The sequence below is a fragment of the Haemophilus sp. SZY H8 genome (assembly GCF_018829755.1).
Lineage (GTDB): Bacteria > Pseudomonadota > Gammaproteobacteria > Enterobacterales > Pasteurellaceae > Haemophilus > Haemophilus haemolyticus_K.
The window spans coordinates 517,735-575,405 of the sequence record NZ_JAHKJY010000001.1 but is presented as its reverse complement, the minus strand read 5'-3'; the positions used below and the strand labels follow the sequence as shown (position 1 = coordinate 575,405).

58 protein-coding genes and 1 other annotated feature (2 of these 59 only partly in view) are annotated in these 57,671 nt (G+C 38.3%); of the genes, 36 read left to right on the top strand and 22 right to left on the bottom strand.

The features are described 5' to 3' along the window. The 7 genes from nrfC to KKW16_RS02700 form a co-directional block, all read left to right on the top strand. Positions 1 to 127, top strand: partial view of a cytochrome c nitrite reductase Fe-S protein gene (gene nrfC / locus KKW16_RS02730; RefSeq protein WP_046939769.1) — the end only. The gene continues 551 nt to the left of window position 1, outside the view; 127 of the gene's 678 nt are visible here — the last part of the coding sequence; its start codon lies beyond the left edge, outside the window; the stop codon is at positions 125 to 127. After that, a complete protein-coding gene (gene nrfD, locus KKW16_RS02725) occupies positions 124 to 1,089 on the top strand; it encodes a cytochrome c nitrite reductase subunit NrfD (RefSeq protein ID WP_215767896.1) in 966 nt (321 codons plus the stop codon). The genes nrfC and nrfD overlap by 4 nt, the downstream gene beginning before the upstream one ends. A 97-nt stretch (positions 1,090 to 1,186) precedes the next feature. Then, positions 1,187 to 3,094, top strand: a complete 1,908-nt coding sequence (nrfE, locus tag KKW16_RS02720) for a heme lyase NrfEFG subunit NrfE (protein ID WP_215767895.1) — start codon at positions 1,187 to 1,189, stop codon at positions 3,092 to 3,094. Next, positions 3,094 to 3,624 carry a DsbE family thiol:disulfide interchange protein gene (locus KKW16_RS02715; protein ID WP_140527303.1) on the top strand — a complete coding sequence of 177 codons (531 nt, stop codon included), beginning with the start codon at positions 3,094 to 3,096 and terminating at the stop codon, positions 3,622 to 3,624. Before nrfE ends, KKW16_RS02715 begins: the two co-directional genes overlap by 1 nt. After that, positions 3,621 to 4,778, top strand: coding sequence for a heme lyase NrfEFG subunit NrfF (gene nrfF / locus KKW16_RS02710; RefSeq protein ID WP_140527302.1), 1,158 nt, complete (start codon positions 3,621 to 3,623; stop codon positions 4,776 to 4,778). The genes KKW16_RS02715 and nrfF overlap by 4 nt, the downstream gene beginning before the upstream one ends. Next, on the top strand, positions 4,775 to 5,980 hold the full coding sequence (locus KKW16_RS02705) for a BaiN/RdsA family NAD(P)/FAD-dependent oxidoreductase (protein WP_215767894.1): 1,206 nt from the start codon (positions 4,775 to 4,777) through the stop codon (positions 5,978 to 5,980). The genes nrfF and KKW16_RS02705 overlap by 4 nt, the downstream gene beginning before the upstream one ends. A gap of 59 nt (positions 5,981 to 6,039) precedes the next feature. After that, positions 6,040 to 7,131, top strand: a complete 1,092-nt coding sequence (locus KKW16_RS02700; RefSeq protein ID WP_215767893.1) for a 5-methyltetrahydropteroyltriglutamate--homocysteine S-methyltransferase — start codon at positions 6,040 to 6,042, stop codon at positions 7,129 to 7,131. 47 nt (positions 7,132 to 7,178) lie between these two features. Here KKW16_RS02700 and yedF read toward each other — a convergent pair whose 3' ends face one another. The 4 genes from yedF to asd form a co-directional block, all read right to left on the bottom strand. Continuing rightward, positions 7,179 to 7,448, bottom strand: coding sequence for a sulfurtransferase-like selenium metabolism protein YedF (gene yedF / locus KKW16_RS02695; RefSeq protein WP_005627337.1), 270 nt, complete (start codon positions 7,446 to 7,448; stop codon positions 7,179 to 7,181). Between the two features lie 17 nt (positions 7,449 to 7,465). Continuing rightward, positions 7,466 to 8,686: a selenium metabolism membrane protein YedE/FdhT gene (gene yedE / locus KKW16_RS02690; protein WP_118789831.1), complete on the bottom strand. Its 1,221-nt coding sequence runs from the start codon at positions 8,684 to 8,686 to the stop codon at positions 7,466 to 7,468. A gap of 203 nt (positions 8,687 to 8,889) precedes the next feature. Beyond that, complete coding sequence (gene bamJ, locus KKW16_RS02685; RefSeq protein ID WP_215767892.1) at positions 8,890 to 9,513, bottom strand: BamJ family beta-barrel-assembly machinery protein; 624 nt, start codon at positions 9,511 to 9,513, stop codon at positions 8,890 to 8,892. A gap of 24 nt (positions 9,514 to 9,537) precedes the next feature. After that, complete coding sequence (asd, locus tag KKW16_RS02680) at positions 9,538 to 10,407, bottom strand: archaetidylserine decarboxylase (RefSeq protein WP_215767909.1); 870 nt, start codon at positions 10,405 to 10,407, stop codon at positions 9,538 to 9,540. A gap of 142 nt (positions 10,408 to 10,549) precedes the next feature. On the opposite strand from asd, the gene KKW16_RS02675 reads away from it, so the two are divergent. The 7 genes from KKW16_RS02675 to fabG all read left to right on the top strand — a co-directional run bounded on the left by KKW16_RS02675 (position 10,550) and on the right by fabG (position 17,159). Then, positions 10,550 to 11,545 carry a YeeE/YedE family protein gene (locus KKW16_RS02675; protein ID WP_215767891.1) on the top strand — a complete coding sequence of 332 codons (996 nt, stop codon included), beginning with the start codon at positions 10,550 to 10,552 and terminating at the stop codon, positions 11,543 to 11,545. 13 nt (positions 11,546 to 11,558) lie between these two features. Beyond that, complete coding sequence (locus tag KKW16_RS02670) at positions 11,559 to 12,935, top strand: rhodanese-like domain-containing protein (RefSeq protein ID WP_215767890.1); 1,377 nt, start codon at positions 11,559 to 11,561, stop codon at positions 12,933 to 12,935. 89 nt (positions 12,936 to 13,024) lie between these two features. Beyond that, complete coding sequence (gene yceD, locus KKW16_RS02665) at positions 13,025 to 13,549, top strand: 23S rRNA accumulation protein YceD (RefSeq protein WP_065264470.1); 525 nt, start codon at positions 13,025 to 13,027, stop codon at positions 13,547 to 13,549. Between the two features lie 22 nt (positions 13,550 to 13,571). Further along, entirely contained in the window at positions 13,572 to 13,742 is a 171-nt protein-coding gene (rpmF, locus tag KKW16_RS02660; protein ID WP_005544470.1) for a 50S ribosomal protein L32, read from the top strand. A 160-nt stretch (positions 13,743 to 13,902) separates the two neighbouring features. Further along, complete coding sequence (locus tag KKW16_RS02655; RefSeq protein WP_065264471.1) at positions 13,903 to 14,853, top strand: beta-ketoacyl-ACP synthase III; 951 nt, start codon at positions 13,903 to 13,905, stop codon at positions 14,851 to 14,853. A 626-nt stretch (positions 14,854 to 15,479) separates the two neighbouring features. Continuing rightward, the gene (fabD, locus tag KKW16_RS02650; protein ID WP_215767889.1) at positions 15,480 to 16,418 is read left to right on the top strand and encodes an ACP S-malonyltransferase; all 939 of its coding nucleotides are present in this window, start codon (positions 15,480 to 15,482) and stop codon (positions 16,416 to 16,418) included. A gap of 12 nt (positions 16,419 to 16,430) precedes the next feature. Continuing rightward, positions 16,431 to 17,159, top strand: a complete 729-nt coding sequence (fabG, locus tag KKW16_RS02645; RefSeq protein ID WP_140527294.1) for a 3-oxoacyl-ACP reductase FabG — start codon at positions 16,431 to 16,433, stop codon at positions 17,157 to 17,159. A gap of 236 nt (positions 17,160 to 17,395) precedes the next feature. On the opposite strand, the gene tsaA is transcribed toward fabG, so the two are convergent. Continuing rightward, a complete protein-coding gene (gene tsaA / locus KKW16_RS02640) occupies positions 17,396 to 18,115 on the bottom strand; it encodes a tRNA (N6-threonylcarbamoyladenosine(37)-N6)-methyltransferase TrmO (protein ID WP_215767888.1) in 720 nt (239 codons plus the stop codon). Positions 18,116 to 18,176: 61 nt separating this feature from the next. On the opposite strand from tsaA, the gene menA reads away from it, so the two are divergent. The 3 genes from menA to KKW16_RS02625 all read left to right on the top strand — a co-directional run bounded on the left by menA (position 18,177) and on the right by KKW16_RS02625 (position 21,177). After that, positions 18,177 to 19,088, top strand: coding sequence for a 1,4-dihydroxy-2-naphthoate octaprenyltransferase (gene menA / locus KKW16_RS02635; RefSeq protein WP_215767887.1), 912 nt, complete (start codon positions 18,177 to 18,179; stop codon positions 19,086 to 19,088). A 51-nt stretch (positions 19,089 to 19,139) separates the two neighbouring features. Then, complete coding sequence (gene rraA / locus KKW16_RS02630; protein ID WP_106013483.1) at positions 19,140 to 19,637, top strand: ribonuclease E activity regulator RraA; 498 nt, start codon at positions 19,140 to 19,142, stop codon at positions 19,635 to 19,637. Between the two features lie 154 nt (positions 19,638 to 19,791). After that, positions 19,792 to 21,177, top strand: a complete 1,386-nt coding sequence (locus tag KKW16_RS02625; protein ID WP_215767886.1) for a DASS family sodium-coupled anion symporter — start codon at positions 19,792 to 19,794, stop codon at positions 21,175 to 21,177. Positions 21,178 to 21,233: 56 nt separating this feature from the next. Here the strand turns inward: KKW16_RS02625 and pgeF are convergent, their stop codons facing one another. Further along, on the bottom strand, positions 21,234 to 21,968 hold the full coding sequence (gene pgeF, locus KKW16_RS02620; protein ID WP_215767885.1) for a peptidoglycan editing factor PgeF: 735 nt from the start codon (positions 21,966 to 21,968) through the stop codon (positions 21,234 to 21,236). 3 nt (positions 21,969 to 21,971) lie between these two features. After that, positions 21,972 to 22,946, bottom strand: a complete 975-nt coding sequence (rluD, locus tag KKW16_RS02615) for a 23S rRNA pseudouridine(1911/1915/1917) synthase RluD (protein WP_215767884.1) — start codon at positions 22,944 to 22,946, stop codon at positions 21,972 to 21,974. A gap of 109 nt (positions 22,947 to 23,055) precedes the next feature. Between rluD and KKW16_RS02610 the strand changes: the two genes are divergently transcribed. Continuing rightward, the gene (locus tag KKW16_RS02610) at positions 23,056 to 23,841 is read left to right on the top strand and encodes an outer membrane protein assembly factor BamD (RefSeq protein ID WP_215767883.1); all 786 of its coding nucleotides are present in this window, start codon (positions 23,056 to 23,058) and stop codon (positions 23,839 to 23,841) included. Positions 23,842 to 23,889: 48 nt separating this feature from the next. Here KKW16_RS02610 and smpB read toward each other — a convergent pair whose 3' ends face one another. Then, positions 23,890 to 24,372, bottom strand: a complete 483-nt coding sequence (gene smpB / locus KKW16_RS02605) for an SsrA-binding protein SmpB (protein ID WP_048954216.1) — start codon at positions 24,370 to 24,372, stop codon at positions 23,890 to 23,892. A 275-nt stretch (positions 24,373 to 24,647) separates the two neighbouring features. Here smpB and queA point away from each other — a divergent pair, with 275 nt between their 5' ends. The 7 genes from queA (at position 24,648) to secF (ending at position 31,331) form a co-directional block, all read left to right on the top strand. After that, a complete protein-coding gene (gene queA / locus KKW16_RS02600; protein ID WP_048954215.1) occupies positions 24,648 to 25,739 on the top strand; it encodes a tRNA preQ1(34) S-adenosylmethionine ribosyltransferase-isomerase QueA in 1,092 nt (363 codons plus the stop codon). Between the two features lie 334 nt (positions 25,740 to 26,073). Continuing rightward, the gene (tgt, locus tag KKW16_RS02595; protein ID WP_005695471.1) at positions 26,074 to 27,222 is read left to right on the top strand and encodes a tRNA guanosine(34) transglycosylase Tgt; all 1,149 of its coding nucleotides are present in this window, start codon (positions 26,074 to 26,076) and stop codon (positions 27,220 to 27,222) included. A gap of 64 nt (positions 27,223 to 27,286) precedes the next feature. Continuing rightward, positions 27,287 to 27,805 (top strand): hemerythrin domain-containing protein, encoded by a 519-nt coding sequence (locus KKW16_RS02590; RefSeq protein ID WP_048954214.1) that lies wholly within the window; start codon positions 27,287 to 27,289, stop codon positions 27,803 to 27,805. Then, complete coding sequence (locus KKW16_RS02585; protein WP_046938956.1) at positions 27,802 to 28,023, top strand: sulfurtransferase TusA family protein; 222 nt, start codon at positions 27,802 to 27,804, stop codon at positions 28,021 to 28,023. The genes KKW16_RS02590 and KKW16_RS02585 overlap by 4 nt, the downstream gene beginning before the upstream one ends. A gap of 109 nt (positions 28,024 to 28,132) precedes the next feature. Next, positions 28,133 to 28,426, top strand: a complete 294-nt coding sequence (gene yajC, locus KKW16_RS02580) for a preprotein translocase subunit YajC (protein WP_005631054.1) — start codon at positions 28,133 to 28,135, stop codon at positions 28,424 to 28,426. A gap of 69 nt (positions 28,427 to 28,495) precedes the next feature. Next, positions 28,496 to 30,346: a protein translocase subunit SecD gene (gene secD / locus KKW16_RS02575; RefSeq protein ID WP_065264486.1), complete on the top strand. Its 1,851-nt coding sequence runs from the start codon at positions 28,496 to 28,498 to the stop codon at positions 30,344 to 30,346. 10 nt (positions 30,347 to 30,356) lie between these two features. After that, positions 30,357 to 31,331, top strand: a complete 975-nt coding sequence (gene secF / locus KKW16_RS02570; RefSeq protein WP_005634414.1) for a protein translocase subunit SecF — start codon at positions 30,357 to 30,359, stop codon at positions 31,329 to 31,331. A 119-nt stretch (positions 31,332 to 31,450) separates the two neighbouring features. On the opposite strand, the gene efp is transcribed toward secF, so the two are convergent. After that, positions 31,451 to 32,017 carry an elongation factor P gene (gene efp, locus KKW16_RS02565; protein WP_005635150.1) on the bottom strand — a complete coding sequence of 189 codons (567 nt, stop codon included), beginning with the start codon at positions 32,015 to 32,017 and terminating at the stop codon, positions 31,451 to 31,453. Positions 32,018 to 32,054: 37 nt separating this feature from the next. Here efp and epmB point away from each other — a divergent pair, with 37 nt between their 5' ends. The 7 genes from epmB to KKW16_RS02530 all read left to right on the top strand — a co-directional run bounded on the left by epmB (position 32,055) and on the right by KKW16_RS02530 (position 39,684). After that, positions 32,055 to 33,071, top strand: coding sequence for an EF-P beta-lysylation protein EpmB (gene epmB, locus KKW16_RS02560; protein ID WP_048954212.1), 1,017 nt, complete (start codon positions 32,055 to 32,057; stop codon positions 33,069 to 33,071). 84 nt (positions 33,072 to 33,155) lie between these two features. Then, positions 33,156 to 34,523 (top strand): opacity-associated protein OapA, encoded by a 1,368-nt coding sequence (gene oapA, locus KKW16_RS02555; RefSeq protein WP_048954211.1) that lies wholly within the window; start codon positions 33,156 to 33,158, stop codon positions 34,521 to 34,523. A 47-nt stretch (positions 34,524 to 34,570) separates the two neighbouring features. Beyond that, positions 34,571 to 34,975, top strand: coding sequence for a hypothetical protein (locus KKW16_RS02550; protein ID WP_048954210.1), 405 nt, complete (start codon positions 34,571 to 34,573; stop codon positions 34,973 to 34,975). A 2-nt stretch (positions 34,976 to 34,977) separates the two neighbouring features. Continuing rightward, the gene (gene recO, locus KKW16_RS02545) at positions 34,978 to 35,688 is read left to right on the top strand and encodes a DNA repair protein RecO (RefSeq protein WP_048954209.1); all 711 of its coding nucleotides are present in this window, start codon (positions 34,978 to 34,980) and stop codon (positions 35,686 to 35,688) included. Then, positions 35,688 to 37,004, top strand: coding sequence for a 23S rRNA (uracil(1939)-C(5))-methyltransferase RlmD (rlmD, locus tag KKW16_RS02540; RefSeq protein ID WP_048954208.1), 1,317 nt, complete (start codon positions 35,688 to 35,690; stop codon positions 37,002 to 37,004). The genes recO and rlmD overlap by 1 nt, the downstream gene beginning before the upstream one ends. A gap of 77 nt (positions 37,005 to 37,081) precedes the next feature. Next, positions 37,082 to 39,313, top strand: coding sequence for a GTP diphosphokinase (gene relA / locus KKW16_RS02535; RefSeq protein ID WP_048954207.1), 2,232 nt, complete (start codon positions 37,082 to 37,084; stop codon positions 39,311 to 39,313). A gap of 14 nt (positions 39,314 to 39,327) precedes the next feature. Continuing rightward, on the top strand, positions 39,328 to 39,684 hold the full coding sequence (locus tag KKW16_RS02530; protein ID WP_048954206.1) for a diacylglycerol kinase: 357 nt from the start codon (positions 39,328 to 39,330) through the stop codon (positions 39,682 to 39,684). Between the two features lie 77 nt (positions 39,685 to 39,761). Here KKW16_RS02530 and KKW16_RS02525 read toward each other — a convergent pair whose 3' ends face one another. Continuing rightward, a complete protein-coding gene (locus tag KKW16_RS02525; protein ID WP_048954205.1) occupies positions 39,762 to 40,466 on the bottom strand; it encodes a YggS family pyridoxal phosphate-dependent enzyme in 705 nt (234 codons plus the stop codon). Positions 40,467 to 40,636: 170 nt separating this feature from the next. Then, positions 40,637 to 40,755 (top strand) — a sequence feature (Thr leader region). 35 nt (positions 40,756 to 40,790) lie between these two features. On the opposite strand from KKW16_RS02525, the gene thrA reads away from it, so the two are divergent. The 4 genes from thrA (at position 40,791) to KKW16_RS02505 (ending at position 46,317) form a co-directional block, all read left to right on the top strand. Next, on the top strand, positions 40,791 to 43,238 hold the full coding sequence (gene thrA / locus KKW16_RS02520) for a bifunctional aspartate kinase/homoserine dehydrogenase I (RefSeq protein ID WP_048954204.1): 2,448 nt from the start codon (positions 40,791 to 40,793) through the stop codon (positions 43,236 to 43,238). 12 nt (positions 43,239 to 43,250) lie between these two features. Then, positions 43,251 to 44,195, top strand: coding sequence for a homoserine kinase (thrB, locus tag KKW16_RS02515; protein WP_048954203.1), 945 nt, complete (start codon positions 43,251 to 43,253; stop codon positions 44,193 to 44,195). A 43-nt stretch (positions 44,196 to 44,238) separates the two neighbouring features. Beyond that, positions 44,239 to 45,513, top strand: coding sequence for a threonine synthase (gene thrC, locus KKW16_RS02510; protein ID WP_048954202.1), 1,275 nt, complete (start codon positions 44,239 to 44,241; stop codon positions 45,511 to 45,513). An 87-nt stretch (positions 45,514 to 45,600) separates the two neighbouring features. Then, positions 45,601 to 46,317 (top strand): DUF554 domain-containing protein, encoded by a 717-nt coding sequence (locus KKW16_RS02505; protein WP_048954201.1) that lies wholly within the window; start codon positions 45,601 to 45,603, stop codon positions 46,315 to 46,317. Between the two features lie 73 nt (positions 46,318 to 46,390). Here KKW16_RS02505 and KKW16_RS02500 read toward each other — a convergent pair whose 3' ends face one another. From KKW16_RS02500 to pyrG, 12 genes are all read right to left on the bottom strand, one after another. Continuing rightward, on the bottom strand, positions 46,391 to 46,885 hold the full coding sequence (locus KKW16_RS02500; protein ID WP_048954200.1) for a surface-adhesin E family protein: 495 nt from the start codon (positions 46,883 to 46,885) through the stop codon (positions 46,391 to 46,393). A gap of 31 nt (positions 46,886 to 46,916) precedes the next feature. Beyond that, the gene (gene pflA, locus KKW16_RS02495) at positions 46,917 to 47,657 is read right to left on the bottom strand and encodes a pyruvate formate lyase 1-activating protein (protein WP_048954199.1); all 741 of its coding nucleotides are present in this window, start codon (positions 47,655 to 47,657) and stop codon (positions 46,917 to 46,919) included. A gap of 13 nt (positions 47,658 to 47,670) precedes the next feature. Then, on the bottom strand, positions 47,671 to 48,552 hold the full coding sequence (locus KKW16_RS02490; RefSeq protein WP_048954198.1) for a hypothetical protein: 882 nt from the start codon (positions 48,550 to 48,552) through the stop codon (positions 47,671 to 47,673). 212 nt (positions 48,553 to 48,764) lie between these two features. Further along, entirely contained in the window at positions 48,765 to 49,055 is a 291-nt protein-coding gene (locus KKW16_RS02485) for a putative quinol monooxygenase (protein WP_046950589.1), read from the bottom strand. Positions 49,056 to 49,135: 80 nt separating this feature from the next. After that, positions 49,136 to 51,448 (bottom strand): formate C-acetyltransferase, encoded by a 2,313-nt coding sequence (gene pflB, locus KKW16_RS02480; protein ID WP_048954197.1) that lies wholly within the window; start codon positions 51,446 to 51,448, stop codon positions 49,136 to 49,138. Positions 51,449 to 51,489: 41 nt separating this feature from the next. Further along, positions 51,490 to 52,344 (bottom strand): formate transporter FocA, encoded by an 855-nt coding sequence (gene focA, locus KKW16_RS02475; RefSeq protein WP_048954196.1) that lies wholly within the window; start codon positions 52,342 to 52,344, stop codon positions 51,490 to 51,492. Positions 52,345 to 52,630: 286 nt separating this feature from the next. After that, positions 52,631 to 53,812 (bottom strand): glutathionylspermidine synthase family protein, encoded by a 1,182-nt coding sequence (locus KKW16_RS02470; RefSeq protein ID WP_048954195.1) that lies wholly within the window; start codon positions 53,810 to 53,812, stop codon positions 52,631 to 52,633. Continuing rightward, complete coding sequence (locus tag KKW16_RS02465; protein WP_048954194.1) at positions 53,813 to 54,394, bottom strand: DUF1190 domain-containing protein; 582 nt, start codon at positions 54,392 to 54,394, stop codon at positions 53,813 to 53,815. 12 nt (positions 54,395 to 54,406) lie between these two features. Continuing rightward, positions 54,407 to 54,826 carry a DUF2251 domain-containing protein gene (locus tag KKW16_RS02460; RefSeq protein ID WP_048954193.1) on the bottom strand — a complete coding sequence of 140 codons (420 nt, stop codon included), beginning with the start codon at positions 54,824 to 54,826 and terminating at the stop codon, positions 54,407 to 54,409. A gap of 8 nt (positions 54,827 to 54,834) precedes the next feature. Further along, complete coding sequence (locus KKW16_RS02455; RefSeq protein ID WP_048954192.1) at positions 54,835 to 55,473, bottom strand: NUDIX hydrolase N-terminal domain-containing protein; 639 nt, start codon at positions 55,471 to 55,473, stop codon at positions 54,835 to 54,837. Between the two features lie 71 nt (positions 55,474 to 55,544). Further along, positions 55,545 to 56,855 (bottom strand): phosphopyruvate hydratase, encoded by a 1,311-nt coding sequence (gene eno / locus KKW16_RS02450; protein ID WP_005635098.1) that lies wholly within the window; start codon positions 56,853 to 56,855, stop codon positions 55,545 to 55,547. Positions 56,856 to 57,045: 190 nt separating this feature from the next. After that, on the bottom strand, positions 57,046 to 57,671 hold the final stretch of the coding sequence (gene pyrG / locus KKW16_RS02445; protein WP_005636432.1) for a glutamine hydrolyzing CTP synthase. 1,012 nt of this gene lie beyond the right edge of the window; 626 of the gene's 1,638 nt are visible here — the last part of the coding sequence; its start codon lies off the right edge, out of view — the gene reads right to left on this strand; it ends in the stop codon at positions 57,046 to 57,048.

Genomic DNA, 57,671 nt, shown 5'->3' with positions numbered 1-57,671 from the left:
GAATGATCCGATGAGTGCAGTTTCACGTAAAGTGAAAGAAAAACCGGTTTATCGCACTAAAGTGGAGTTAGGTACACAACCAAACTTGTACCACATTCCATTCCAACATGGGGAGCCTAGAAGATGACATTAGATTATCCAGTTCCATTTCATACGCCTAATTTAGTGTGGGATTCTACCATTGCGATCTACTTGTTTTTATTGGGGATCTCATCTGGTGCGGTGCAGTTGGCAATTGCTTATAAACGTAGTAATAAATTAATGAACCCAAGTCAAAATTGGATTATTCGATCTGGTGTGATTTTGGGATCTGTACCAACATTAATTGGTTTAACGCTATTAGTTTTCCACTTAGCAAGACCTTGGACATTCTGGAAATTGATGTTTAACTATCAATTTAACTCCGTAATGTCGATGGGGGTCATGCTATTCCAAATTTATATGTTGTTTTTAGTAATTTGGGGGGGGGTGATTTTCAAAAAAGAAATCGAAGTATTAATTAATCGCTTTATGCCAAAACTACAATTTGTGATAAAACTCATCGGTATTGTAGAACGTATTGTCAGTCCAGTAGAAGTTATTCTTTTCATATTGGCGGCAGTGCTTGGTGCATACACTGGTTTCTTGCTTTCTGCATTAATTAGCTATCCAATGTTGAATAATCCTGTATTACCTGCATTGTTCTTAGCCTCTGGTACGTCGTCTGGTATTGCCGCAACCTTCTTAATTATCTTGATAGCGGGAAAATTAAAAGGTGATTCTCACGAATCGCACTTCATCCACAAATTCGAAGTGCCAATTATGGTGACAGAACTTGGTTTGCTTGTATGTTTCTTCGTTGGCTTACATTTTGGTGGTGGACAAAAAACAGTTGCATTACATAATGCATTATCTGGTTTTTGGGGAGCTGTGTTCTGGATTGGGGTATTCTTTATTGGTATCTTGATCCCATTAATTGCCAATATGTTTGTGAATGACCGCTTAAAATATAATCGTAACTTTATTATCTTAGTATCAATTTTTGACTTAATTGGAGTATTTTGTTTACGATTCTTTATATTGTATGCAGGGCAATTAACAGTCGCGTAAATTAAAATTGTATTTAGAGGAAAGGCGTAATAATATGCGCCTTTCTTTTTATTTGTCAGAAGACATCCTGACGTTAATTAACAAAGAATAATATTTTATGCTCCCAGAACTTGGATTTTACTTATTACTCCTCGCAACGACGGCTGCGCTTTTGCTTGTTATTGTCCCACAACTTGGTTTGTTAAAAAAGAATACAACTCTTATTAATTCTGCGTGGCCACTATCATACATTTTTACTATAAGCACGACACTTTCCATCGGTTTATTATCATATTCTTTTGCGGTGGATGACTTCACCCTTGAATATGTAGCGGCACATTCTAATTCTCAATTACCTACATTTTTCAAAGTGGCTGCCACTTGGGGCGGGCATGAAGGTTCAATGTTGTTTTGGTTATTTTCATTGAGTTTATGGCTTGCCGCCTTTGCTTTTTTTAATCGAAAAAATGACCGCACTTTTTCCGCTCAATCTTTATCTTTATTGGGATTGATTTGCTTTGGTTTTGCGGTGTTTATTTTGTTTTATTCCAATCCATTTGGACGCATTTTCCCAGCACCAGCAGAAGGGCGCGATCTCAATCCAATGTTGCAAGATGTGGGATTAATTTTCCATCCACCGTTGTTATATGTTGGTTATGTGGGCTTTGCAGTGAATTTTGCGATGAGTTTGAGTGCGTTGATTTATAACCAATCTGCACGACAAATTGCACGCTCAATGCGTGGCTGGGTGTTGTTTTCTTGGTTATTTTTAACTATTGGCATTGTGCTTGGTGCGTGGTGGGCATATTACGAACTCGGCTGGGGCGGTTGGTGGTTCTGGGATCCCGTAGAAAATGCGTCTTTAATGCCTTGGTTGCTTGGTTTGGCGTTATTACACAGTTTAATGGCAACGGAAAAACAAGGCGTATTTAGTTATTGGACAACGCTTTTTTCTTTGCTTGCTTTTGCCTTTAGCGTATTAGGCACGTTTATTGTTCGTTCTGGCGCACTCACTTCTGTGCACGCTTTTGCATTGGATAACACGCGCGGTTATGTGTTGTTATTAATTTTCTTTATTTTGACGGTGTTAGCTTTTGGATTATTCGCCTTACGAGCGGGAAGTTCATCAGAAAGTGCGGTGAAATTTCAGTTCGTTTCTAAATCCGGCGGCATTTTATTGCTGAATATTTTGCTGACCATTGCTACGGTTTCTACTTTTTTAGGCACCTTTTACCCCATGTTATTCCAAGCGATGAATTGGGGTTCAATTTCGGTGGGAAGTCCTTATTTTAATAGTATTTTCTTCCCAATTATTACAGTGATTTTAATTTTAATGGTGATTTCACTTACCATTCGTTGGGTGCAATTTGATCGCAGATTATTGGTACGTTGCGTATGGTTGTTGATTCCGTCTTTAATTCTTGCTGGCTTGATGATTTGGCAACAGCTACGCCATAATTCTGCGTTGAATTTTCACGCTTTCGCCTTTGTGTTATTAACTCTTGCGATTTGGCTTTTGTTCGTCACTTTATGGCAAAATTGGCGACAAATTCGTTTGTCTCAATTTGGTATGATTTTAGCTCATTGTGGCGTGGCGATTGTGACTATTGGTGCGGTGATGAGCGGTTATTTTGGCAGCGAGATTGGTGTGCGTTTAGCACCGCAACAAAGTCAAAAATTGGGGCAATATGAATTTCACTATCGCCAATTTTCTAATGAAATCGGGCCAAACTTTACGGCAGAAGTCGCCTTTTTTGACGTAACTGAAAATGGCAAACCTTATGCGGAAATTATCCCAGAGCGCCGTTATTACGATGTGCGAACAATGACAATGAGTGAAGTGGGGCTTGATGGCGGTCTCTGGGGGGATTTATATATTGTGATGGGCGATTCTCTTGGCAAAGGGGAATTTACTTTCCGCTTACATTATAAACCACTGATTCGTTGGCTTTGGGTTGGCGGTATTTTAATGGCCTTTGGCGCACTTTGTGGCGTTTTCGGATTACGCAGAAAACAGGAAAAATAATGAACAAAAAACTTATCTTTTTTGCACCGCTCTTTGTACTTTTAGGCGTGTGCGTATTGTTAATTGCAGGGTTAAATCAAGATCCGAAAAAAATTGCTTCGGTTTTAATTGATAAACCTGTTCCAGAGTTTTATCAGGCTAATTTACATGAGCCATCACAAATTGTAAGCCCGAAAGATTTTCCTAAACAGCCATTTTTATTAAATGTGTGGGGCAGTTGGTGTGGTTATTGCAAGGAAGAACATCCTCTGTTAATTGAGATTGCAAAAATGTTGCCTATTGTGGGTGTAGATTATCGCGACAATCCTCAAAATGGCATTGAAATGCTTAAACGAATGGGCAATCCGTTCGTCTTAACCATTGATGATAGTCATGGGGAATTGGGATTAAAATTGGGCGTAGATGGTGCGCCAGAAACTTATCTTGTGGATGAAAATGGTGTGATTCGTTATCGCCATTCAGGTTTACTGGATAAAGAAACTTGGCAAACGGTATTTTTGCCAAAAATTGAAGCATTGAAGAACAAATGAAAAGCATATTAGATATTTTTACTCGCGGTTTTATTCAGGTTCAAAAAACAGCCTTTTTTGCAACCGCACTTTTATTCGCATTTTCCTTATTCGCCCAAGCGGAAATGGTGGATACTTATCAATTCCAAAATCAAGATGATCGTACCCGCGCAGTAGAGTTGGCAAAATCTTTACGCTGTCCACAATGTCAAAACCAAAATTTGGTGGAATCTAATTCTCCTATTGCTTATGACTTGCGTCTTGAAGTGTACAAAATGGTGGATGAGGGCAAAAGTAATCAGCAAATTATCGATCAAATGACGGCTAGATTTGGTGATTTTGTGAATTACAAACCACCGTTCAAATGGAATACGGCATTGTTGTGGCTGTTGCCAGTCGCTCTTTTTATTTTAGCTGCCGCATTGCTTTACTTCTCAAATAGGAAAAAATCGTCTCTATCTTCAGTCGAGCAGGGAAGTGCATTGGAAAAAGAACAGCGATATTTTTCTGTTGATGCTGAGGCTCATTCGGATCCTAAGCAAAATGAACAAAAGACAGATTTTTTCGGGAAAAGTAATCACAAACTTTCTTTTGTGGTTTTCTTTTTATTAATTGCGATTCCAACCGCTTATTATTTTTTTCTTGATCGTTTTAGTCGTGTTCAACAAGGCGAGCAATCAATGATTGAGCAACATAATCAAAATGTTGAAATGAATGATGAGAACAAAAATGAAAATGTGATTGAGAAGATCCAAAATAAACTGCGTACTGATCCAAACAATGCGGAAACTTGGCTTCAACTTGGGGAAGCCTATATGCAGAATAATGAATTTGACAGTGCGCTTATTGCTTATTCTAATGCAGAAAAAATATCAGGCAGTAAACCTAATATTTTAGGCTTGGCAGCCACCGCACTTTATTATCAAGCAGGCCAGCAAATGACCCCAAAAGTGGAACAACTTTTGAATGAAGCGTTGGCAAAAGATAAAAATGAAGTATCTAGCCTTTCTTTGTTGGCGACAATTGCCTTAGAAAATCGCGAATATCAACAAGCCAGTGGGTATTTACAGCAATTATTAGATTCTGGTAATGCGGCAGTGGATCGTCGTTCTGTTATTCAACGAATGAAGATGTTGGATTTTTTACAACGTGGTGAAAAAGGGCAAAATCCGTGAGCCAATATTCTGAAAACATTATTATTGGTGCAGGGGCAGCAGGATTATTTTGCGCGGCACAGTTGTCTAAATTAGGCAAGTCGGTGACAGTTTTCGACAACGGAAAAAAAATCGGACGTAAGATTTTGATGTCGGGCGGTGGGTTTTGTAATTTCACCAATTTAGAGGTTACGCCTGCTTATTATCTTTCGCAAAATCCTCATTTCGTCAAATCGGCACTGGCTCGTTATACCAATTGGGATTTTATTTCCCTAGTAGCGGAGCAAGGGATTGCTTATCACGAAAAGGAATTGGGGCAATTATTTTGTGATGAGGGCGCAGAACAAATCGTTGAAATGCTGAAATCTAAATGCGATAAATATGGCGCTAAGATTTTATTGCGTAGCGAAGTTTCTCAAGTTGAACGGATTCAAAATGATGAAAAAGTGCGGTTTGTTTTACAGGTAAATTCAACCCAATGGCAATGTGAAAATTTGATTGTCGCGACAGGTGGGCTTTCTATGCCAGGGCTTGGTGCAACGCCATTTGGCTATCAAATCGCGGAACAATTTGGTATTCCTGTTATTCCTCCGCGTGCAAGTTTGGTGCCTTTTACTTATCGAGAAACAGATAAATTTTTAACCGCACTTTCAGGCATTAGCTTGCCAGTCACGATCACAGCGCAGTGCGGCAAATCTTTTCATAACCAGCTTTTGTTTACTCACCGTGGTATTTCAGGCCCTGCGGTGTTGCAAATTTCCAATTATTGGCAGCCCACTGAGTCTGTAGAAATCGATTTATTACCGAGCCACAATGTGGAAGAGGAAATTAATCAAGCAAAACAACATTCACCAAAACAAATGTTGAAAACCATCTTGGTTCGATTACTTCCGAAAAAATTGGTCGAGCTCTGGATTGAACAAGGCCTTATGCAAGATGAAGTTATCGCTAACATCAGTAAAGTGCGGGTAAAAAATCTAGTGGATTTTATTCATCACAGGGAATTTACTCCAAATGGCACGGAAGGCTATCGAACGGCTGAAGTGACAATGGGCGGTGTGGATACTAAAGTAATTTCTTCTAAAACGATGGAAAGCAACCAAGTAAGCGGTTTATATTTTATTGGTGAAGTATTGGATGTGACGGGCTGGCTAGGCGGTTATAACTTCCAATGGGCGTGGAGCTCGGCTTATGCTTGTTCACAAGGAATTAGTGAAAAGTAGAAGGGATGTTGAAAATACGTTAGAATTCTTTTCATTAAATCATAAAATAAGGAAGTAAAATGTCAAAAATCCTCCCATTACATGCAGACACAGTCGGCTCTTATTTACGTTCACAAGTATTAAAAGAGGCCCGTTTAAAATTTGCATCAGGTGAAATTTCTCGTGAACAATTAACTGAGATTGAAGATCAAGAAATTACAAAGTTAGTCCAAGCTCAGTTAGATGCGGGTATTCAAATTATCACTGACGGTGAGTATCGTCGTGCATTTTGGCACATTGATTTTCTAGAAGAATTAAATGGTATTGAAGGTTATCACCCTGAACATGGCTATAAATTTAATGGTGTTGAAACGAAACCTTATAATACACGTTGCTGTGGAAAGGTTTCTTGGAATCCAAATCATCCATTTATTGAGCATTTTAAGAAATTGAATGCTATTGTTGGTAATCGCGGTATAGTTAAATATACCATCCCTAGTCCCAATCAATTAATGTATCCTATCCAGTGGGATACGGGCATTTATGCTACACGCGAAGAATTTGCTAAAGATGTTCAACAGGCTTATAAAGAAGCGATTAAAGCTTTTTATCATGCTGGCTGCCGTTATTTACAATTTGATGATGTTTACTGGGGTTCACTCTGTAATAACCACTTAAAACCTGAATTTGAGGCAGATAAAGCTCAAGCACTTGAGAATATTCAAGTGGTATTGGCAGATAAGCCTGCTGACATGGTGATTACAACGCATGTTTGCCGTGGTAATTTCCGTTCAACATATTTATTAAGTGGTGCTTATGATCCAGTAGCAGATGCATTATTTGCTAAGACTAATTATGATGGATATTTCTTGGAATATGATGATGATCGTTCAGGTGGTTTTGAGCCATTAAAATATTTTGCACAAAATCCACATAAAGGTCGCGTTGTACTTGGTTTGGTGAGTTCTAAATTTCCTGATTTAGAAGATAAAGATGTAATTAAATCACGCATTGCCGAAGCTGCAAAATATGTGCCTCTCGAACAGCTTTGTTTAAGCCCTCAATGTGGTTTTGCCTCTACAGAGGAAGGCAATATTATGACTGAATCCCAACAATGGGCAAAAGTGCGTCACGTTGAAGAAATCGCTAAAGAGGTTTGGGGCGAAGATTAATTTGATTTTATGGGTAGATAATAAATGGCTCCTTATGGAGCCATTTTTTAACGCTGAATTAAGTAACGTAATTTTGTTCCATCTTGCTCTACACTTAGCAGTGTATAGCCATGATTTTTAGTATCAATAGGAATGTTGTTGATAGATTGTGCGCAATCGCTTAATAGTTCTAAAATTTCACCTTTTTGTAATTGTGGCATGGTTTCTAACATTACAATAGCGGGGTAAGGGCAGGGTTCGCCTAACGTATCTAATGTATAATCGGGTGAAATGTCTTTTGGATCTTTATCTAATTTTTGAACAATAGTAAATGCCATGATTATGCTCCTTTTGGTTAATTACATCCACAGCCAGTTTGTGCGGTTATTTGAGATTTTGCTTTGGCTAAGAAACGACGTTCCCACCAGACTACGGCAATTAAACATAAAATTAATAAACCGTAATTCACAAGTAAGCCACCTACGGGCCCGAAAGATTTTAGTAAATTAAGTTTTTCGTAATCAAGTGCTAAAACAGGAGCGATATCATCCCAAACATAGGCGAGATAAGTTGAACCGACTACGTTACCTAAGCCAACCCACATAAAGTGTACTTGACCTTCCATTGAGCGATACATCCAACCTGTTTCACAACCACCAGCGAGTACAATACCAAAGCCGAATAATAAACCGCCAATAATCGCATTGGGGCCAGCCCACATAATCTTAGGCGAGACGCCAAGTTGAATGTAGCTAAATACACCAATGGTGCCCACTAATATTCCAAAAATAATCGCTTTTGCCATATAAGCACGCCCAGTTACCCATAAGTCACGGAAAGCTGAGGTAAAACAAATTTGAGCTCGTTCAATTAATAACCCGAAAGCCAAACCACAAACCATAGCAAAACCAAGTTTAATAGATTGAGTCATTACATAAAGTGAAGCAATAAGATAAGCAAAAAATACAACCATACCAATCCAGAAACGGCGTTGTGCTTGTTTAGGATCTGTTTCTTTTATTTTCGCTGCGCCTTTTTTCAGTTCTAATTTAACGCGAAATATTGGTAGTAATGTGACTTTTACACCCGCATAAGTACCTATTGCAGTTGCGATAGTGAAGAACCAAGCGTGTACCGAAAATTGTGGAATACCTGTAAAAAGTGAAGCTAAATTACATCCCATTGCTAAACGTGCGCCAAATCCTGCTAATGCACCGCCAATTAAAGCTTGAACAATCCGACGTTTATGTGGTTGGTTGCGCCATTTTACATTATTTGCCCAAAGTGCTGCAGAAATACAACCTGCAAACATGCCTAAGATCATGACGCCATCAACACGTGAGAAGATGTTACCTTGCATTCCTATGATTTTGTAGTAACTCCATTCAGATACATCAACGCCTAATGCTTGTAATGCATGTCCTCCCCATCGAGTAAATTCCCCTGTCACAGCCCAATAAGTGCCTGTTACCCCAAAGTAATAAGCGGAAAGCAAACCTGCTGCAGTCACTGCGACAATCGGATTCCAGTATTTAATTAAGTAATTTTGTTTAAATTGTAGCCAAATCTCTTTCATAAGATAACCTAAATTTATTGAAAAGAAAGATTTGCAAGAAAGGTATAAATAATGAATGCAGTGAAAAAAGAAGTGCCCATTTTCCTATACACAAAACTTGCGATATAAGACAAATGAAATTTGTCGGACAAAATAATAACATTATTTTAACAATAAAGGCAAAATCTTTATGACTTTGCCTTTATTGGTATCGTATTTTTCGATTAAAGAATATCTAATAATTCTACTTCAAATACGAGTGTAGAGAATGGCGGAATTGATGCGCCAGCGCCACGTTCACCGTAAGCAAGTTCGTGTGGAATAGTGAGTTTCCATTTAGAACCGACAGGCATCATTTGTAATGCTTCAACCCAACCACGAATTACGCCGTTTACAGGAAACTCAGCTGGTGTGCCACGAGCAACAGAGCTGTCGAATACGGTGCCATCTGGTAATGTACCAGTGTAGTGTACACGCACTTTATCTGTTGCAGATGGTTTTGCGCCATTGCCTTCAGTCATGATTTCGTATTGCAAACCGCTATCGGTTACGTTTACACCTGCTTTTTTCGCATTCTCTTCTAAGAATTTTTTGCCTTCTTCTTCAATGGCTTTAAATTGCGCTTGTTGTGCTTCAGCTGCTTGTTGTTGAAGAGCTTGAACAGAATGCATTAAGTCATTGATGTCTAATGCAGGTTGATTATGATTTAATGCGTCAAAAATACCTTTCGCTACAGCTTCAACGGTGATTTCCATTTGGCTATCGGTTAATTGTTGGCCAATTTGTAAACCAATACCGTAGCTACCTTTTTCAGAAACGCTTTCTAATTTTACTTGTTCAAAATTCATTTGATGTTTTCCTTTCGTTAAAAATTATTTTTTATATGCCAAGATTTCGCCCATGCGAACAGGTTCGTTGACGCTTAAATGATCAGCTAAACGGACTTCATTTGCTTGGAATAAATTAATTACAGTCGAACCAAGTTGGAACCAACCCATTTCTTGACCTTTCAATAATTTGACCGCACTTTCGCCTTCATAAGTCCAAGTTTTCACTTCGTTGTGGCGCGGTGGATTAATTACGCCCGCCCAAGTTGTGCCAATACTTGCAGTGATGGTTGCACCGACTAAAATTTGTACCATGGTGCCAAATTCAGTATCAAAAACACAAATCACACGTTCATTACGCGCAAATAAATTTGGTACATGTTGGGCTAAAAATGGGTTTACAGAGAATAAATCACCTGGCACATAAATCATTTTGCGTAGCGTACCATCGCACGGCATATGTACTCGGTGATAATCACGAGGAGAAAGATAAGTAGTGGCAAATTCACCATTTTTAAAGGTTTCCACTAATTCTTTATCTTCTGCCAGTAAGTCTTCTAGGCTGAAAAAATGCCCTTTAGCTTGCAATAAAAGATTATCGTCAATATGACCGCACTCGCTAATGCGCCCGTCTGCGGGTAAACAAAGTGCGGTAGGATTTTGATTAATTGGACGCGCGTTTTCTTTTAACGGACGAATAAAAAATTCATTAAAACTTGCGTAATCAGAAAATTGTTCTTTTTGCGCAATGCTCATATCAATGTTGTATTTTTTCGCAAAAGCTTTAATTACAACATGGGTTAGCACACCCCATTTTTGTTTAGCAAACCAGCCTGCAATTAGAGTTAAATAAATTTGCGGCATGACATATTGAAATGCCACTTTCAAGCGTTGCCAATAAGAATTTGAAGTCATCATTATCTTTCCTTGTTAAAAAAAGAGGCGTGATTATAGCAATTTTTTTTATTCTTCCAACTATTTAAATAATGACAGCTACAGAACAATTATGTTTTAATATCAGCAATTCATTTCCGCCATCAGTATTAAGGTTTAATCTATGTTTAGCGGCTTATTTATTGGAATAGCTTTCGGCATTCTACTTCAACGTACACAATTCTGTTTTGTTTCTGGTTTTCGTCGTTTTTTATTTGAAAAAAATTTCCGTTTTTTTACCGCACTTTTAATTGCTGTCAGTGTGCAATCTATCGGGCTTTTTACGCTGGCTGAATTTGAACTCATTAAAATTCCTACATCTCAGTTGCCTGTGCTTGCCAGTATTTTAGGTGGATTATTATTTGGCATTGGTATGGTGTTAAGTAATTGTTGTGGGAGCGGAGCTTGGTTTCGCAGTGCTGAAGGGGCGTTAGGCAGTTTACTTGCTCTGTTTGCTTTTGCGCTTACAATGGCTTCAACACAAACTGGCAGCCTTCGTCAATTCATTGGTGGATTAACCCAACAAACCACACAATGGAATAATATTTATTTAACATTCTCCATTTCTCCTTGGTGGTTGGTTGCGATTTTAATTATCGCCACGCTGATTCTGTTTTCTCGCCGTGAAAAAATTGTTTCCCAAGAAAATCTTTCAAATCTTTCATTTTTTGACCGCACTTTTAAGCGTAGTTGGAATCTTTATTTGGGGGCGTTATTAATCGGTTTGTTGGGGGTTGTCGCTTGGTATTTTAGTGCTAAGGCTGGGCGCAATTTTGGCTATGGTATTTCTGTGCCTTCGGCTAATGTGGTGCAATATTTAGTCATCGGTCAGCAACGTTATTTAAACTGGGGGAGTTTATTTGTGCTTGGGATTCCATTGGGATCATTTTTAATGGCAAAACTTAGTGGTGATTTTAATCTCAGAATGCCTCAGCCAAAAGAAGCCTTACGACGTATTTTAGGGGGCGTTTTAATGGGCTTGGGCGCAGCATTAGCTGGTGGTTGCACCGTGACAAATTCCTTAGTGGCAACTGCCTATTTTTCTTGGCAAGGCTGGCTTGCCACAGGCTTTATTTTATTAGGGTGTTGGATTGGTAACAGATTGTTCGTGAAAAGATAAAAGGAGAAACTCAATGAAATTTAACCGCTCTTTATTAGGTATTGGCATTGTATTTGCACTTGCAGCTTGTAATGATAATCAAGTAAAAACTATTGAAACAAAAGAACTTTTGGATAATTTGAATAATCCGAATTATGTGATTATTGATTCTCGCCAAGATAGTCTTTACAACGGTTTCAAAGATAAAAATACGACGCGTGGTGGACATATTCCTAACGCTGTGCAGTTTTCTTGCTCATGGCTCGATTCCATTGCACCAGATAAATTTGAATCTTTTGCAGCAGGCAAGGGGATTACTAAGGATAAAACCTTGGTATTTTATGATTCTAATCTGGATAATTTAGCTTGCATTAGTGCTGATTTCGCCGCAAAAGGCTATAAAACTCGCGTATTTAATGATTTTATCAGTTACGCTAATGCAGATTATCCATTAGAACATTTTCAAAATTTCCAATATAGCGTTTCTCCGGAATGGATTAATTCTGTGCTGAAAGGCGAAAAACCAGAAACTTTCGACAATGATAAATTTGCGATTTTTGAAGTGTCTTGGGGACCGTTAGAAAAATCCCAAGGCTATGTACAACACATTATTGGCGCTTATCATTTTGATACAGATTGGATCGAAAATGGCCCGATTTGGAATTTATCATCGCCGGAAGTGATTGAGCAAAACTTGTTGAAAAATGGTATTACGGCGGACAAAACTATTATTTTGTATTCAGATAATCAATTGGCTGCCTATCGCGTATTTTGGGCTTTAAAATGGGCTGGTGTGAAAGATATACGCGTATTAAATGGCAATCTTTCTACTTGGATGGATGCCAATTTACCAACAGAAACCACAGTGAATACACCAATACCTGAAACTCATTTTGGTGCAACAATTCCGGCAAATCCTGCAATTGATATTGAAACGCCGAAAGAAATTATGTTGGCACAACAAAATGGTTTGAAACTCATTAGTAACCGAGCTTGGGATGAATATACTGGCAAAGTGAGTGGCTATGATTACATTCCAGGCAAAGGTGAACCGCGAGGAGCAATTTGGGGCTTTGCCGGCACTGATTCTTCCAATATGGCTGATTTTTATGATCCGGATGGCACATTGCGTAACCCAAATGAAATTTTTGCTTTGTGGAAAACTCAAGGTATCGAAAAAGGCAATAAATTAGCCTTTTATTGTGGCACAGGCTGGCGAGCCGGCGTACCTTGGTTTATGACTCAACTAGCTGGCTGGAAAGATACTTTGATTTATGATGGTGGCTGGAATCAATGGCAAATGGATTCTGTTTATCCTATACAAAAAGGTGCGCCAAATAATATGACAAAACCGGATTCGAAAAATGATTTTGGCAAAGTGATGAAAAAAGGAAATTCCTGTAAAAGTTAATTGAGTGGGGGGAAATTACGAGTTTTATTACATAAAAAACGTGATTTCCCTTTGACTATCTTCGCAACAACGGGTAATATTCACGCCCTATGCAAAAGGTAAAACTACCCCTAACCGTTGATCCGGTAAAAGATGCTCAGAGACGGCTTGATTATGTTGGCTATTATGCCGCTAATCAGCTTGAGCGTTTGGCAGAATCAGTGGTAAACGTGCTCAGCGATGCACAGGTAACATTATCGTTTTATATTGATCCACAAAAATTAGTGGTGATGAAAGGTAAAGTACAAGTTGATGTCGAATTAGAATGTCAGCGTTGTAACGAACCTTACAAACAAACATTGGAATGTGAGTTTACTTATAGTCCAGTGGCTAATTGGGATCAAGCTGATGTATTGCCGGAAATTTATGAGCCAATCGAGTTCAATGAGTTTGGCGAAATAGATTTAATTGGCACGGTGGAAGATGAGCTAATTTTAGCTTTACCGCTTGTACCAATGCATTTATCTGAACACTGTGAAGTGTCCGCGCAGGAACAGGTTTTTGGCGAATTGCCTGATGAGTTGGCAAAAAAACCGAACCCGTTCGCTGTATTAGCTAATTTAAAGCAAAAGTAAATTAAATTTAGGAGTATGGCCAATGGCTGTTCAACAAAATAAAAAATCTCGTTCACGTCGTGACATGCGTCGTTCACACGATGCGTTAACTACTGCTGCAGTATCAGTGGATAAAGCAAGCGGTGAAACTCACTTACGCCACCACGTAACTGCAGACGGTTACTACCGTGGTCGTAAAGTGATCAATAAGTAATTTTTACTTATAGGTATTCACTTGACTCGTCTAACCTTGGCGTTAGATGTGATGGGCGGGGACATTGGTCCCCGTATTACTATCTCTACATTTCTTTTAACATCGGAAAATAATCCGGTGTCTCGATTTTTCCCTTTTTTAATCGCTTATCTTATTGAGTATGAATAGCAGAATTTTATCTACTGGTAGTTATTTACCAAGCTACATCCGCACAAATGCGGAATTGGAAAAAATGGTTGATACATCAGATGAATGGATTGTCACTCGTTCCGGTATTCGTGAACGTCGTATCGCGGCGGCAGATGAAACTGTTGCAACAATGGGTTTTGAAGCGGCAAAAAATGCGATCGAGGCTGCTCAAATTAATCCTCAAGATATTGAACTGATTATTGTTGCCACTACAAGTCACTCACATGCTTATCCAAGTGCAGCGTGCCAAGTACAAGGGTTATTAAATATTGATGATGCGATTTCTTTTGATTTGGCAGCAGCTTGTACAGGCTTTGTCTATGCATTGAGCGTGGCAGATCAATTTATTCGTGCCGGCAAGGTGAAAAAAGCCTTAGTGATAGGCTCAGATCTCAATTCTCGTAAATTAGATGAAACTGATCGCAGCACTGTTGTTCTATTTGGTGATGGTGCGGGAGCGGTCATTCTTGAAGCGAGTGAGCAAGAAGGGATTATTTCTACTCATTTGCATGCTTCAGCAGATAAAAATAATGCCCTTGTTTTAGCTCAGCCAGAACGTGGTATAGAAAAATCTGGATATATCGAGATGCAAGGTAACGAAACGTTCAAGTTGGCAGTTCGTGAACTTTCAAATGTGGTGGAAGAAACACTTTTAGCAAATAATTTAGATAAAAAAGATTTAGACTGGCTTGTGCCACACCAAGCAAATTTACGTATTATCACCGCGACAGCTAAAAAATTAGAAATGGATATGTCGCAAGTGGTGGTAACGTTAGATAAATATGCTAACAACAGTGCGGCAACTGTGCCTGTTGCTTTAGATGAGGCTGTTCGAGATGGCCGTATTCAACGTGGGCAGTTATTATTATTAGAAGCCTTTGGCGGTGGTTGGACTTGGGGTTCAGCATTAGTACGCTTCTAATTAATTTGTTAGAATAGGTAAGTAATTTAAAAAGTGCGGTTAATTTTGACCGCACTTTTAGTATTTTGTTGTCAGGTTTCGCCTGATGGCGACCTACTTTCTTTTACACGTGTAAAAGAAAGTAGGCAAAGAAAACACGTCCCAGTTAAATCGCTGTTCTTTGCTTTGTTTCAATTTTCTAAACGGCAATTTGCTGAACTCGCTACGCTCAAACAGACGCAAATTGCCTAAAAATTGAAAGTCGCAAAGGCGATTTATATGGGGCCCCGAATTTATCGGAGCATTATTTAAAAAGTGCGGTTAATTTTGAATTCATTTTAAGAACAAAAAATATTTTGAGTTTTGATCGCACTTTAAATAGGAGAAAGAACAAATTGGGTTCCCTTCTTTTCTACCTTTGTGGAATTGAATTTGTAGGAAATTTTCGTCTGTTTGAGCGTAGCGAGTTCAGAAAATTTCCGTTAAGCAAATTCAATGGAACAAAGGAAATAAGGAAAAGCAGGGGCGCTTTTCTTTTTGCTTACTTTTTCTTTGGCGAGCAAAGAAAAAGTAAGTCGCCATCGGCGAAACCCGATTTTAATTACCGAAGAAGAATTCTTAATTAAAAAACAATAGGACAAAACATAATGAAAAAATTCGCAATGGTCTTCCCAGGCCAAGGCTCCCAAACTGTCGGTATGCTTGCTGATCTTGCAACTGAATATTCAATCGTTACTGAAACATTTAAACAAGCATCTGATGCACTTGGTTATGATTTATGGCATCTTGTTCAACAAGGCCCAGCTGAAGAACTTAATAAAACATGGCAAACTCAGCCCGCACTTTTGGCAGCGTCAGTCGCTATTTATCGCGTATGGCAAGAAAAATTTCCTCAATTAAAACCAGAAGTAATGGCAGGCCATAGCTTAGGTGAGTATTCTGCCTTGGTTTGTGCTGGTGTGTTGGATTTCCAAGATGCGATTAAATTAGTGGAATTGCGCGGAAAATTAATGCAACAGGCTGTGCCTGAAGGCACTGGCGCAATGTATGCGATCATTGGTTTGGATAATGAAGCGATTATTAATGCTTGTAAACAAGCAGAGGAAGGAGAAGTCGTATCTGCTGTGAACTTTAACTCACCAGGCCAAGTCGTTATCGCTGGCGCGAAAGCTGCAGTTGAGCGCGCGGCTGCATTATGTAAAGAAGCAGGCGCAAAACGTGCATTGCCATTAGCAGTGAGCGTACCTTCTCACTGTGCCTTGATGAAACCAGCAGCGGAGCAATTAGCGGTAACACTTGAGAATATTCAAATTAATACACCAACAACATCGGTATTAAATAACGTTGATGTGAAAGCTGACACTGAAGGTGCAGAAATTCGTACCGCACTTGTTCGTCAGTTATATAGCCCAGTTCGTTGGACTGAAACAGTTGAAAAAATGGCGAAAGATGGCGTTCAAGCACTTGTTGAAGTGGGACCTGGTAAAGTATTAAATGGTTTAACCAAACGCATTGTGGGTGATTTACAAGCAATATCTGTAAATGATGTTGCATCATTCAATGTTGTAGAAGAATTTTTAGCGTAAAAGGAAGAAAAAATGCAAGGTAAAATTGCTTTAGTGACAGGGGCTACTCGTGGTATCGGTCGTGCGATTGCAGAAGAACTTAGCTCAAAAGGTGCATTTGTAATTGGTACCGCAACATCTGAAAAAGGTGCAGAGGCGATTTCTGCATATTTAGGGGATAAAGGTAAAGGTTTAGTTTTAAACGTAACTGATAAAGAATCTATTGAAACTTTACTTGAGCAAATTAAAAATGATTTTGGCGATATTGATATTCTAGTGAATAACGCAGGTATTACTCGCGATAATTTATTGATGCGAATGAAAGATGATGAGTGGTTTGATATTATGCAAACTAACTTAACTTCGGTGTATCATCTTTCTAAAGCTATGTTACGTTCAATGATGAAAAAACGTTTTGGTCGCATCATCAATATTGGTTCAGTGGTTGGTTCAATGGGTAATCCAGGACAAGCCAACTATTGTGCGGCAAAAGCGGGTGTGATTGGTTTTTCTAAATCTTTAGCAAAAGAAGTGGCTGCACGTGGTATTACTGTAAATGTGGTTGCACCAGGTTTTATTGCAACGGATATGACAGAAGTGCTTACTGATGAACAAAAAGCAGGTATTTTATCTAATGTTCCAGCAGGTCGTTTAGGTGAAGCCAAAGATATCGCTAAAGCCGTGGCTTTCTTAGCTTCTGATGATGCGGCTTACATTACAGGTACAACGTTGCATGTAAATGGCGGATTGTATCTCAGTTAATTTATTAACAGATTGGTAAGTATGCTAATTTAGGTATCATAAGTATGTAAGTGGATTCGTATAGCGTGTCCCTTTTATGAAATAATTAAAACTCATGATAAAAATACCGCACTTGGCGGTGTTTTTTACTTGAGTCAATATGACTGGTTCACATAACAAATAGCTTACAAAGAAGTTAGTATATCTATTTTTTAAGAGAATGTGGATAAAATATCATCATATTCAATGATTGAAATCTATCCACAAAATTCAATGTTAATCACTTCTACGCAATCTATTGTTCCAGCTTTGAGTTTCCATTTGATATTAAATTCGTACAAACTCATACCATAAATACGATCACTCGGTTTATCTTGTTGATAGGCTGGGCGAGGATCTTGCTCTAGCACTTGGCGAATAAAACGACTTAAGTGCGGTCGTTTTTCTTCTCGTTTTTTTACCGCACTTTTGGCTTGCTCAGTAAATTCAACAGTTAGTTTTGCTAGTGGTTTTTCTTGGGCAAAGCTCGATTGCGCATTTGGCTCACTATCTGCATAGGCAATATAGGGTTTGATATCGAAAATCGGCGTGCCATCCACTAAATCCACCGCACCTAAATGGAGAAAAACGTTACCGTTGATGCATTCTACTTGACGTAATTCGACTTTGGATAAACCAAGAGGATTTGGGCGGTGTGTTGCGCGTGAAGCAAACACGCCAACTCGTTGATTACCGCCTAACCGTGGAGGGCGTACGGTGGGTTGCCATTTTCCTTGTTGGATTTGGTCGAACTGAAAAATTAACCAAAGGTGACTGAATTGTTCCAATCCTCGTACGGCTTCAGGCGAATTATAAGGCGGTAAGAGTTCTACAATTCCTACACCGTCTTCAACTAAATTAGGTTGACGTGGTACGGAGAATTTTTCTTTATAAGGTGTGTGGATAATGGCGATAGGCGATAAGGTTAAATCATTCATAAATTGGGTGTCTTAGTGTAGAATACGCGGCCTATTGTAATCAAAAGTGCGGTCAAAAAAAATGAGAAATGAAAAATTGAAAATGTGGTGGGAAACGGCTCGACCAAAAACTTTGCCCTTAGCGTTGGCATCGATTTTCACTGGTTCGGCATTAGGTTATTGGGCGAATCCACAAGGTTTTAATGGGCTTGTAATGGCACTTTGTTTACTCACGACAATTTTATTACAGGTGCTTTCTAATTTTGCCAATGATTATGGGGATCATCAAAAAGGTTCAGATACTGAAGAACGTATTGGGCCATTACGTGGCATTCAAAAAGGCGCAATTTCAGCAAAAGAACTGAAATGGGGATTAATTCTAATGGTGGTGGCCAGTTTTCTTTCAGGAAGTTTCTTGATTGGTATCGCTTATGAAAACCTCTCGGATTTATTAGCTTTCGCTGGGCTTGGCATTTTAGCTATTGTTGCGGCCATTACTTACACGGTTGGGGCAAAACCTTATGGCTATATGGGATTGGGCGATATTTCTGTATTAGTTTTTTTTGGTTTGCTTGGTGTTGGCGGCACTTATTATTTGCAAACTCACAGTATTGATAGTCACATAATTTTACCTGCTATTGGCTCCGGCTTATTGGCAAGTGCGGTATTAAATATTAATAATTTACGCGATATTGAACAGGATGCGAAAGCTGGCAAAAATACCCTAGCCGTTCGTTTAGGTGCATATAAGGGGCGAGTTTACCACTGTATTTTATTAAGTGTGGCGGCCCTATGTTATTTAGCATTTGCGGCGGCAACAGCCATTTCTTGGACTAATTATTTATTTGTATTGGCAATGCCGTTGTTAGCTAAACATGCGATCTTTGTTTATCGCAGTCAGCAGCCAAGTGAATTGCGTCCAATGTTGGCTCAAATGTCTATGATTTCGTTATTAATCAATATCTTGTTTAGTTTAGGCTTGCTTATCGGCTAAATCGGCATATACTAAAGCAAACAAAATTTCAACAATCGATAGGGGAAAGTTATGTTTATTGATACTTCAGAACTTTGCGATCTTTATGCAGAACAAGTGGATGTAGTGGAGCCAATTTTTTCAAGCTTTGGTGGCGTAAGTAATTTTTACGGTAAAGTCACTACGGTAAAATGCTTTGAAAGTAATGGATTAATTGCTGAAGTATTAGAAGAAAACGGCGAAGGTCGAGTGCTTGTCATTGATGGCGGTGGTGCAGTACGTCGTGGTTTGATTGATGCAGAATTGGCTCAACTTGCCGTTGATAATGGCTGGGAAGGCATTATTGTATATGGTGCAGTACGCCAAATTCAGCAATTAGAAAACCTTGATATTGGTATTCATGCCCTTGCGCCAATTCCAGTCAGTGCAGATGAAAGCAGTGCCGGTGAGAGCGATATTCCGGTGAACTTTGGTGGCGTAACCTTTTTCCCAGAAGATTATATTTACGCAGATCTGACAGGAATTATACTTTCGCAAGAGCCCTTAGATTTAGATGATTCGGACGAATAATACGAAAGAGCAAAAGTGCGGTGAAAAATAACCGCACTTTTTTTATCGAAATTTATTGCACTAGATCACATTTCTGAAAATTGAGCATTGCAACTTATTAACATTCATTTAACATTGTAGTCCGTTCGAGTTAGAACACTAACGGAGGAACTTTATGACTGAGATGAAATCTTTCAAAAATCACAAAAATGGCATTATTTTTATTTTAGATATAGTGCTGTTTTTTGTGTTATTAAAAGTGCTGCCTTATGAGCCAAAGGCTAGTGCTGGTTTAGCGTTATTGGCTTTTGTCGCAGTGCTTTGGTTAACTGAGGCATTACATGTTACGGTTACCGCATTATTGGTGCCATTATTGGCGATTGCGCTAGATTTAGTGAGCACCAAACAAGCTTTAGTGGCTTTTGCTGATCCTACAATCTTTTTATTCTTTGGTGGCTTTTCTTTGGCTACAGCCTTACATATTCAAAAACTTGATAAAATGATTGCTAATAAGATTATGGCGTTAGCGCGCGGTAATTTATTTATTGCCATTATTTATCTCTTTTTGATTACAGCCTTCCTTTCTATGTGGATGAGTAACACAGCAACTGCAGCGATGATGTTACCCCTCGCAATGGGGATTTTAAGCCAACTTGATCGTGAGAAAGAACATAATACTTATGTGTTTGTGTTGTTAGGGATTGCTTATAGTGCATCAATTGGTGGTATGGGAACCCTTGTGGGCAGTCCACCGAATGCGATAGTAGCAAGTAACTTGCATTTAACTTTTGCAGATTGGTTATGGTACGGTTTACCAATAATGATCATTTTACTACCACTGATGATTGGTACGCTTTACATTATTTTTAAGCCAAAACTTCATATTAATTTTGAGCAATCGTTTGAAAGCATTGAAATGAATTCAGTGCGTGTATTAACACTTGTTATTTTTGTTGTAATTGCTTTAACTTGGGTATTTAGTGGGCAAATTAATCCTCTGATTTCGGGCTTACTTGGTTTGCAGAAAAATATAGCGAGCTTTGATAGTGTTGTCGCTTTATTAGCGGCTATTGTGATTTGTTCTACGGGCATTGCAAGCTGGAAACAAATTCAAGAAAGTACCGATTGGGGCGTATTAATGCTTTTCGGTGGTGGATTAACATTAAGTGCAGTATTGAAGGATTCTGGAGCAAGTAAAATTTTAGCAGATAGCATTGTCTTTATGATTGAAGGACAACATTTCTATCTTATTGGCTTGTTAGTTGCTACATTCATTATTTTCTTAACTGAATTTACCTCTAACACAGCAAGTGCGGCACTGCTGGTCCCAATCTTTATTTCTATCGCCCAATCATTGGGTATGCCAGAAATTGGTTTAGCATTAATTATTGGTCTTGGTGCATCTTGTGCCTTCATGCTACCAGTTGCAACGCCACCAAATGCTATTGTATTTGGTTCTGGTCAAGTGAAACAAAGTGAAATGGTAAAAGCTGGCTTTGTTCTAAATCTAGTATGTATTCTTGTAATTTCAACAATGGGATATTTATTCTGGTTGAATTAATAGCTAAGCTTAGAATTTTAAAAAAAGAAAAGCATGAATAGATGCTTTTCTTTTTTTTATTCAAACCAAATAACACTTGCCATTCGTCCTGTTTGATGATCTCGGCGATAAGAAAAGAAATATTCTTTTTCGTTAAAGGTACAATGTTCTCCACCGTAAATTTGAGTAATACCTAGGTTGTTTAATCGTTGTGTAGCGATTTGGTAAAGATTACCAAGGAATTTTTCTTTTTCTCTCCTATCTGGTTGAAATGCCAGTTTCGCTTTTTGATCTATGGCGATAAATTGCTCTACAACATCGTTTCCTACTTGGAATGCTGTTGGACCGATAGCCGGTCCAAACCATGCCATGATCTCTTCAGGTTTGGCTTGAAAATATTTTATTGTTTCTTCTAATATGCCATCGCATAAGCCTCGCCATCCTGCATGAGTTGCAGCTACTTCATTTCCGGATTTTGTTGTAAATAATACGGGCAAGCAATCTGCTGTCATGATAGTGCAGACTTGATTGGGTTCATTGGTATAAACGGCATCAGCTTCTAAATTATCGTCCAAATAAGGGAGTTGAATAACGCGTGTACTGTGAGTTTGAGTGAGAAATAAAGGCTCTTGAGGTAAGCTAAATTTTTCTACGAGTAAAGCGCGGTTAGTTTTGACCGCACTTTTATTATCGCCGACATGATCACCAAGGTTAAAATCATTAAAAGGTGCAGTACTAACACCGCCTTCACGTGTCGTAGTAAAGGCGTGAATAGTATCGGCAACAGGCCAGTTAGGTTGTATGATCCGCATTAATTAATAGTCCAATTCATTTTGGTGTTCTAGATAATCTGTTTTTAGTGCGTTGAGCAGTTTCACAAAATCATCTGGTAAAGGCGCATACCATTCCATCATTTCCCCTGTAATTGGATGTGTGAGGCGTAACATGACGGCATGTAGAGCCTGACGTTTGAAATCACGTAAAACAGACATAAATGCTTCACTAGAATTTTTAGGTGGGCGAGGGCGTCCACCATAAGTTTGATCACCTAATAATGGGTGGGCTATATGTGCCATATGTACACGAATTTGGTGGGTTCGACCTGTTTCTAGCCGCAAGCGTAAGCGAGTGTAATTACGGAAATTTTCCATAATACGATAATGGGTAACGGCAGGTTTTCCCATTGGGTGAACAGCCATTAATGTACGTTTGGTTGCATGGCGAGCCATTGGTTGATCTACAGTACCGCCTTTAGTCATTATGCCTGATGCGACCGCCTCATATTCGCGTGTGATTTTTCGTTTTTGTAGATCTCGTACAAGTTTGGTTTGTGCGGGGATCGTTTTAGCTACGACCATTAATCCTGTTGTGTCTTTATCTAGGCGGTGGACAATCCCTGCACGAGGCACTTCTGCGATTGGTGGATAATGATAGAGTAGCGCATTGAGCACAGTTCCATTCGGATTCCCCGCGCCTGGATGAACAACAAGATCTTTGGGTTTATTTATAACTATAATATCATCATCTTCATAAACAATATTCAAGGGGATATTTTCAGGTTCAAAACGTGTTTCATCTTCTATATCAACGGTAATTGCTACGTGTTCTCCCCCCAGCACTTTTTCTCGAGGAATATTGACAATTTGATTGTTAAGTTTAACGAGATCTGCTTCAATCCAAGTTTTTAATCTGGATCGAGAGTACTCAGGGAACAATTCTGCAAGCGTTTGGTCTAAGCGTTGTCCTATTTGTTCTGACTGTATTTCAGCTGAAAGGGTTATTAATGGCATAAAAGGCTCTCAAAGTTTTTTTAAAAGTTGGCTTATTGATTAATGTTCTATACAATAGCTAGCAATTGTATCTTATTTATCGGTTTTCGTAAAAATTAAGGAAAAAACAATGCGTAAAATTAAATCTTTAGCTTTATTGGCAATGGCAGCATTGGTAGTTGGGTGTTCAGGCTCAAAAGATGTTGAACAAGCATCGGTGAGTGAACTTTATACGAAAGGTTCAAACGCGTTGCAAGAAGGTGGATATTCAGAAGCTATTCGCTACTTAAAAGCTGCAAATGAGCGCTTCCCCGGCAGCATCTATCAAGAACAAGCAATGATTGATTTGATTTACGCAAATTATAAGTCACAAAACTATACGGATATTGAGACGTTGGGAAATGATTTTATTCGTATGTTCCCTCAAAGCCAAAACCAACCTTACGTGATTTATATGACAGGTCTTGCATATTCAGCTATGAGCGATAATTTTATTCAAGATTTTTTTGGAATCGATCGCGCAACTCGTGAAACGGTTTCTATGCGTAATGCATTTAATTATTTCCAAGGTTTAGTTACGCATTTCCCAAATAGTCCTTATACACAAGATGCGCTTGCTCGTATGGCTTATATTAAAGCGGCCCTTGCTCGCCATGAGCTAGATATTGCGAAGTTTTATGCTAAGCGAGATGCTTGGGTAGCTGTGTCAAATCGTGTTGTTGGTATGTTAAAACAATATCCCGATGCGCAAGCAACCTATGAAGGTTTATTCCTAATGAAAGAAGCCTACAATAAAATGGGACTAACTACATTAGAAAATCAAACTCAACAAATTATTGATGCGAATAAAGGTAAATCTTTTGAAGCGGTAGAAAAGCCGAAAGAACCTGAATTAACCTTGCCTAAAGTAAAATAAACAACGCCATAAAGCCCGAATCATTTCGGGCTTTATGCTTTTTTCATATCATCCACGATGTGCATTTTTCATAATGCGATCTTTTGTAACTTTCCACTCACGCTCTTTAATATCATCGCGTTTGTCGTGTTGTTTTTTCCCTTTTGCTAAGCCAATTTTAACTTTTGCCCAAGCACTTTTCCAATAAAGAGATAGCGCCACAATAGTGAATCCGTCACGATTAGCTTTACCAAATAGTGAGGCAAGTTCTCGCTTATTGAGTAATAATTTACGTGTTCGTGTAGGATCGCAAACAATGTGAGTTGAGGCAACATTTAGAGGTTGGATGCTGGCACCAAATAAAAAAGCTTCTCCATTTTTGAAAATTACATAGCTATCACTAATATTGGCTTTGCCTGCACGCATTGATTTTACTTCCCAGCCTTGTAGTTCAAGGCCTGCTTCAATCTCATCTTCAATAAAATAATCGTGTCTTGCTCGTTTATTCAACGCAATATTATTTGATCCGGGTTTTATTTTTTTCTTTGTCATTGTCTTTCACCTTATCTTGATTTCGGCATTCTATAGGATATCTTTTTTGATAGCAAAAAGATCGTGTAGGTATAGTTTATTAACATTTTGAATGCTCATTGATGGCTAATGTAAGGCTATCATAAGATATTTAGCTATTATCTCTCGAAAGAAACAAATCTTAAATTAACAGCTATACAATGAGGGGGATAAAATTCTCTTAATTTGATTTTTTCTTGAGTTCATATTGAATTCAAACTAGACTTAACCATCATTTTATTTTATCCATATTGATTATGCGTGTTTCAGATTTTAATTTCGATTTACCTGATGAACTTATTGCTCGTTATCCAAAAGAGGACAGAGCATCTTGCCGTTTATTACATTTGAATGGGGAAAATGGCGCGGTAATTGATCGCACTTTTTCAGATGTATTGGATTTAATTAATGAAGGCGATTTATTGATTTTCAATAATACTCGCGTCATTCCTGCAAGAATGTTTGGGCGTAAAGCCAGCGGTGGAAAAATTGAAGTTTTAGTTGAACGCATGCTAGATGAGCATCGTTTCTTAGCGCATATTCGTTCATCAAAATCACCAAAAGAAGGAACTGAATTATTTTTAGGTGAAGATAAATTAGGCGAAAATCATGGAATTAGAGCGGTAATGACAGTGCGTCATGGCGCATTATTTGAAGTGGAATTAAGTGATAAATCAACCGCTCTTTTAGATGTGTTGCAATCCATTGGACATATGCCATTGCCGCCTTATATCGACCGTCCAGATGAAGAAGCTGATCAAGAATGTTATCAAACCGTTTATAGTAAAGTACCGGGTGCGGTAGCAGCACCAACAGCAGGCTTACATTTTGATGAGCCCTTACTTGAAAAACTTAAAGCGAAAGGCGTGAATTTTGAATTTGTTACATTGCATGTGGGCGCAGGAACATTCCAGCCAGTTCGTGTCGAAAATATTGAAGATCATGTGATGCATACAGAATACGTAGAAGTTTCCCAAGAAGTTTGCAATGCAATTATTGCAACAAAAAAAGTGGGTAAACGTGTGATTGCAGTAGGAACCACTTCTGTTCGTTCTATTGAAAGTGCGGCACTTTCTGCAGAAGAATTTGGCAATCTAGATTTAATTGAGCCTTATTTTTCTGATACCTCTATTTTTATTTATCCTGGTAAAAAATTCCGAGTGGTAGATTGTTTAATTACTAATTTCCACTTACCTGAAAGCACATTGATAATGTTAGTTTCAGCTTTTGCTGGTTATAAAAATACTATGAATGCGTATAAACATGCAGTGCAAGAAAAATATCGTTTCTTTAGTTATGGCGATGCGATGTTTATTAATAAAAATTCTAATGTGAGAGGATTGGAATAAGTTGTTTGACTTGTAATTAGTCAGCACCTACAATAAAGAGCGGTAACCATCCCTTGTCGGAGAATCTACCTAGCCAGCGCTACCTTTCAATAGTAGGCAAAGTAGAATAACAATGATTAGTTTAATAATGAGATTAATCATAGTTTTTATCCTCAATTTGATTACAAATGAAGGATCTACTCAAACAGCCCGTCAGGTGCATACTGGCGGACTGATTTTAACAGATCCGCCTCTGCTCAAAGAGCATTGGAAATATGATAGCACAAAGCCTGTATTTTTTAACAGGCTTTTTTGTTCACAAAAATCTTCGAACTGTTTATTCGTTGGAGCCAAAATGAAGTATGAATTAGATAAAACAAGCGGCAGTGCGCGTCGTGGTCGCTTGGTATTTGAACGTCCACAAGGCACGTTCAGCGTAGAAACCCCTGCATTTATGCCGGTGGGTACTTATGGTACGGTAAAAGGCATGACGCCAGAAGAAGTGCGTGCGACAGGTGCAGAAATTTTATTGGGTAACACCTTCCATTTATGGCTTCGTCCAGGTCAAGAAGTCATGCGTAAACACGGTGATTTACATGACTTTATGCAATGGCATCGCCCGATTTTAACTGACAGTGGCGGCTTCCAAGTATTTAGTTTAGGTAAATTACGTAAAATCACTGAAGAAGGCGTGAAATTCCAAAATCCAATTAACGGTGAGCGCATCTTCCTTTCGCCTGAAAAATCCATGGAAATTCAATATGATTTAGGTTCTGATATCGTGATGATTTTCGATGAATGTACGCCTTATCCAGCTACTTTCGATTATGCGAAAAAATCTATGGAAATGTCTCTTCGTTGGGCAAAACGTAGCCGCGATCGCTTTGATGAATTAGGCAATAAAAATGCGCTATTCGGTATTATCCAAGGCGGCGTATTTGAAGAATTACGTAAAGTCTCATTGGAAGGCTTAGTGAATATCGGCTTTGACGGTTATGCAGTGGGCGGTTTAGCGGTAGGCGAACCAAAAGAAGACATGCACCGTATCTTAGAATATATCTGCCCACAAATTCCCGCTGATAAACCACGTTATTTAATGGGCGTGGGGAAACCAGAAGATTTAGTGGAAGGCGTGCGTCGTGGTATTGATATGTTTGACTGCGTAATGCCAACTCGTAACGCACGTAACGGCCATTTATTTGTGACTGATGGTATTGTTAAAATCCGTAATGCAAAATATCGCGATGATACGAGCCCATTAGATCCTGAATGTGATTGCTACACCTGTAAAAACTATACGAAAGCTTATTTATATCACTTAGATAAGTGCGGTGAAATTTTAGGTGCACGCTTAAATACCATTCACAATTTACGCTATTATCAACGTTTAATGGCGGAAATTCGTCAAGCGATTGAAGATGATCGTTTTGATGATTTTGTGGTGGAATTCTATGCTCGCATGGGCAAACCTGTTCCACCATTACAATTAGCGGATAAATCATAATTGATGAAAGTGCGGTAGAAAAATGAAATGTTTTTTGACCGCATTTTTTAACAAAGGAAACCTTATGCAAATTCTTGAACCTCAACAATTCACCACCTGGAATGAACCTATTGAAATGCTTTATGCCTGTCATAGTAAGGTAAAACGTTTTTGTCGTCAGTTAAGCATTTTGCCTGATTATCTAGAAAAACACGGCTATACTCAGGCTGTATTAAATGATGTTGAGCAGATTTTAACTTATTTCAATCGTGCCGCCCCCCTACATCATGAGGATGAAGAATTAGATTTTTTCCCTCAATTAGTCAAAGTCGCTCCGCAAGCACAAAGCTCCATTGATGAATTAGAACAACAGCACGAATATTTGCATGAAAATTGGAATGCATTATCTGCGCAGTTAGAAGAGCTTATTTCTGAACAACGTCAAAATATTGATGAACATTTAATTGAATGCTTTGTTCAAGGTTATGATCGTCATATTGCGTTAGAAGAACCGTTATTTGAAATGGGGCGTGAATGCTTAAGTGCGGATATTTTGGCTGAAATGGGCAAGAGCATGAGTGCTCGTCGTCAAGTGAAAGAATGAAATATCAGCTCAATTTAACCGCACTTCGATGTCCAATTCCTCTTTTAAGTGCCAAAAAAGCCTTAAAAAATTTGGATAAAAATGATGAGCTAATGTTGATCTTAAACCTTGAAAGTGCGGTGGAAAATTTTTCTATTTTTGCAAAGGAAAATTCTGTTGCTTTGGTCGAGCAATATTACGCTTCGGAAAAAGAATTTATCGTTATCTTGAAAAAATAAAATTAATCGCCATAACGTAGGATATTGGGTGTGGTTCACCTTTCCCAATGAGCCAATTTATGGTATTTTAAGCGCAATTTTTAACTTAAATTAACAAGGAAAACATACAATGGAAGCACAAAACCCGATGTCCACGTTATTTATTTTCGTGATCTTTGGTTTAATTTTTTACTTTATGATTTATCGCCCGCAAGCTAAACGCAATAAAGAACATAAAAAATTGATGTCTGAGCTTGCAAAGGGTACTGAAGTTTTAACTGCTGGTGGTTTAATCGGCAAAATTACTAAAGTAACTGAAGGTAGCGATAGTATCGTGATTGCGTTAAACGACACGACAGAAATTACGATTAATCGTAACTACATTGTGAGCGTTCTTCCTAAAGGTTCATTAAAATCACTTTAAGAGTAACGTTAAATTATTTTCCAGAGCCACGAATTGTGGCTCTGTGCGTTAGAAAAGAAAAGGAAAACTATGTTAAACCGTTATCCATTATGGAAGAATTTGATGGTTATTTTTATTGTGGCCATCGGGATTTTATATTCTCTTCCAAATATTTATGGTGAAGATCCTGCGGTGCAAATTTCCGGTACGCGCGGTCAAGAAGCGAATACTAGCGTGCTTGGACAAGTTCAAGATGTGCTTAAAACCAATAATCTTCCAACCAAATCTGTCGTGCTTGAGAACGGCTCAATTCTAGCTCGTTTCACTAATACCGATGATCAACTTCTCGCTAAAGATAAAATTGCTGAACGTCTTGGCAATAATTACACCACCGCATTAAATCTTGCTCCGGCCACTCCAGCTTGGTTAAGCATGTTTGGTGCTAACCCAATGAAATGGGGATTAGACTTACGCGGTGGGGTTCGTTTTTTGATGGAAGTCGATATGAATGCTGCACTTGTAAAACGTCAAGAGCAATTACAAGACAGTTTACGTAACGAACTTCGCAAAGAAAAAATTCAATATACGACAATTAAAAATACTGAGCATTTTGGCACGTCTGTCACATTGGCTGATGCAAGTCAACGCTCTAAAGCGGAACGTATTATTCATCAGTTGCATCCAACCTTAGATATCACAGAGTTGGATAACGATAGTATCAATTTAGGTCTTTCAACTTCAGCATTAAATGAAGCACGCGACTTAGCCATTGAGCAAAACTTAACGATTTTGCGTAAACGTGTTGCTGAACTAGGGGTATCTGAGGCGGTCATTCAACGTCAAGGCGCTGAACGTATTGTAATTGAATTACCAGGTGTTCAAGATACTGCTCGCGCAAAAGAAATTTTAGGTGCAACTGCAACACTTGAGTTTCGTATCGTAAATCAAAATGTTACAGCTGATGCAATTTCTCGTAATATGTTGCCAGCTGATTCGGAAGTTAAATATGATCGCCAAGGTCATCCTGTCGCATTATTTAAACGCGCGGTCTTAGGTGGTGAGCATATTATTAATTCAAGTTCTGGTTTAGATCAGCATTCAAGCACCCCACAAGTGAGTGTAACCTTGGATGGTGAAGGTGGGGAGATTATGTCTCAAACCACCAAAAAATATTACAAGAAGCCAATGGCGACGCTTTATGTTGAATATAAAGATAACGGTAAAAAAGACGAAAATGGTAAAACCATTTTAGAAAAACATGAGGAAGTCATTAATGTGGCGACGATCCAAGGTCGTTTCAGTTCTAACTTCCAAATTACCGGTGTTGATAGTATCGCGGAAGCGCACAATCTTTCTACCTTATTGAAATCTGGCGCATTAATTGCACCAATTCAAATTGTTGAAGAACGTACAATTGGCCCATCTTTAGGTGCACAAAATGTAGAACAAGGGATTAATGCGAGTTTCTGGGGACTCATCGCTGTGATTGTCTTTATGCTGTTCTACTACAAAATGTTCGGTATTATCGCAAGTTTTGCTTTGGTTATTAATATTGTGTTGTTAGTGGGTTTAATGTCCATTTTACCTGGTGCGACACTTTCTATGCCAGGGATTGCCGGTATCGTATTAACCTTAGGTATGTCGGTGGATGCAAACGTGTTAATTTTTGAACGTATTAAAGAAGAAATTCGTAATGGTCGTCCAATTCAACAAGCAATTAACGAAGGCTATAACGGGGCGTTTACCTCTATTTTTGATGCGAATTTAACGACAATTTTAACTGCAATTATCTTGTATGCTGTGGGGACAGGCCCAATTCAAGGATTTGCGATTACGCTTTCACTTGGTGTGGCAATTTCAATGTTTACCGCAATTACAGGAACACGAGCATTAGTTAATGCGCTCTATGGCGGCAAACAACTTAAGAAATTATCAATTTAGGTAGGGAACGATGAAAATTTTTGCAAAAGATAAAGACGGACATTTTATCCGTGAAATCAATGGGATTAAACTCCCGTTCCCATTGACCGAATTTATGAAAATGCGTAAATGGGGCTATGTTTTTTCCGCACTTTTAATGGCCGTTTCGCTATTTTTTATCGTATCAAAAGGCTTTAACTGGGGATTGGATTTTACTGGTGGTGTTGTTTTTGATACCCATTTTTCACAATCTGCAGACTTAGAAAAAATCCGTGGTAAGCTCCATGAAAATGGTATTGAAAGTCCAATTGTGCAGACAACGGGGTCTGTTCAAGATGTCATGATTCGTTTACCAGCTACGGATAATGATTCAGGCATTGGCGATCGTGTAAAAGGAATGCTTCAAGAAGTAGATTCTGGCATTAAGATTCGTAGTGTTGAATTCGTTGGACCAAACGTAGGGGAAGAGTTGGCTCAAGGCGCGGTGTATGCGACATTAGCGACATTAGCGATGATGCTAGTTTATGTAGGCTCTCGCTTTGAATGGCGTTTAGGTTTCGGCGGTATCGCATCCCTTGCGCATGACGTAATAATTACTCTTGGTGTGTTTTCAGCATTACAAATCGAAATTGATTTAACCTTCGTGGCAGCGATTTTATCTGTTGTGGGTTATTCTATTAACGATAGTATTGTGGTCTTTGACCGTGTGCGTGAAAACTTCAGAAAAATAAGACGTCTAGATACGATTGATATTATTGATGTTTCTTTAACTCAAACTTTATCAAGAACCATCATGACCTCTGCGACAACATTAATTGTTGTTATTGCATTGTTCTTTTTTGGTGGACCATCAATTCATAACTTCTCTTTAGCGTTACTTGTGGGTATTGGATTTGGTACATATTCTTCAATCTTTATTGCAATCGCAATTGCATACGATGTTGGATTACGGCGTGAACATATGATCCCGCCTAAAGTAGATAAGGAAATTGATGAATTACCGTGATTTCTTGATAATCAACTAAAAGTAAGCCCCAGACTATAATTGTCTGGGGCTATTTTTTATTTAGATTTTTTGCTTTGAATAGCAGCGAAAATAACTTACCTTCGTTTAACAGTAAAATATTATTTTACGCGAGATACGTATTCGCCAGAACGAGTATCTACTTTGATTACTTCACCGATTTGAACGAAAAGAGGTACTTTTACTACTGCGCCAGTGCTTAATGTTGCTGGTTTACCGCCAGTACCTGCGGTATCGCCTTTAAGACCTGGGTCTGTATCGACGATTTCTAATTCAACAAAGTTTGGTGGAGTAACAGTAATTGGTGCACCATTCCATAAAGTCACGATACAATCTGCTTGGTCTAATAACCATTTTTCTGCATCACCTACAGCTTTTGCATCAGCAGAGTATTGTTCAAATGTTTCTGGGTGCATGAAATACCAGAATGCATCATCTTTGTATGAATAAGTTAAGTTAAGATCCATAACATCAGCAGCTTCAACCGAAGTACCAGATTTGAAGTTTACGTCTAATACTTTGCCTGAAATTAATTTACGAATACGAGTACGGGTGAAAGCTTGACCTTTACCTGGTTTTACGAATTCATTTTCAACGATTACGCAAGGTTCACCGTCTTGCATAAATTTTAGACCTGGTTTGAAATCACTGGTAGTATATGTAGCCATATTTTTAATATCCTAAAAATTAGAGATGGTTTGAAAAGTGCGTATTTTAACCCAAGAACCCGTCATTAGAGAAGAACAAAATTGGCTCACAATTCTAAAAAATGCGATTTCAGATCCTAAATTATTGCTAAAAGCCTTAAATTTACCAGAAGATGATTTTGAGCAATCCATTGCTGCGCGGAAACTTTTTTCGCTCCGCGTACCACAACCTTTCATTGATAAAATAGAAAAAGGTAATCCGCAAGATCCCCTTTTCTTGCAAGTGATGTGTTCTGATCTAGAGTTTGTACAAGCCGAAGGATTTAGTACGGATCCATTAGAAGAAAAAAATGCCAATGCGGTGCCGAATATTCTTCATAAATATCAAAATCGCTTGCTCTTTATGGCGAAGGGCGGTTGTGCGGTGAATTGTCGTTATTGCTTCCGCCGACATTTTCCTTACGACGAAAACCCAGGAAATAAAAAAAGCTGGCAACTGGCATTAGATTACATTGCGGGGCATCCTGAAATTGAAGAAGTGATTTTTTCAGGTGGCGATCCTTTAATGGCGAAAGATCATGAGTTAGCGTGGTTAATAAAACATTTAGAAAATATACCGCACTTACAACGTTTGCGTATTCACACCCGTTTGCCTGTTGTGATTCCGCAACGGATTACTGATGAATTTTGTACCTTATTAGCAGAAAGTCGCTTGCAAACTGTTATGGTGACACACATTAATCACCCCAATGAAATTGATCAAATTTTTGCTCATGCGATGCAAAAATTAAAAGCCGTGAATGTCACGCTTTTGAATCAATCCGTTTTGCTAAAAGGCGTGAATGATGACGCGCAAATTCTAAAAATATTGAGTGATAAACTTTTTCAAACAGGAATTTTGCCTTATTACTTGCATTTGCTAGATAAAGTGCAAGGGGCGAGCCATTTTTTGATTAGCGATATTGAAGCTATGCAAATTTATAAAACCTTGCAATCTCTTACATCTGGCTATCTTGTTCCCAAACTCGCACGAGAAATTGCCGGCGAACCAAATAAGACTTTATACGCGGCATAAGATCCGATAAAATATCACGTAATTTTTTTGCCGCACTTCCGTGGCTAATTAACATGAATAACAACAAGTATCAGGAGTAATCCAGTGGATTCTATGAATAAAAATCAAAATGAACAATCATCTCAAGATGAATTAGATTTAGGTCTTAATCAAGTTGAACCAATTACACCAAAGAAAGTGGTGCAACCTAGTGAGTCAATTTTTGATAAAGCAAAGGGTTTATTTGCGAAAAAAGATCATGTAGAAACAAATTTTCATGAGCGTAAAGAGCCCACTTTTGGGCATACTCCTGCTCAAGAAAGCGCGCCTTTTATTTCTAGCGAAACATTGAGAACAGAACAAGAGCCAGTTATTCAGACTGTATCTGCAGAAGAGACAATATCTGCTGTTGAAGAAGAAATTAAGACTGAAACGATTGCCACAGAAACTGTTGAGCAAGCAGAAAAACGTACTTTAGGCCAACCGGAAAAATGGAAAGTGTTGCAAGTATTACCAGCAAAACATCGCCGTTTATTTATGGCTATTTTGGCGTTGGTCATTTTATTAATTATTTTCTTTGCATTAAAACCAAGTTCTGACACCGTTGAGTCTTTCACTCAATCTAACAGCAATGAAATCCCAGTGCAGTTCCAATCTTTAGATCAAAATCAACCAGTTGAAACCACGATTTTAGATAATCCTCCTGCACAAAATCAGATGGCAGCAGAGCAAGCTAACCAACCTGAAAATGCGCCAAAAGCAGATGAATCAGCTAATAGTTTGACCGCTCAAAATCAACCTGCAGAAAACATGGCTACGCCACAAAACATGGCTGCGCCACAAAATATGGCTCAAGCTCCAGTTCAAACCTCAAATACAATGGATTCAGCTTCAGCTAAACCTATGCAAGCAGCTCAACCTGAGCAATCACAAACTCAAGCTCAACAAACTCAAGTGGAACAGCCAAAAGCACCAACTGTTGTAGCGCCAGTTCAACCGGTGAAAAAAGTAGTAGAACAACAAGTTGCACATAAAGATACCGCGAAAAAAGAAGTGAAAGTTGCGGAAAAAGCACATGTACCAGCAAAAGCAACTGAACAAACCGTCGCTAAAACAGCTGGAAAAGCACCAATTGTTGAGGCAAAACCGGTTCAAGTTAAAAAAGAAGCTAAAGTTCAAATTGTTGATGCAAAACCTGCAACGAAAGCAGCTGCACCAACTGTATCGGCGAAAACATTAACTGTGCCTAAAGGCGTTTCTCTTATGCAAGTATTCCGTGATAATCAACTTAATATTTCGGATGTTAATGCAATGAGTAAAGCAGCGGGTGCGGGCAATGTTTTAAGTAGCTTTAAACCGGGTGATAAAGTTGCGGTATCCGTAAACAGTCAAGGGCGAGTAAATGAAATGCGTTTATCTAACGGTGCGCGATTTGTTCGTCAGTCTGATGGTTCTTATGAATATAAAAAATAATTTTTAGGGCGAGCAATCGCCCATTTTTCTTTTTTAAGTAGGATGTTATGTTTAAAAAAACGTTTCTAATTTTAACCGCACTTTGCTTGGTCGGTTGTGCTCAAAGTGATTTACCAAAGAAGCCAGAGCCGCAAAAGATGCAGGTGGAAAAAGTAGATAAAGCTTTGCAAAAAGGTGAGGCGAAAGTTTATTTGTGTAAAGATGACAAGCAAGTTCGTGTTGTTCATTCCACTCAAAAAAAACGTAAAAAATTATTGCATCACATTACGGTGACGTTCAATTCTATGTCAGAAAAATTGACATTAATGATTTCTGAGCGCGGTAAGAATTACGGCAATATTCGTTGGACGTGGCAAGAGCGCGAGGATTTTAGTGTGCTAAAAACTAATTTAGGTGAAGTTTTAGCGGAACAATGTGTATTACAACCCGTAGAGCGTTTATCCGGTAATTAATTGTGCAAACCGAACTCCAACGTGGCTTTATTCTTCATCGTCGCCCTTATAGTGAAACGAGTCTTTTAGTCGATTTGTTTACTGAAGAAAGTGGTCGCCTAACCGTGATCGCCAAGGGTGCACGAGCAAAGCGTTCATCTTGGAAGTCGGTCTTGCAACCTTTCACACCTTTATTGTTGCGTTGGTCGGGAAAAAGCTCATTGAAAACCCTCACTAAAGCTGAACCTGCCGCAATTACACTGCCTTTACAACAAACCGCACTTTATAGCGGTTTTTATGTGAATGAGTTATTGACTCGTGTCATTGAGCCTGAAACACCGAATCCTTCGCTATTTCAACATTATTTAAAATGCTTAACGGGCTTGGCAACTGAAACCAACGTTGAACCAACATTGCGTCTTTTTGAATTTCAACTTTTACAAATTCTCGGTTACGGCGTGGATTTTCTGCATTGTGCAGGCTCTGGCGAGCCTGTGGATTGCACAATGACATATCGTTATCGTGAGGAAAAAGGTTTTATTGCTTCCTTAGTGAAAGATAATCTCACCTTTTATGGCAGAGATTTGTTAGCCTTTGAAGCCCTAGATTTTTCCGATGAGGCGGTTCGTCAAGCGGCAAAACGTTTTACTCGTATTGCACTGAAACCTTATCTTGGCGATAAACCGTTAAAAAGCCGGGAATTATTCACTCAAAATATTTTACTTTTAAAATAATGGTTCTTCTTTATACTCCAAAGCAAAAAACAAACAATGTTCAAACCATTACGGCTGATATTCTTGATTTAGATTATCAAGGTTTAGGCGTCGCGAAAATTAATGGTAAAACTTGGTTTATTGAAAATGCGCTTCCGCACGAAAAAGTGGAATGTCGTATTCTGGAGGATAAACTCCAATATGGGCATGCTACGGCAAAAAAATGGCGAGTAAAAAGTTCTGAACGTTTAGAACCTAAATGTGCTCATTTTATGCGTTGTGGTGGTTGCCAAGGGCAACATATTCCTATTGAAATGCAGAGAAAAGCGAAAGAATCCGCATTGTTTAAACGATTAAGTAAATTACAGTCAGAGCCGATTTCATTTCAACCTATGATTTGTGGCGATGCTTGGGCGTATCGTCGTCGTGTGCGTTTGAGTTTATGGTTTAATCCAAGCACAAAACAAATTGAGATGGGCTTTCGTCAGAAAAATACCAACGATTTAATTACTGTTCAATCTTGCGAAGTGGCAGAATCTGCAATTAATTATTTACTGCCTAAATTAACCGCACTTTTAGAAAAATTTTCAGCACCGAAACAGCTTGGGCATATTGAACTTGTGGTGGCCGATAATGGTGTCGCAATGTTGTTACGTTACACCAAAAAACTTTCGGAAATTGACCGCACTTTATTGCTCAAATTTGCTGAACAAGAAAAGCTAATGCTGTTTTTACAAAGCGATGAAGGCATTGAACAAAGCTATGGCGATGCACCTTATTATCAATTTTCTGATGGCATAAAATTACATTTTGATATTCGTGATTTTATCCAAGTAAATCGTGCATTAAATGAACGTATGGTCAATACAGCCTTGGATTGGCTTGAATTGAACCAACAAGATTGTGTGTTAGATTTATTTTGCGGCATGGGAAATTTTACGCTTCCTCTCGCCAAACGCGTGAAAAGTGCGGTAGGAATTGAAGGCGTTTTTGAAATGGTACAAAAAGCGGAGCAAAATGCTGCAAGAAACCAAATCAAGAATATTGAATTTTTCCAAGCCGATCTTGACCAATCTTTTATTGAACAACCTTGGGCACGTCAGTCGTTCAATAAAATTTTGCTTGATCCTCCACGTAGTGGCGCAGCTTTCGCGTTAAATGCTTTGTGCGAGTTGAAAGCAGAGAAAATTTTATATGTGTCTTGTAATCCCGCAACATTAGTGCGTGATGCGGAAATTTTACGTGATTTTGGCTACAAGATTGAAAAAAGTGCGGTGATAGATATGTTCCCTCATACGGGGCATTTGGAATCGATAACGTTATTCACTACAAAATAACTCGGTTATTCGGTACAATATCCACCCAAAATAAAAGCGACAGGAAGTTGCTTGCTCTTCATCAACAAGGGGGTGTTATGGTTGCTGTTCGTGGTTCTCATTTGTTAAATCCGCAGGATTTTGTGATTGAACAATGGTGCGCTGGCTTAAAACTGGCAGAACAAACAGAAAAAAGTTTGATCGATGCGTGGTATTACGCACGTGACTTAATGAGCACCCATCCCGATGAAATGAAGAATGCTACCTTGATGCTCCAGTCTGGTGTGGAAATGGTAGAAATTTTGCACGAACTTAATATGGATGCGGAAACATTGCTTACTGCAATGTTGTTTCCTGTGGTTGCAAATAAATTAACCGATTGGGAAAGCCTAAAAGAAAAGTTTGGTGCGAAAATCACTAAATTACTTAAAGGTGTGTTGGAGATGGATAACATCCGTCAACTTAATGCTAGTCACTCAGCTAATGCCTTACAAGTAGATAATGTTCGCCGTATGTTGTTGGCGATGGTGGACGATTTCCGCTGTGTAATCATTAAACTTGCCGAACGTATTACTTTCTTGCGTGATGCAGAGCATCGTTGCGCAGAGGAAGACAAAGTCCTTGCTGCCAAAGAATGTTCTAATATTTATGCCCCTCTTGCCAATCGTCTTGGGATAGGTCAGTTGAAATGGGAGTTAGAAGATTACTGCTTCCGTTATCTCCATCCTGAACAATATCGCGCTATTGCTAAATTATTGCAGGAACGTCGTCTTGATCGTGAACATTACATTGCTGATTTCGTCAGTGAGTTGAGCGGTTATTTACGCGAAAATATCGAGCAAGTAGAAGTCTATGGTCGTCCGAAACATATTTATAGCATTTGGCGCAAAATGCAGAAAAAGCATCTTGAGTTTAGCGGTTTATATGATGTAAGAGCGGTCAGAATTATCGTGCAAAAATTGCAAGATTGTTACACCGCACTTGGGATTGTGCATACTCAATTTAAACACTTACCCAAAGAATTTGATGATTATGTCGCGAACCCGAAACCAAACGGTTATCAATCCATTCATACTGTTGTTTTAGGTAAAGGCGGCAAGCCAATTGAAGTGCAAATTCGAACCCAACAAATGCATGATGATGCAGAGTTAGGGGTGGCGGCTCACTGGAAATACAAGGAAGGTAATACGGGCAGCATGTCTGCCTACGAAGAAAAAATTGCATGGTTGCGCAAATTGCTAGCTTGGCAAGATGATATTACGGATTCAGGCGAAGTGATGGCAGAGTTGCGTAGCCAAGTATTTGACGATCGCGTCTATGTGTTTACGCCGAAAGGTGAAGTAGTGGATTTGCCAACGGGATCTACACCATTAGATTTTGCTTATGCAATTCATAGTGAAATTGGTCATCGCTGCATCGGGGCAAAAGTAGCGGGACGTATTGTGCCATTTACCTATCAGCTACAAATGGGTGATCAAATCGATATCATTACCCAGAAAAATCCTAACCCGAGCCGTGACTGGCTAAACCCAAATTTAGGATTTACTCACACTGCAAAATCTCGAGCCAAAATTCAAGCGTGGTTTAAAAAGCAAGATCGCGATAAAAATATTCCAGCGGGTAAAGAATTACTCGATAATGAATTAGCGCGTTTAAATTTAAGTATTAAGCAAGTGGAACCTTATGCATTACCGCGCTATAACTTGAAAAATTTGGACGATCTTTATGCCGGCATTGGCAGTGGTGATATTCGTTTAAATAACTTAATCAATTTCTTGCAAAGTAAATTGATTAAAGTGACCGCTGAAGAAGCTGATCAAGAAATTTTACGTCATGTCGCTAACAAAAGTGCGGTGAATTCTCAGCAGAAATCTGAGAAAAACAATGGTTATGTGATTGTGGAAGGTGTGGGCAATCTTATGCATCATATTGCACGTTGCTGCCAACCTATTCCTGGCGATGCGATTGTTGGTTATATCACTATGGGGCGTGGTATTTCTATTCACCGAGCAGATTGTGAACAGTTCTTAGATTTGCAAGCGGCTCACCCAGAACGAGTAGTAGAATCTATTTGGGGTGAAAATTACGCAAGTGGGTTCCATATTAATATCCGTATTGTGGCAGGCGATCGCAATGGCTTATTACGTGATATTACGACCGTTCTAGCAAATGAAAAAATTAGTGTATTAGGGGTGTCAAGCCGTGCTGATACAAAAAAACAACTTGCAACTATTGATATGGAAATTGAACTCCATAATGTTGAAAGTTTGAGTAAAATATTGGCTCGATTAGCAAAATTAGATGATGTTATCGAAGCGAAACGTTTATAAAAATAGGAAAATTTATGTATAAAACGACGGGGCTAGCCCATTTAATCAATTCCACTAAATATTCATTACAAGGCTTAAAAAGTGCGTTTAAAAATGAAACGGCTTTTCGCCACGAATGTTTTTTAGCCTGCATTTTAATTCCTCTTGCTTTCTTTTTAGGCGAAACAAAAATTGAAATTATCTTGATGCTCTCTTCTGTTTTGCTTGTGATGGCGTTGGAACTTTTAAACAGTTCGGTGGAGGCTGTTGTCGATCGCATTGGTACAGAACGCCACGAGCTTTCAGGGCGTGCGAAAGATCAAGGTTCTGCATCGGTATTTATTGCCCTTTGTATTGTTGCTGTTGTTTGGGGGGGAATCCTATTTTTCTAATATACGGAATATTTTTTAAGGTACAGTATATTTTGGGGACGGCTTATGGAAACATAAGCCGTTTTTAATTATTCATTTTACTTTTGGGTATAATTTCTTGAGCCAAAAATAGCGGTACCAATTCTTACCATTGTTGAGCCACGTTTAATTGCGCTCGGCATATCATCGGTCATTCCCATAGAAAGGGTATCAATTTGTTGATTGGGTAAGGCCTGTTTTAGTTGTTCAAATAGATCGGACATTTTTCTGAACACGGCTTCTTGTTCAGCGATTTTATCAGTTGGCGCGGGTATAGCCATTAAGCCACGTAAGCGTAAGTGCAGTAAATTTTCGATGTGTTTTGCCAGTGTTAGCATTTCTTCTGGTTGAATACCAGATTTACTTTCTTCATCGCTGATATTAACCTGAATTAAGACATTCAACGGTGCCTTATTCGTCGGTCGTTGTTCATTTAAACGATCTGCAATTTTTGCTCTATCAAGTGTTTGCATCCAATCAAAATGTTCTGCAACGAGACGTGTTTTATTCGATTGTAATGGACCGATAAAATGCCATTCAAGGTTAATACCTTGAGATTCAAAATATTGGATCTTTTCTACACCTTCTTGCACATAATTTTCCCCAAAAGCCGTTTGTCCAGCTTGATAAGCCGAAATAATGGCGGAAATAGGTTTGGTCTTAGATACGGCAAGTAATTTAACAGTATTTTGATCGCGTCTTGCTTCTTCGCAAGCTGTTTTAATTTTTTGATGAATTAGGTTGAGATTATGCTGGATATCCATAGGTTCTCCTTTATAAAAGTGCGGTTAGTTTACACGAAATTTATTTACTGAGAAAATTTCTGAAAAATTTGTTACTTTCTGTTTGACAAGCTCGGGAAATTTCGGTATTTCTTTACGTATTCATTTTTCAAGATAAAACACAATGAAAAATAACCGCACTTTATCCGTAATCATTAGCACGATTACCACTATTATGATGACCATTACTATGATTAATGGCGCGGGTTAGTGCACCAAAAAACAGGATACAGAAAACCCGCGATTCAACTGAATAGCGGGTTTTTTTATAAATTCAAAAACACAATATCTCTAGGAGAACCAATCATGCGCGTACTTAAATTTGGCGGCACTTCGCTTGCAAATCCGGAACGTTTTTCCCAAGCAGCGAAATTGATCGAGCAAGCTCATTTAGAAGAGCAGGCTGCAGGTGTTTTATCAGCACCAGCCAAAATAACTAATCATCTCGTCGCCCTTTCTGAAAAAGCTGCATTAAATCAACCAACCGATACGCATTTCAACGAAGCAATCGAAATTTTCTATAACATCATCAATGGCTTACATGCCGAAAATAATCAATTCGACTTAAATGGCACCAAAGCGCTTATTGATGCTGAATTTGCTCAAATTAAAGGATTATTAGAAGAAATTCGTCAGGCAGGAAAAGTAGAAGATGCAGTTAAAGCGACGATTGATTGCCGTGGTGAAAAACTTTCTATCGCAATGATGAAAGCTTGGTTTGAAGCGCGTGGCTATAGCGTACATATTGTGGATCCTGTCAAACAATTATTAGCAAAAGGCGGTTATCTTGAGTCTTCTGTTGAAATTGAAGAATCCACAAAACGTGTTGATGCAGCAAGTATCGCAAAAGATAAAGTAGTGCTTATGGCAGGCTTTACTGCGGGTAATGAAAAAGGTGAGTTAGTGCTGCTCGGTCGTAATGGGTCAGACTATTCTGCAGCCTGTTTAGCCGCTTGTTTAGGCGCAAGCGTATGCGAAATTTGGACCGATGTGGATGGCGTTTATACTTGTGATCCGCGTTTAGTGCCAGATGCACGTTTATTACCAACTCTTTCTTATCGTGAAGCGATGGAGCTTTCTTATTTCGGTGCGAAAGTGATTCATCCTCGTACGATTGGCCCATTGTTGCCACAAAATATTCCTTGTGTCATTAAAAATACAGGAAATCCTTCTGCGCCAGGTTCTATTATTGATGGCAATGTGAAATCAGAAGGTTTACAAGTCAAAGGTATCACTAACTTAGATAACTTGGCGATGTTTAATGTATCAGGCCCTGGTATGCAAGGCATGGTAGGAATGGCATCTCGCGTATTTTCAGCTATGTCAGGAGCAGGCATTTCAGTCATTTTAATTACTCAGTCTTCGTCTGAATATAGTATTAGTTTCTGTGTGCCTGTGAAATCTGCAGAAGTAGCGAAAACTGTACTAGAAACTGAGTTTGCTAATGAATTAAACGAACATCAATTAGAACCAATTGAAGTGATTAAAGATTTATCCATTATTTCTGTAGTAGGCGATGGAATGAAACAAGCGAAGGGTATTGCTGCTCGTTTCTTCTCTGCGTTAGCACAGGCAAATATTAGCATTGTGGCGATTGCACAAGGTTCTAGTGAACGTTCAATTTCTTCGGTTGTGCCGCAAAATAAAGCGATTGAAGCGGTGAAAGCTACCCATCAGGCGCTTTTCAATAATAAAAAAGTCGTGGATATGTTTTTAGTGGGCGTTGGTGGAGTAGGCGGAGAATTAATTGAGCAGGTAAAGCGCCAAAAGGAGTATCTAGCAAAGAAGAATGTTGAAATTCGAGTTTGCGCTATTGCGAATTCCAACCGCATGTTGCTCGATGAAAATGGATTATGTTTAGACGATTGGAAAAACGATTTAGAAAATGCGACTCAGCCATCAGATTTTGATGTATTGCTTTCTTTCATAAAATTACATCATGTGGTGAATCCAGTATTTGTCGATTGTACCTCAGCCGAATCTGTAGCAGGGCTTTATGCTCGTGCGTTAAAAGAAGGTTTCCATGTGGTTACGCCAAATAAAAAAGCGAATACACGAGAATTAGCTTATTACAATGAGTTACGTCAAAATGCTCAAGCAAGCCAACATAAATTTTTGTATGAAACCAATGTGGGCGCAGGTTTGCCAGTTATTGAAAATCTTCAAAACTTACTTGCTGCGGGCGATGAGCTTGAATATTTTGAAGGTATTTTATCTGGCTCCCTTTCCTTTATTTTTGGTAAATTGGAAGAAGGACTTTCTCTTTCAGAAGTCACCGCACTTGCCCGAGAAAAAGGGTTTACTGAACCTGATCCTCGTGATGACCTTTCGGGACAAGATGTAGCGCGCAAATTATTAATTCTTGCTCGTGAAGCTGGAATTGAGCTTGAACTTTCAGATGTTGAAGTTGAAGGCGTATTGCCGAAAGGCTTCTCTGAAGGAAAATCTGCAGATGAATTTATGGCAATATTGCCACAGCTTGATGAAGAGTTTAAAACTCGTGTTTCTACCGCTAAAGCTGAAGGAAAAGTATTGCGTTATGTTGGAAAAATTTGCGAAGGTAAATGTAAAGTATCTATTGTTGCAGTTGATCAGAATAACCCTCTTTATAAAGTGAAAGATGGTGAAAATGCTTTGGCATTTTATACTCGTTATTACCAACCTATCCCACTTTTATTACGTGGTTATGGCGCAGGCAATGCAGTTACTGCGGCAGGTATCTTTGCAGATATTTTAAGAACATTACAACATTAATAAGGATTCCCAATGTTAAGAATTTACGCCCCTGCATCTAGCGCGAATATTAGCGTAGGTTTTGATACTTTAGGTGCCGCGATCTCTCCTATTGATGGTTCATTGTTAGGTGATGTGGTTCAAATAGAATCTATATCAAGTGGTTTTGAGTTAGAAAGTGCGGGCTATTTTGTTCGTAAATTACCGAAAGAACCACAAAAAAATATTGTTTACCAAGCTTATGTGCTATTTAGCGAGCAATTAAAATTACGCGGAGGAAATGTTAAACCTTTACGTTTAACGTTAGAAAAAAATATGCCTATAGGCTCTGGTTTAGGCTCTAGTGCTTGTTCTATTGTTGCTGCATTAGTGGCATTAAATCAGTTTCATGATGGCCCTTTTTCGAAAATGGAGTTGCTTGAAATGATGGGAGAATTGGAAGGCCGTATTTCTGGTTCAATCCATTATGATAATGTTGCACCTTGCTATCTTGGCGGTGTGCAATTTATGGTGCAATCGCTCGGCAATATTTGTCAAAAATTGCCATTTTTTGATAATTGGTATTGGGTGTTAGCATATCCGGGAATTGAAGTTTCTACTGCTGAAGCTCGAGCAATTTTACCGAAAAGCTATACTCGACAAGACGTGATTGCCCATGGTCGTCATTTAGGTGGCTTTGTGCATGCTTGCCATACCCATCAGGAAAACCTTGCGGCGATTATGATGAAAGATGTCATTGCCGAGCCTTATCGTGAATCTCTGCTACCTAATTTTGCTGAAGTAAAACAAGCTACACGCGATTTAGGTGCACTTGCCACAGGTATTTCAGGCTCAGGCCCAACAATTTTCTCTATTGCCCCAGATTTACAAACTGCAATTAAACTTTCAACTTATTTAGAGAATCATTATTTACAAAATAATGAAGGTTTTGTGCATGTATGTAAGGTTGATAACGAAGGCGCAAGAGAAATTAAATAAGCATAATTTAAATAGATAAAATTAAATTAAAAACGGATTAAATATGAATTTATACAATATCAAACATCCCGAAGAACAAGTCACTTTTTCTCAGGCTGTTCGTCAAGGACTTGGTCGGGATCAAGGTTTATTCTTTCCTGAAGTTATTCCTCAACTTAATAACATTGATGAATTACTTGAATTGCCTCTTGTGGAGCGTAGCCAAAAAATTCTAGGTGCATTAATTGGTGAAGAATTACCGAAAGCAACGTTAGATGAGATGGTAAAAAATGCATTCACTTTCACCGCACCGTTAGAAAAAGTGGAAGATAATATTTATGCACTTGAATTATTTCATGGGCCTACATTAGCATTTAAAGACTTTGGTGGCCGTTTTATGGCTCAGGCACTTGCAGCAGTTCGTGGTGATGGAAAAATCACCATTCTAACGGCTACGTCTGGCGATACCGGAGCCGCTGTAGCACATGCATTTTATGGATTAGAAAATATTAATGTAGTTATCCTTTATCCAAAAGGCAAAATCAGCCCATTACAAGAAAAGCTATTCTGTACTTTAGGTGGGAATATTCGTACTGTTGCGATTAACGGTGATTTTGATGCGTGTCAGGCTTTGGTTAAGCAAGCCTTTGATGATGGTGAATTGCGCCAAGCTATCGGACTTAACTCTGCAAATTCTATTAATATCAGCCGCTTATTAGCTCAAGTTTGTTACTACTTTGAGGCTGTAGCACAGTTGCCAAAAGAAAAACGTGATAATGTTGTGGTTTCTGTGCCAAGTGGTAATTTTGGTAACTTAACTGCAGGATTAATTGCAAAAACATTAGGCTTGCCAATAAAACGCTTTGTTGCCTCAACAAACGCAAATGATACAGTGCCACGTTATTTGAAATCGGGAAATTGGGATCCTAAAACGACAGTTGCAACCCTTTCTAATGCAATGGATGTAAGTCGCCCAAATAATTGGCCGAGAGTGGAAGAATTGTTTAAACGAAATGGCTGGAATCTAAGTGATTTAGGTTCCGGAATGCTAAGTGATAGTGAAACAGAAGATACCTTAAAAGCGATGCAGGCAAAAGGTTATTTATGTGAACCGCACGGTGCGATAGCTTACCAAGTGTTGAAAGATCAACTTAAAGCAGGTGAAACAGGAATCTTTCTGTGTACAGCGCATCCTGCGAAATTTAAAGAATCCGTAGAACGTATTCTTGGTATTCAGCTTTCATTACCTGAAGCACTGGATAAACATAATCAGCTACCATTGCTTTCTGATGAAATGGATAATGATTTTGCACAACTACGGGCTTACTTATTGAAGTAATAAAGTGCGGTAAATTTTAATTGAGATGTTAAAGATAGCGCTTGATATTTAAGCGCTATTTTATTTTTGAAAAATAGGGGAAGTATAATGATAGTGGGGCCTTATATTAATGCGGCAGCAATTATTACTGGCACATTAATCGGTGCAATGATTGGTGGAAAATTACCAGAACGATTACGAGTTAATTTAACATTAATTTTTGGTTTGTGTTCAATGTGTATGGGAATAGTAATGCTTTCTAAAGTAGAAAGTATGCCAGCAATGGTTTTATCTATACTGATTGGAACAATTATTGGTGAAATCATCTTGCTTGAAAATGGTATTAATAAATTGGCTAGCTATGCTAAAAGTCTAGTAGAACGGGTATTTCCTTCAGCCCCTAAAGGGATTAGTCATGATGAATTTTTAGGAAAATTTGTGGCTCTTGTGATTCTTGCTTCTTTTAGTGGAACTGGAATCTTTGGTGCAATGAATGAAGGCATGACAGGGGACCCAAGCATCTTAATCGTAAAATCTTTCTTGGACTTTTTCACTGCAATGATTTTTGCAACAACATTAGGTTATGCGGTGACAACAACTTTTATCCCACAAACCTTATTACAATCTATTTTGGCATATTCAGCAGTATTTATTATCCCTTTTGTCACACCTGAAATGCGTGCTGATTTTGGCGCTGTAGGTGGAGTGTTGATGATTGCTACAGGTTTTCGAATTTGCAATATTCAAATGTTCCACGTAGCAAATATGCTACCGGCACTTTTTTTAGCAATGCCGATTTCTTATCTTTGGCAAAGTTTCTTTTAATAGAGAAGAAAAATAGCTATAAATTTATTTATAGCTATTTTTTATTTCTATTTTTTATTTCTATTTTTTATTTCTATTTTTTAGTTGATTTTATTTCAGATATTTCTCTACCATAATTTACACAAATAATTTGTGCAGCATTATAAAGTGTAGTATCAGGCATTAGGCGTAAAGTATGTTTTTTTTGCTTTTTAGGGGCTGCACGTACGCCTTCGCCCCAAAATTCATCGTAGAAGTCAGTACGGACTTGGGTTAAGTGATAGTTTTGGCAATTTAATATTTTATATTGTCGAACAGAACGGGCATAACGTTTAGTTTCTGGATAAACAAATAAACCTTTATCTAAGTTAATCACTGCATCAAAATGGACAATTTGAGGTTCTTCATTATCAACCCAAATTGAACTAGTATCGATATAGTAATTTATATCTTTCACTAGACGAATATAGCCATTTCTAATTTCTATTGGTGTTGCGAGTTTTACATCTTGTTGTATTGGATTTTGTTTAGGATGAATAGAACAAGCGCTAAGTAACCCAAATGATAATATTAAAATCAGTTTTTTCATTATTTACTCCTTATGTTAGCTGACATTCATTCTAAAATTTTACAGTGTGCCCATAAGCTTCTAGGATTGTTTTAATATGCTCTAATGATTCTTTGGTTGGCGGTAATACATCTTCAAGCTCATAATCTAACCCAAGGGTTTTCCATTTATGCGCACCTAATCGATGGTAAGGAAGAAGTTCAACTTTTTCAATATTGGTCATACCTTCAATAAATTGACCTAATAAATGCACGTCGTGATCGCTATCAGTATAACCAGGAACAACAACATAACGAATCCATGTACGTTGATGACGTTTTTGCAAATATTTTGCAAATTCAAGGGTACGTTTATTTGGTACTCCAATAAGATTTTGATGAACTTGATCATTAAGCTCTTTTAAATCGAGTAAAACAAGATCCGTTACATCTAATAATTCATCAATAATATGATCATAATGACGTACAAAACCATTTGTATCTAAGCAAGTATTAATCCCTTCCGCTTTACAAGCCCGGAACCAATCACGCACAAACTCTGCTTGTAGCACAGCCTCACCGCCAGATGCCGTAACACCACCGCCAGTAGCATTCATAAAATGGCGATAAGTCACAACTTCTTTCATTAAATCTTCGACACTGATTTCTTTACCACCTTCAAGATCCCAAGTATCACGATTGTGGCAATATTTACAGCGCATCAAGCAGCCTTGCATAAATAAAATAAAACGAATACCTGGCCCATCTACAGTGCCACAAGATTCAAAAGAGTGAATTCTTCCTAAAACAGACATGACATCTCCAATATTATCTACATGACTCATTAATAAATTTGTTTTCTTTTATTATATAAAGAGAAACAGAATCTTTATCTATAAAAGCCAATAATGCATTTTCTTTTTTTCCATAACTATCTAATAATAAATTACACCTATTTGGTATTTCATTATATGAGGTAACCAATAGAAGCTCCCTAATTTCTTTGCTATCTCCATTTTCAGACAAAATGAATTGTATTCGGTCAAAGACAATCCAAGTTAAATATATATTGTTACCTAAAATTGCCAAAAATATAAAAAAACTTAATAAACGAAACAAACTAAAAAAATATTTTTTTAAAATAATAAAGTAAGAATATATAAATAAAATATTCATTAAAAAAATAATAAACACAAACTGAAGAATCAAACAAATAGAGAGCACTACATTTTGAAAATAAGGGAAATACTCAGAGGAATACCCTACAATACCAATAATTGTTGTATTTATACTAGCCCCAACAAAAGACTTTACCATAGGAAAAAAAACAACAGCAACAAGAATTGTTATTAGTTTATTTAATAATGAAATATTTTTATTTAAATTAATTTTCTCACCAAATCTCCTTACCTTAACCAGTAAAACCTGAAAAATATAAAAGGATGATAAAAACAATAATATTGCAGGAGTCAATATATCTAGAATTTCATTGCTAATATTTAGCTCATGTGGAATAAATAATAATGAACTAATATAAGGAAGATGAAACCTATACTCATACCAGAATAGTGTAAGTATTAGTATTAAGAAAGGAATAAATGAGGATGGCCTTTTTCTCAATATACATAGTAATTTTTCTAAATTTTGAGAACCATAATCATGCATCCACAAACTAAGCAAAGCAAAGAATACTATAATACCCAATATCACTTTATATTGCCCTTAATAAAAACAAAATAATGAAAATCCTCAAATCACTTACCATACCACAAGATTCAAAAGAGTGAATTCTTCCAAGAACTGACATACATAGATTTCCTAAAATTAGATATAGCTAAATTTTACCAAAGATTTGGTCTATAAAAAATGAGCCTGATTTAAATCAGGCTCATAATTAAAATATATTTATCAAAGTGCGGTCATTATTCGCTGACTTTTTGAAAGGTTTGCACCACTGGCACTTGTTCACAATACTCGACCAATACAGGTACAATTGAGGTAAAGTGTGGCGTTGCAAAATGTTGTTCTAAATCGGCTTTGCTTTTCCATTGCTCAATAAAAACATAATGATTAGCCTGCTCGCTATTTTGTTGTAATTCATAAGATACGCATCCTGTTTCTTGACGAGTATGCTTAATTAATTCTTGGCATTGAGTTAGAAAATCATTAATTTTGTCCGCTTTTACTGAAAATTGGGCAATAACTGTTAGCATAATTTGCTCTCCTATATAAAAATAAACCACTCACAAAACTATTCTGTGAGTGGTTTATATTAAAACATAATTTTATTTACTTAGAAAGACTCAGTAAATGTACGAGTTACGACGTCTTGTTGTTGCTCTTTAGTTAAAGAGTTGAAACGTACTGCGTAACCAGATACACGGATAGTCAATTGTGGATATTTATCCGGATTTTCCATTGCGTCTAACAACATTTCACGGTTTAACACATTCACATTTAAGTGTTGACCACCTTCAACTGTTGCTTCGTGGTGGAAGTAACCATCCATTAAGCCAGCAAGATTACGGCGTTGTGCTTCGGCATCTTTACCTAACGCATTTGGTACGATTGAGAAGGTATAAGAAATACCATCTTTCGCGTAAGCAAATGGAAGTTTAGCTACAGAAGTTAATGATGCTACCGCACCTTTTTGGTCACGACCGTGCATTGGGTTTGCACCTGGTCCGAATGGCGCACCAGCACGACGACCATCTGGGGTGTTACCAGTTTTCTTACCATAAACCACGTTAGAAGTAATGGTTAATACAGATTGTGTAGGCACTGCATTGCGGTAAGTTTTAAGTTTTTGAATTTTCTTCATGAAACGTTCAACTAAGTCACAAGCGATGTCATCAACACGGTTATCGTTGTTACCATATTGTGGATATTCACCTTCGATTTCAAAGTCGATTGCTACGTTAGTTGCAACAACATTGCCATCTTTATCTTTGATGTCGCCACGAACTGGTTTAACTTTCGCATATTTGATTGCTGAAAGTGAGTCAGCCGCAACAGAAAGACCTGCGATACCACAAGCCATGGTACGGTATACATCACGGTCATGTAATGCCATTAATGCTGCTTCGTATGAATATTTATCGTGCATATAGTGGATTACGTTTAAGGCAGTCACATATTGTTTTGCCAACCAATCCATAAAGCTATCCATACGGGTCATGACTGTATCGAAATCTAATACTTCATCAGTAATTGGTGCAGTTTTCGGACCTACTTGCATACCTAATTTTTCATCGATACCGCCGTTGATTGCGTATAACAATGTTTTCGCTAAGTTTGCACGTGCACCGAAGAATTGCATTTGTTTGCCCACAACCATTGGTGATACACAACATGCGATTGCGTAGTCATCATTGTTGAAGTCTGGACGCATTAAATCATCGTTTTCGTATTGAACTGATGAGGTATCAATCGATACTTTCGCACAGAAACGTTTGAAGTTTTCAGGTAATTGTTCAGACCAAAGAATAGTTAAGTTTGGTTCTGGAGAAGTACCCATGTTGTAAAGAGTGTGTAAAATACGGAATGTATTTTTGGTTACTAATGTACGACCGTCTAACCCCATACCTGCGATGGTTTCAGTTGCCCACATTGGGTCACCTGAGAATAATTGATCGTATTCAGGTGTACGTAAGAAACGAACCATACGGAGTTTCATGACTAAGTGGTCAACTAATTCTTGCGCTTCAGTTTCAGTAATTTTACCTGCTTGTAAATCACGTTCGATATAGATATCGATAAAGGTTGCAGTGCGACCGAATGACATTGCCGCACCATTTTGTGATTTGATTGCAGCAAGATAAGCAAAGTACATCCATTGAATGGCTTCTTGAGCATTAGTCGCTGGGTTAGAAATATCATAACCATAGCTTGCAGCCATTTGTTTTAATTGGCCTAATGCACGGTGTTGTTCTGCGATTTCTTCACGTAAACGAATTGTTGCTTCAAGATTTATGCCATCCTCTAAATCTTTTTGTAAAGAAGAGAATTGTGCGTATTTATCTTTCATTAAGAAGTCAACACCATAAAGTGCTACACGACGGTAGTCACCGATGATACGGCCACGACCATAAGCATCTGGAAGACCAGTTAATACACCAGATTTACGGCAACGTAAAATATCTGGCGTATAAACATCGAATACACCTTGGTTGTGGGTTTTACGGTATTCAGTAAAGATTTTTTTCACTTCAGGATCTAATTCTCGACCGTAAATTTTGCATGACCCTTCCACCATTTTGATACCACCAAATGGCATAATGGCACGTTTTAAAGGCTCATCAGTTTGAAGACCAACGATTTTTTCTAAGTCTTTGTTAATATAACCTGGTGCGTGAGAAGTAATTGTTGAAGGCGTATGCTCGTCAAAGTCTAATGGCGCATGTGTGCGGTTTTCAACTTTGATTCCTTCCATTACAGCCTCCCAAAGTTTTGTTGTCGCTTCAGTTGGACCTGCTAAGAAAGAATCATCACCTTCATATGGGGTGTAGTTTTTTTGGATAAAGTCACGTACATTGACATTTTCTTGCCAATCACCACCAGTAAAACCAGCCCACGCTAATTTTTGCGCTTCATTAAGTTCTGACATAGTCATTTCCTTTGTTAATTAATAAATAAGTAAATAAATCTTTAATGCGTTTTGGTTAAATAACGTTGGAATACACCCATGCAAATTGCCCCGCCGACAATATTTCCCAACGTTACGGGAATTAAATTCTTCACAATGAAATGATACAAATCTAAATCTGCGTATTTCATCGGATCAACGCCGATTTGTTGCCAAAATTCAGGAGTACTAAAATGTGCAGTAATAATTCCCATCGGAATCATAAACATATTAGCCACACAGTGTTCAAATCCTGACGCAACAAACAAACCAATCGGCATAATCATAATAAAAGCTTTGTCTGTAACAGTCTTACCAGAATAAGACATCCAAATCGCCACACACACCATAATGTTGCATAAAATACCTAGATTAAATGCTTCAAACCACGTGTGATGAATTTTATGTTGGGCGGTTGCAAGAATTGTTAAACCCCATTGGCCATTTGCTGCCATGGTTTGTCCCCCAAACCAAATCACTGCAGCAATAAATAAGCCGCCCACAAAGTTACCTAAATATACGACAATCCAATTTCGGATCATTTGCGCTGTGGTTATCTTACCACCAACACGGGCAACTAAGGTTAAAGTAGAAGAGGTGAATAATTCAGATCCTAATATCACCACCATAATCACACCTAATGAGAATACTAACCCACCCACTAATTTGGTCAGTCCCCAAGGTGCTCCGGCACTAGCAGCTTGTGTTGTCGTGTAAAATACAAAAGCTAAAGCAATACAAGCTCCAGCACTAATGCCAGACATAAACGATAAAAATGGACGTTTATTTGCTTTATAAGTAGCTGTACTTTCTGCACAATCCGTTGCTTCAACAGGTGTGAGCGCAACAGAAGACAGTTTTTGAATTTCTGATGCCATAATCAAACTCCAAATATTAAAAAAAATTGATGAAAATTTAATACTTCTAATATGTTTACAACTTCAAATACTTCTACTACCAGGGACATTTTACTCTTTTAATTTTTCATTTCAAAGAAATGCTACGATTTATTCTAACAAAATTTGATATTTTGCAAGATTTTTTCAGATAAAATAACCATAACTCTTTAGTAATAGTTTTTAGGTAAAAAAATAACCGCACTTTTATCAAAAAAGACAAAAGTGCGGTTTGTTTTCTAGTTATTTTAGCAATACTCAGGACACATTAAGGTACAAAATAATGAGGTATAAAATGGCTATCATTCCCCGTCACTGCAGTAAAATCTTCGCGTAATCCCATACCGCAAGCCACATCACCCACAACCCAAGAGCCGATAATTGGATACATTCCATCAAAACTCGGCAATTCAAATTTTTGTTGATAAACATAACCTGAATTAGTATAAAACGCAGAGTGTTCGCTTCCTTTCGCTGCAAATTCTACGCCATGGTTTTTCTCATAATAGAATACATTGGCACCTTCTCGACCTAACAACGGTTTTTTCACCCACATTGATAAATCTTTTGGTAATTCGAAGGGCGTAAAATAAGCAGGCAATAAATTCGGATGATTAGGATAACGCGCCCAAAGTTTTGCCAATAGTGCTTTATTACTTAACAGCATTTTCCACGCAGGCTCAATAAATCGTGTTTCAGCCGTTGTAATATGACGAGCAAACTCAGCGTGGCTTAACCATTCTAGCGGATACAATTTAAATAACATTTCAATAGGCTGATCATTTAAATCTACAAATTTTTTTGTTTCGCTGTTATAGCCAATATCCTCTACCGCTAATTGATGAATATTCCAACCAGCGTTATAAGCCACATCAGCTAAATAATCCACATTGCCCCAATCTTCACGGCCAGCATCTTGCATAGCACTCAAATGGAAATCGGTTTTGCCACTTTGTTGTTTCAAAAATTGGAAATGTTTTATTAATTCTTCATGAATCCAGTTAAATTGATCCCGATGTTTCAAGCCCTCAATTTGCTCCAACCACTGCCATTGAACAACCGCAGCCTCCAACAAGGATGTTGGCGTATCGGCGTTATATTCAAACATTTTTAGGTTTTCACCATCATAGCCAAAATCAAAGCGTCCATATAAATAAGGATCTTGATTACGCCAAGAGGCTTCAATAAGCTGTTTTTGCAACTCCGTAAAACGGTAATTTTCATAATCGCCTTTTTTAATTTCATCCGCCGCAAAATCTAAACACATTGAATGTAATTCATTAGTTGTATCCTCAATGCGATCAATTTCCGCTAAGGTAAATTCATAGGCGACATTATCAGACCAATAATGAGATCCATCACTGGAAGGCAAGTTATAGTAATCAAATCCAACATTAAGTAGCTGTTGCACCATATCTGGACGAGTAGGAAACCCTGTTACACGTTTCATTTAGCCCCCACTGCTACGATTAGTATTATTTGGGCTACTAAAACCACCACGAGATACAGGTTTACTATTCATGCTTCCTGCATTTCCTTTCACAAGCATTGGTTTTCCAACAGAACGATTTGTTTGCGGTTGCACAACTTGCCCTGTTGGCGTGGTGACAGCGCGATTTCCGGGATGATAACTTGGGCCAAGGAAACTACTAATTGCACGAGCCGCCATATACCCCATAACTCCACCAGCAATCGCGGCCCCTAAAGAAGGATCGGTACTTTCAGCTTTTGCAGTCGATTCGACATTGTTCTCGCTTTGATTCGCTTGTGCATTATTTTCAGCTGGATTTTTTACCGCACTTTCTTCATTACCATTATCACGAATATTTAAACCAAGCCCCTGTTGTGGTGTGGTTTCAGTTTTCTGAGTACTCTCGGTATTTTTATCTACCTCACAAAGCTCAATTTTTTTCCAATCCGCTAAACAATCATCTAAAGACTGATACACATCACGTTGTACTTGTTCTTCTGAACAGCCTCCTAATAAGGCCACAATAGATAAACTAACTAAAATCTGATTTTTCTTTTTCATTGTTCTCAATTTTTATCGAATGGTTTTCACGCCTAGCCATTGCTCGGCCTGTTTATTGGTAATTTCTTCACGAGTCCACATACTCATTAAATCTGGTTGTGGATATTTATTGCTGTTATAGCCGACTAAACGAGCAAAATCAAATACGGCATGAGGATAACCATTAATAAGCAACAATGCTAAATAACCACTCTCATCCCAACAAATTTCAAGTTTGCGTGCTTCATGAGGATTAGAGGTTGAATCAACATTATACACATGCAACATATCCACTATCGGTTGAGCATTTTGACGCATATCAAGTGCATAAAAATAGCCCGTTTCACCGTCATCTTCAAACATTACAGCAAAATGCTCAAATACCGTAGAATGCGTTCCCACTTGCTTTGGCGTTCCTAAAAAGAGTTCATCCTCTAAAGTTAAATGTAACATAATCTTTCCTAATCAAATTGTGTAATCCAATGGCGACTATTATATGCTTGAAAACAAAGCTCTACTTGAGCTTTCGTATTTTTTGCATCATTCATTGGTGGAAGTTTATCCAAGGAAAAATAAGCAGACTCCAACGTTTCACTGTTCTTCTTAAATTCACCTGACAATCTTTCACACATAATAAAAGCCTTCTGTACACGATGAGCCAAAGGTGGATAGTTATGCTTATGTTGGTCGTGAATCGCAATAATAAAAGTTGGCTTCACATCAAGCCCTGCTTCCTCATACACCTCTTTTACTGTATTACTATGAAGCGTCTCCAATACATCAACCCATCCCCCAGGCAATGACCAAAGTCCATCATTTTCTAGCACTAACAAAATTTTATCGTCTTGAAAAATCGCTGCCCGAGTATCTATTTTGGGAGTTTGGTATCCATCCTCATTACAAAAAAGATTTTTAACCGTTTCTTTTGGTATTGCCATTTTATGGCTAATCATTTCAGCTGCTAAATCTCGAAGTCGCTCATAGCGTTCTATATCATAAATATTTTTACAATAAGCCAAGCCACTTTGTGCAATACTTTGAATTTCAATCGCCCAAGATAACCAAGGTTCAGTAAGCAGTGAATCAGATTGAGTATTCATAAAAACTCCCTAAAAAAACACCGCACTTTTATACAAAGTGCGGTGAGATTTTACAGTAAATTCAGCGTGAATTACGCTTGACCTTTAACCGCTTTTAAGCCAGGAAACGCTGCTGGAGTACCTGCGCGTTCTAATGCTTCTTCGATACGGATTAATTGGTTGTATTTCGCAATACGGTCAGAACGGCTCATAGAACCAGTTTTGATTTGACCTGCTGCTGTACCCACCGCTAAATCAGCGATAGTCGCATCTTCAGTTTCGCCAGAACGGTGAGAGATAACCGCTGTGTAACCTGCATCTTTAGCCATTTTGATTGCAGCTAAAGTTTCAGTTAAAGAACCGATTTGGTTGAATTTGATTAAGATAGAGTTTGCGATACCTTTTTCGATACCTTCTTTTAAGATTTTGGTGTTAGTGACGAATAAGTCATCGCCCACTAATTGAACGCGGTCGCCTAACACTTTAGTTTGGTATGCAAAACCTTCCCAGTCAGATTCATCTTGACCATCTTCGATAGACACGATTGGGTATTGTTTAGTTAATTCTTCAAGATAGTGTGTGAACTCTTGAGAAGTGAATGAACGACCTTCGCCTTTCATTTCGTATTTGCCAGTTTCTTTATTGTAGAACTCGGAAGATGCGCAGTCCATCGCTAAAGTCACGTCTTTACCTAATACGTAACCTGCTTTTTCTACTGCTTCTTTGATACATGCTAAAGCGTCAGCGTTAGAGGCTAAGTTAGGTGCAAAACCACCTTCATCACCAACAGCAGTGCTCATGCCTTTAGATTTTAATACTTTCGCAAGGTTGTGGAACACTTCTGCACCGATGCGAAGTGCTTCACGTAACGTTTTTGCACCAACTGGTTGAATCATGAATTCTTGGATATCAACGTTGTTATCTGCGTGCTCACCACCGTTGATGATGTTCATCATTGGTAATGGCATAGAGTAAACACCTGGAGTGCCGTTAAGTTCTGCGATGTAAGCGTAAAGTGGTAAACCTTTAGATGCTGCAGCTGCTTTTGCGTTTGCTAAAGATACCGCTAAGATTGCATTTGCACCAAAGTTAGATTTGTTTTCGGTTCCGTCTAAATCGATCATGATTTGGTCGATTTCAGCTTGGTTAGACGCATCTTTACCAAGAATTGCTTCAGCAATTGGACCATTTACTGCTGCTACAGCTTTTAATACGCCTTTACCTAAGAAACGAGATTTGTCACCATCGCGTAATTCTAATGCTTCGCGAGAACCAGTTGATGCACCGGATGGAGCCGCAGCTAAACCAACAAAACCACCTTCAAGATGGACTTCAGCTTCAACAGTTGGATTACCGCGTGAGTCGATGATTTCGCGACCAATCACTTTAACAATTTTTGCCATTTTTATTTTCCTCAATTAAGTTAATTAAAACGGGTTAGGCGAGCCTAAAACAGGCGATATAATAAAGCTATTTTGAGATTTTGTCTTGTAAAAAATGCGTATGCTTTGATCTTTATCTATTTTTACAAAATAAAAGATCGGTGAAAAAATTTGTCATTTCTCACCGCTCTTTTTACTCTAATTTAATCCATTACTTCACTGATTGTTTGTGATTTTCATAGGCTGCTTTTACAAAGCCTGCAAACAACGGATGACCATCACGAGGCGTAGAAGTAAATTCTGGATGGAATTGGCAAGCGACAAACCAAGGATGATTTGGCACTTCGATAATTTCTACCAATTTTTTATCTGCAGATAAACCCGTTACTTTCAATCCTGCTTTTTCAATTTGTGGAAGTAAGGTATTGTTCACTTCATAGCGATGACGATGACGTTCTTCAATGGTTTCTTTGCCATAAAGCTCACGAGCACGGCTGCCTGACACTAAATGACATTGTTGTGCGCCTAAACGCATTGTTCCACCAAGATCTGATTCATCGGTACGCACTTCTGTATTACCATCCGCATCTTGCCATTCCGTGATTAATGCAACCACAGGTTGTTCACAATCTTTATCAAACTCAGACGAGTTGGCTTTAGTTAAACCTGCTACATTACGTGCATATTCAATCAACGCGATCTGCATACCTAAGCAAATGCCCAAGTAAGGAATTTTGTTTTCACGTGCATATTGTGCGGTACGAATTTTACCTTCCACACCACGATAACCGAATCCACCAGGAACAAGAATGCCATCAATGCCTTTTAATACTTCAA

Coding starts and splice junctions, on each gene's coding strand:
- thrA (WP_048954204.1), top strand. CDS start 40,791: ATGCGCGTACTTAAATTTGGCGGCACTTCGCTTGCAAATCCGGAACGT.
- nrfF (WP_140527302.1), top strand. CDS start 3,621: ATGAAAAGCATATTAGATATTTTTACTCGCGGTTTTATTCAGGTTCAA.
- KKW16_RS02460 (WP_048954193.1), bottom strand. CDS start 54,826: ATGTTACATTTAACTTTAGAGGATGAACTCTTTTTAGGAACGCCAAAG.
- yajC (WP_005631054.1), top strand. CDS start 28,133: ATGGAAGCACAAAACCCGATGTCCACGTTATTTATTTTCGTGATCTTT.
- KKW16_RS02530 (WP_048954206.1), top strand. CDS start 39,328: ATGTATAAAACGACGGGGCTAGCCCATTTAATCAATTCCACTAAATAT.
- relA (WP_048954207.1), top strand. CDS start 37,082: ATGGTTGCTGTTCGTGGTTCTCATTTGTTAAATCCGCAGGATTTTGTG.
- tgt (WP_005695471.1), top strand. CDS start 26,074: ATGAAGTATGAATTAGATAAAACAAGCGGCAGTGCGCGTCGTGGTCGC.
- eno (WP_005635098.1), bottom strand. CDS start 56,855: ATGGCAAAAATTGTTAAAGTGATTGGTCGCGAAATCATCGACTCACGC.
- pflB (WP_048954197.1), bottom strand. CDS start 51,448: ATGTCAGAACTTAATGAAGCGCAAAAATTAGCGTGGGCTGGTTTTACT.
- smpB (WP_048954216.1), bottom strand. CDS start 24,372: ATGACAAAGAAAAAAATAAAACCCGGATCAAATAATATTGCGTTGAAT.
- KKW16_RS02590 (WP_048954214.1), top strand. CDS start 27,287: ATGCAAATTCTTGAACCTCAACAATTCACCACCTGGAATGAACCTATT.
- rluD (WP_215767884.1), bottom strand. CDS start 22,946: ATGCCATTAATAACCCTTTCAGCTGAAATACAGTCAGAACAAATAGGA.
- fabG (WP_140527294.1), top strand. CDS start 16,431: ATGCAAGGTAAAATTGCTTTAGTGACAGGGGCTACTCGTGGTATCGGT.
- KKW16_RS02465 (WP_048954194.1), bottom strand. CDS start 54,394: ATGAAAAAGAAAAATCAGATTTTAGTTAGTTTATCTATTGTGGCCTTA.
- asd (WP_215767909.1), bottom strand. CDS start 10,407: ATGACTTCAAATTCTTATTGGCAACGCTTGAAAGTGGCATTTCAATAT.
- tsaA (WP_215767888.1), bottom strand. CDS start 18,115: ATGAATGATTTAACCTTATCGCCTATCGCCATTATCCACACACCTTAT.
- KKW16_RS02675 (WP_215767891.1), top strand. CDS start 10,550: ATGTTTAGCGGCTTATTTATTGGAATAGCTTTCGGCATTCTACTTCAA.
- menA (WP_215767887.1), top strand. CDS start 18,177: ATGAGAAATGAAAAATTGAAAATGTGGTGGGAAACGGCTCGACCAAAA.
- rlmD (WP_048954208.1), top strand. CDS start 35,688: ATGGTTCTTCTTTATACTCCAAAGCAAAAAACAAACAATGTTCAAACC.
- KKW16_RS02500 (WP_048954200.1), bottom strand. CDS start 46,885: ATGAAAAAACTGATTTTAATATTATCATTTGGGTTACTTAGCGCTTGT.
- nrfE (WP_215767895.1), top strand. CDS start 1,187: ATGCTCCCAGAACTTGGATTTTACTTATTACTCCTCGCAACGACGGCT.
- yedF (WP_005627337.1), bottom strand. CDS start 7,448: ATGGCATTTACTATTGTTCAAAAATTAGATAAAGATCCAAAAGACATT.
- secF (WP_005634414.1), top strand. CDS start 30,357: ATGAAAATTTTTGCAAAAGATAAAGACGGACATTTTATCCGTGAAATC.
- KKW16_RS02525 (WP_048954205.1), bottom strand. CDS start 40,466: ATGGATATCCAGCATAATCTCAACCTAATTCATCAAAAAATTAAAACA.
- pflA (WP_048954199.1), bottom strand. CDS start 47,657: ATGTCTGTTTTAGGAAGAATTCACTCTTTTGAATCTTGTGGCACTGTA.
- KKW16_RS02625 (WP_215767886.1), top strand. CDS start 19,792: ATGACTGAGATGAAATCTTTCAAAAATCACAAAAATGGCATTATTTTT.
- rraA (WP_106013483.1), top strand. CDS start 19,140: ATGTTTATTGATACTTCAGAACTTTGCGATCTTTATGCAGAACAAGTG.
- KKW16_RS02715 (WP_140527303.1), top strand. CDS start 3,094: ATGAACAAAAAACTTATCTTTTTTGCACCGCTCTTTGTACTTTTAGGC.
- pgeF (WP_215767885.1), bottom strand. CDS start 21,968: ATGCGGATCATACAACCTAACTGGCCTGTTGCCGATACTATTCACGCC.
- KKW16_RS02585 (WP_046938956.1), top strand. CDS start 27,802: ATGAAATATCAGCTCAATTTAACCGCACTTCGATGTCCAATTCCTCTT.
- KKW16_RS02700 (WP_215767893.1), top strand. CDS start 6,040: ATGTCAAAAATCCTCCCATTACATGCAGACACAGTCGGCTCTTATTTA.
- thrB (WP_048954203.1), top strand. CDS start 43,251: ATGTTAAGAATTTACGCCCCTGCATCTAGCGCGAATATTAGCGTAGGT.
- focA (WP_048954196.1), bottom strand. CDS start 52,344: ATGGCATCAGAAATTCAAAAACTGTCTTCTGTTGCGCTCACACCTGTT.
- yedE (WP_118789831.1), bottom strand. CDS start 8,686: ATGAAAGAGATTTGGCTACAATTTAAACAAAATTACTTAATTAAATAC.
- rpmF (WP_005544470.1), top strand. CDS start 13,572: ATGGCTGTTCAACAAAATAAAAAATCTCGTTCACGTCGTGACATGCGT.
- secD (WP_065264486.1), top strand. CDS start 28,496: ATGTTAAACCGTTATCCATTATGGAAGAATTTGATGGTTATTTTTATT.
- KKW16_RS02550 (WP_048954210.1), top strand. CDS start 34,571: ATGTTTAAAAAAACGTTTCTAATTTTAACCGCACTTTGCTTGGTCGGT.
- fabD (WP_215767889.1), top strand. CDS start 15,480: ATGAAAAAATTCGCAATGGTCTTCCCAGGCCAAGGCTCCCAAACTGTC.
- nrfD (WP_215767896.1), top strand. CDS start 124: ATGACATTAGATTATCCAGTTCCATTTCATACGCCTAATTTAGTGTGG.
- thrC (WP_048954202.1), top strand. CDS start 44,239: ATGAATTTATACAATATCAAACATCCCGAAGAACAAGTCACTTTTTCT.
- KKW16_RS02670 (WP_215767890.1), top strand. CDS start 11,559: ATGAAATTTAACCGCTCTTTATTAGGTATTGGCATTGTATTTGCACTT.
- KKW16_RS02470 (WP_048954195.1), bottom strand. CDS start 53,812: ATGAAACGTGTAACAGGGTTTCCTACTCGTCCAGATATGGTGCAACAG.
- bamJ (WP_215767892.1), bottom strand. CDS start 9,513: ATGAATTTTGAACAAGTAAAATTAGAAAGCGTTTCTGAAAAAGGTAGC.
- KKW16_RS02485 (WP_046950589.1), bottom strand. CDS start 49,055: ATGCTAACAGTTATTGCCCAATTTTCAGTAAAAGCGGACAAAATTAAT.
- KKW16_RS02655 (WP_065264471.1), top strand. CDS start 13,903: ATGAATAGCAGAATTTTATCTACTGGTAGTTATTTACCAAGCTACATC.
- KKW16_RS02455 (WP_048954192.1), bottom strand. CDS start 55,473: ATGAATACTCAATCTGATTCACTGCTTACTGAACCTTGGTTATCTTGG.
- yceD (WP_065264470.1), top strand. CDS start 13,025: ATGCAAAAGGTAAAACTACCCCTAACCGTTGATCCGGTAAAAGATGCT.
- efp (WP_005635150.1), bottom strand. CDS start 32,017: ATGGCTACATATACTACCAGTGATTTCAAACCAGGTCTAAAATTTATG.
- queA (WP_048954215.1), top strand. CDS start 24,648: ATGCGTGTTTCAGATTTTAATTTCGATTTACCTGATGAACTTATTGCT.
- KKW16_RS02610 (WP_215767883.1), top strand. CDS start 23,056: ATGCGTAAAATTAAATCTTTAGCTTTATTGGCAATGGCAGCATTGGTA.
- KKW16_RS02505 (WP_048954201.1), top strand. CDS start 45,601: ATGATAGTGGGGCCTTATATTAATGCGGCAGCAATTATTACTGGCACA.